This window comes from Planococcus dechangensis, assembly GCF_042654465.1.
GTDB classification, from domain to species: Bacteria; Bacillota; Bacilli; order Bacillales_A; family Planococcaceae; genus Planococcus; species Planococcus dechangensis.
Genome location: NZ_JBHSGL010000005.1, coordinates 115,343 through 172,298, shown reverse-complemented (window position 1 = coordinate 172,298; position 56,956 = coordinate 115,343). Strand labels below are relative to the sequence as shown.

Genomic DNA, 56,956 nt, shown 5'->3' with positions numbered 1-56,956 from the left:
AGAGTATGGCCACAACTAAAACACACGACGTCGAAGCGACCGTCGCTGAAATTCTCCGCCTCGAAGAAGCCGGATGCCAAGTGGTCCGCGTCGCTTGCCCTGATGAGCGCGCAGCTTATGCTATCGGAGATATTAAAAAGCGCATCAATATCCCGCTCGTCGTCGATATCCATTTCGATTACAAATTGGCGTTGATCGCCATTGAACAAGGCGCGGATAAAATCCGCATCAATCCGGGCAACATCGGGCGCCGCGAAAAAGTTGAAGCGGTCGTCAATGCTTGTAAAGCAAAAGGCATCCCAATCCGCATCGGTGTCAACGCCGGTTCACTGGAACGTAAAATTCTGGAGAAATACGGTTATCCGACTGCAGACGGGATGGTCGAGTCTGCGCTTCACCACATCAAGATCCTAGAAGACCTTGATTTCCATGACATTATCGTGTCTTTAAAGGCATCAGATGTCAGCCTGGCAGTCGAAGCCTACGAAAAAGCTTCAAAAGCATTCGATTATCCGCTCCATCTTGGCATTACAGAATCCGGCACATTGTTCTCGGGAACTGTCAAAAGTGCAGCCGGTCTTGGCGCATTGCTTGCAAAAGGCATCGGCAACACGTTGCGCGTCTCTTTGAGCGCGGACCCTGTAGAGGAAGTCAAAGTGGCACGCGAAATGCTGAAAGTGTTCGGCTTGTCCTCTAATGCTGCAACACTTATTTCTTGCCCAACTTGCGGGCGCATCGAAATCGATTTGATCACCATCGCGAATGAAGTGGAAGAATACATCTCCCACATTAAAGCACCGTTGAAAGTGGCAGTGTTAGGCTGTGCTGTAAACGGACCGGGTGAAGCACGCGAAGCCGATATCGGCATCGCCGGCGCACGCGGCGAAGGGCTGCTGTTCATGCACGGGAAAACCGTTCGCAAAGTGCCTGAAGAAACAATGGTCGATGAACTGAAAATGGAAATCGACAAATTGGCGGAAGAATATTTCGCCAAGCAAGCAGCAGAAAAAAAGCAACAAGAATTGGAACAACAACAAGTATAAGGTTGTGATTGCATGTATCGTTTTGGCATAGACATCGATGGCACCGTCACTTGCCCGACATCGCTCATCCCGCACATCAACGAAGCGTTCGGCAGTGAACTGACCATAGAAGATATCCGTGAATACGATTTGACGGCTGCTTTGCCGCAGCTCGATAAAAAAGAATTTTATTCCTGGTTCAAAAAGCACGAACCGAAAATTTACGCATCTTCCCCTATTTCGAAAGATGCCAAGCAAATCATCAATAACTGGAAAGACCGCTACGAATTATATTTCATCTCTGCACGCGGAGCTGACGTTCGAAACGTCACATTCGATTGGTTCGAACAACATGCGCTCGCCTATGACCACATCGATTTAATTGGCACACATAAAAAAATCAGCACCGCAAAACAGCATAATGTCGATTTGTTTTTTGAAGACAAACACGATAATGCCGTCGAGATTTCAGAAGAACTCGACATTCCGGTCATTTTGTTCGATACACCCTATAACCGCGAACCGGTTCCGAATAAAGTGGTCCGCGTCTACGATTGGCTAGAAGCCGAGCAATGGGTAAAAAAAGAATTCGGTGTTCAGCAGGAAATGCTGAAACGATAAAATGAGAGTGCAAGCCTAGCTTGCACTCTTTTTTTTTCCAAAAATAAATTTTACAAACAAAAGGAACCATCAGCAGATGCTGATGGTTCCTTCAGGCTGTCGAGAAACTTCGGCAGCTTTTTTGCGTTTCGCTCCAGCCGGTCGCTTTCCGCGGGCACGGCCTCAGCCGCTTCACTGGCATTTTTTTAACTACTCAATTCCAGTGAACCAGCGTATCTAACCGCTAACGCACAAAACATCAAGAAAATGGCCCTCTTGCTTAGTGAAATGGCCTATAAAACCAAGTAGTAATGGAAATATTTCCGATTCACTAATAGGCGTTCAAATATAAACTGACTTTATCAACAAGCTGATGGTTCCTTTTTTGTAGGTTATTATTTACATTCCGGACATTTGCCATAGATTTCGAACTTGTGGTTGTCGATCTCGTAAGCTGGCAAAGCAGCACCCAATAGGTCCATTGGGCATAACGGAATTTCTTTGATCTTTCCGCAGTCCATGCAGATAAAGTGATGGTGGTGATGGTCGCTCTCGCAATGCATGCGGAAATGTTTTTCGCCCGACAATTCCGTGGCCTCTAGTATGTCTAGAGAAACGAAGGTCGCGAGATTACGGTAAACAGTATCGTAGCTCATGCTCGGATAGTCTTTTTGCATAACGTCGAGTATATCCCGTGCAGTCAAATATCGTTCGTCCTTCGAAAAAATTTCCAAAATCTGATTGCGCTTTGTCGTTTCTTTAAAACCTTGTTGTTTCAGGATGCCCCATGCTTTATTCAAGTTCATGCGGTAGCCCCCCTTCTCTTGGATAACGAGATTTTCCGGTAAGCAAGAACGATCATTAAAATGCCGATGGATGTGACGACGATCGTGCCGCCCGGTGCCAAATCAAAGTAGAACGCGGTGACCAGTCCGGTGATGACTGATATTTGCCCGAACAGGATCGACAGCCAAATGGTCTGCTTGAAACTTTTAGCCAGCCTCATCGCCGTCGCAACCGGGATGGTCATCAGTGATGATACGAGCAAAATCCCGACGATGCGCATCGATCCGGCGATGACCAGCGCGGTGACAATCATAAACAGAAAATGAATCCATTTCGCAGGTAAGCCAGATGCCCGTGCGTATTCATCATCGAATGACAGAACGAATAATTCCTTGAAAAAGATGCGGATAAACGTCAGCACAATGACGGCAATGCCTGCGACAATATACAGGTCCTGACGGCTGACGGCGGAAACTGTACCGAACAGATAGCCAAATAAATCGCTCGAAAACCCTTCTGCCAGGGAAATAAAGATGGCCCCAAAGCCAATTCCCGCAGACAAAATGATGGGAATCGCCAATTCCTCGTAATGCTTATAGACACTGCGCAAGCGCTCGATGAGCATCGAACCCATGACAGAGGAAGCTATTCCGAGATAAAGCGGATTCAACAAGGCGAGCGCACCGACACTTTGGCTTAAGTACAGACTTCCGGCAATGCCGGCAAGTGTAACGTGGCTCAGTGCGTCAGCAATCAGCGACAAGCGCCTGACGACGATGAAGACGCCCAGCAGCGGCGCAATGACGCCAATGATCAAGCCGGATGCGAACGCATTTTGAAGGAATTCATACGTTAAAATCGCTTCAAGCATGGCTGTGGCTTCCTTTCGTGTGATGGATTTTCCGGACGGAATGCCCATACCACGCTTCACGCTTTTCGTCACTCATCGTATGCAATTGGTCTTTAAACCCATGGAAATGAATGGTCTGGTTCAAACACGCCACGTGCGTGATGCGGTCTGTCACCGTATCAACGTCATGTGTCACGAGCACGAGTGTGATCTTGCGCTCGCGGTTAAGAGCGGCGAGCATATCATAAAAGGATTGAACGTTTTGTACGTCGATGCCGACAGTCGGTTCATCCAGGATCAGTACTTTCGGTTTGGCCACGAGCGCCCGGGCGATAAAGACGCGTTGCTGCTGCCCGCCCGATAATTCACTAATGCTGCGTTTGATAAACGGTTTCATTCCGACCGCGTCCAGCGCTTCTTCGACTTGCTCGCGGTTGTTTTTAGGCAGTTTATGGAACAATCCCGTTTTTTTCGCTAAGCCACCAGCTACTACTTCGTAGACCGTCGCTGGAAAGGCGGAATTGAACGAATTCGATTTTTGAGAGACATAGCCGATCCACTCACGATGCTTGAATTGCTTCGAGTCGATGCCGAACAAGGACACGCTGCCTTCACTTGGTCGGATGAGGCCGAGCATGATTTTCAGCAAGGTCGATTTGCCAGAGCCGTTCGGGCCGAGTATCGCTAGAAAATCGCCTTCTTCAACTTTCATCGAAATGTGGTCGAGTGCTGTCGTTTGTTCATATTCATAGCTGACTTCTTTAATATCAATTAATGGCGCTGCCATAGAGACGCCCCTTTTCCAATAAGAATGATTACGATTTACTATAGAAAGTATAGAGCAGTTGCGTGCGTCTGTAAACCGTTTGAGCTTTACGGTGCAGCATCCATCACAAAAAAGAAACCAGCGCCCTGTAGGCACTGGTTTTATGCTGTTATGATTCGAGCGGCATTTTCATTTTCTCGATGTGTTCAGGTGCAAAGCTGCCCTGTTTGAACATCTCGATTTCATATGCATACGGCGCCTTTTTGTTTTTGGCATCGAGGCCGACGTATGGCGTTTCCAAAATTTTCGGTACGTGCATCAATTGTTTGTGATGAACGATTGAGTTGAGTGCATCAAAGCCGATTTCACCAAAGCCGATGTTTTCGTGACGGTCTTTTCCTGCACCGCGCACGTTTTTGCTGTCGTTGATGTGAAGCACTTGCAAGCGGTCGATTCCGATAATTCGGTCGAATTCCGCCAGCACTCCGTCAAAATCCTCTTTGATATCGTATCCGGCATCGTGGACGTGGCAAGTATCAAAGCACACCGACAGGCGCTCGTTGTGAGTGACGCCGTTGATGATCGCCGCCAGCTCCTCGAAGCTTCTGCCGATTTCTGTGCCCTTTCCAGCCATCGTCTCAAGGGCGATATTAACCGGAAAATCCTGAGACAGCACTTCATTCAAACCGTCGATGATCTTTTGTGTGCCGGCTTCGACGCCCGCTCCGACATGAGCGCCTGGATGCAGGACAATTTGTTCGGACCCGAGCGCCGCCGTGCGTTCAATTTCCTTTTGAAGGAATTCCACACCAAGCGCGAAAGTCTCAGGCTTGGTGGTGTTGGCAATATTGATGATATACGGCGCGTGGACGATGATATTCGACAGTCCGTGTTCCGCCATATGCGCACGTCCCGCTTCGATGTTCAGTTCCTCGATCGGTTTTCTGCGCGTATTTTGGGGGGCGCCGGTATACACCATAAATGTACTTGCGCCGTAGGAAGCAGCTTCCTCGCTAGCGCCGAGAAGCATTTTCTTGCCGCTCATCGAGACGTGAGACCCTAATAGCATGAGATTACCCCTTACTTTTTGCGGTTTTTGCGACGTTCCGCTTTTTTGATTTCGTCCATTTTCCACTTCATTTTCTTCTTGTACATCGGTTTGACGCTCTTCGGTTTATGGACCATAGATTTCGCTTTTACATCCGTTGCATCTTCAGCGCGCACACGCTTTTTACGGCTGTGGCGCTCTTTCATATCGACAAATTCGCCTTTGACGATGTCTTTTTGCTGGAATGGTATGCCCATTTTCTCGACGCGAACAATCGCATCATCATCTTCTGGGCTGAACAATGTAATCGCCACACCCTTGAGTCCTGCACGTGCCGTACGTCCTACGCGGTGAATGAAGAACTCAAGATCTTCCGGCAATTCATAGTTGATGACATGGCTGACCCCTTGGATATCGATGCCTCGAGCAGCAAGATCTGTTGCCACGATGTATTGATATTCCAAATCGCGCACTTGTTTCATCATCTTGACGCGCTCGCGTGGTGCGAGATCACCGTGGATTTTACCGACACGGTGGCCGCTTTTCGACAATTCTTCAGCGACGTAATCCGCATTGGTTCGCGTATTGACGAAAATGATCGCCAAATATGGGTTGATGATGTCCATGATTTCAGTCAAGCGCTCCACTTTTTTCTTGCTGCGCACCGGCACCAAGTAAAAGTCCAGACCGTCAGCAGTCGGGCGCTTGTCACCGATTTTGATGTGCGCCGGGGATGCCATGTACTTTTTCAAAAACGGTTTAAGTTTTTCTGGGATTGTTGCAGAAAAAACGTACATTTCCAAGTCATCGCGCATTTTGCCTGCGACTTGGTCGATTTCCTCGATAAAGCCCATGTCGAATGCCAAGTCCGCTTCATCTACTACGAGCACTTTCGCCGTATGGACGAGCAAGGCGTTTTCATTCACTAGATCTTTCAAACGGCCCGGTGTTCCAATGACGATATGCGGCTGTGTTTTCAATTTATTGATTGAACGCTGTTTGTCCGTTCCGCCGATAAATGATTTCACTTCAATGCCGGAGTCGCCGATCAGCTTCTGGATTTCGTTGAAGATTTGCGTTCCGAGTTCACGCGTCGGCGCAGCGATGACCGCTTGCACTTCTTGTTTTGTCACGTCGATACGCTCGATGATCGGGATGATAAAACTATGGGTCTTGCCTGTACCTGTATGGGACTGGCCAATGGCACTGTTTCCACTCATGATTTGTGGAATCATTTCCTTTTGGATTGCTGTCGGTTCTTTGAAACCGAGTTGTTCGATCGCCTCAAGCAAAAATGGCTTGAGATTGTATTCGTTGAATTTTGTCATGGGATATAGTTCCCTCCTTAAGCTCTAGCTATTATAGCATAAAATGGCTGTCTTACGCGATGCATCTTTTGTAAAGCGGCCAGGTCTCCGTTATAATGGAATCATGATGTTGAAAGGAGTGCGGATTGATAATGAAAGTAAAAAAGATCTCACCAAGAGGCTATTGTTACGGGGTAGTGGATGCTATGGTCATCGCGAAAAATGCGGCCATGGACGAAACTTTGCCACGCCCGATCTATATACTCGGCATGATTGTCCACAATAAACACGTAACCGATGCATTTGAACAAGATGGCATCATTACGCTCGACGGCAATAACCGCCTGGAGATTTTGGAGAAAGTCGAAACCGGAACGGTTATCTTCACCGCACACGGTGTTTCCCCGCAAGTACGGGAACTCGCACGCAGAAAAGGACTGGTCTCGATCGATGCGACTTGCCCTGACGTCACGGTCACGCATGATTTGATTCGCGAGAAGACCGCCGAAGACTTCCATATCATCTATATCGGCAAGAGCGGCCATCCGGAACCAGAAGGCGCAATCGGCGTCGCGCCGGACCTGGTCCATTTAGTCGAAACCATCGAAGATGTCAACGCGCTTGAGCTGAATGAAGAAAAAATCATCATTACCAACCAGACGACGATGAGCCAATGGGACGTGGTCCACTTGATGGAACGCCTGAAAGAACGTTTCCCGCACGCTGAAGTTCACAAGGAGATTTGCCTGGCGACTCAAGTGCGCCAAGAAGCCGTGGCGGAACAAGCCGTCGACGCTGACTTGTTGATCGTCATCGGCGACCCGATGAGCAACAACTCCAACCGCCTTGCCCAAGTTTCACAAGATATTGCCGGCACGCCAGCATACCGCATTTCCGATTTGTCGGAATTGAACTTGGAATGGCTGGAAGGCATTGAGACGGTCGCTTTAACGGCTGGTGCCTCAACACCGACACCGATCGTCAAAGAAGTCATGAAGTTCTTGGAACAATTCGATCCTGAAGATCCAGCGACACATAAACTGGATCGTTCGGTACCGCTCAACAAGATTTTGCCGAAGATCAAACATCCGCAACCTTCCAACCGCATTGAACCTTATCCGGTAAACGAATAGACGAAAAAAGAGGCCCCATGATTGGGCCTCTTTTTTTTGCCTATTCGCTTAGCCAGCTCATTCTTCGAGCAGATTATCACTAAAAAATTTGCCGGTTCAACAGATAAGCTATGAGATATGTTTTTTGTTAGCGAATGTGGAACGGTTCTGTATTTACTTCGGACGGCAGAAACTCGCACTGCCAGTTTTGACTATGCTGTGCCATATGATTGACGACGCCTTGGATCATCACCTTTTCGACATGATGCCCAGGATCGATGACCGATAAGCCGATCGCTTCGGCATCTTGTGCGACATGGAAATACAAATCCCCCGTTACATACACATCGGCTCCGGCGCGTTTCGCTTGCTGGATGTATTTATTGCCGTCTCCGCCGAGTACCGCCACTTTCTTAATAACGGCATCCTCTTTGCCGACAATGCGCACAAACGGCACATCCAAACGCTGTTTGACGTAATCAGCAAACTCTTGTAAATTCATTTCATGCTGCAGATATCCAATGCGGCCAAGCCCCATCGGCAACTCTTTGTTTTCCAACGTAAAGACGTCGAACGCCGGCTCTTCATAAGGATGCGCAGCGATCATCGCCCTGATAACGCGTTCTTTATAAGCTTTTCTAACAACGACTTCGATTTTTGATTCGTTTGTCGTCTCCAATTTTCCAGCTTGCCCGATAAATGGATCCGCCGAATCTGTTGGGCGGAAGCGCCCTGTTCCGGACAATGTATAACTGCAATGGTCATAGTCCCCAATTGCGCCTGCTCCCGCGTCCCCAAAAGCCTTTCTCACTTGTTCTTCATGGCTTTCCGGAACGAATACGGCGATTTTCACCAATTCTGCTTCGTAGGTCGTCACTAAAACATCCGTATCGTTCAATCCAAGTGCATCTGCCAGCAAATCATTGACACCCCCTTGGGCAACATCCAAATTGGTATGCGCTGCATATACTGCAATATCATTTTTGATTAATTTCTCCATTAATTTGCCTTGGGGAAAATCCGTCTGCAAAGTTTTCATTGGGCGAAAAATCGGCGGATGATGCGCAATGATCAATCCTGCTTTTTTTTCGATGGCTTCGTCGACGACTTCTTCATTGACGTCCAATGTTACAAGCACTCGCTCGACCTTTTTATTCAAGGTTCCGACGTGAAGGCCGATTGGGTCTCCTTCCATCGCCAAATATTTGGGCGACCACTTTTCGAATTGTTCGATGATTTGCTGTCCATTAGGAATTTTCATCTTTGAACACCTCTTCCATCAATGCGATTTTTTGGAGCAATTGCTCTTTTTTCGTTCGAATGTCAGGGGTTTCTTCAGCCTTGTCCATGCGCTCGGCAATCGCCTTCCACTGCGTCGACTCGCGCTGCCATTTTTCTTTGAAGGTTTCCCCTCTGCTCTTCAGCAAAAAGGGGCCGAATAATAATTGCTTGGCATCAAGTTCGACACGGTGCGGACTCGGCTCCAAGACAATTATTTCATAGATTTTGTCTTTTTCTTTCAAAATGTCTTCAGCGACAATGTGCCAATCGTTGTCCACTGCCCATTGCCGAATCGCTTGTGCATGGATATTCGGTTGCAAGATGAGCCGCTCTACTCCATCCAAGCGATGGTTGCCTTCCGCCAGGATGGAGGCTATGAGTGTGCCGCCCATACCGGCGATCGTCACGGCCGTAACGCCGTCTTCAGGTTCCACCGCTTCAAGTCCCGGTGCCAGACGGACGACGATTTTATCATTCAGCCCTTCTTCGTGCACTTGCTTTCTGGCGGATTCGTAAGGGCCTTTTACTATTTCTCCGGCAACTGCGCGGCTCGCAGTTCCTATATGTACGAGATGGCAAGGCAAATAGGCGTGATCGGAGCCAATGTCTGCGACAACTGCGCCTTGTTGGACATACTCTGCCACTTTCATTAATCGTTGTGATAATTGCTGTGCGTTCATAAATATCCTCCTAAGTGACAAAAAACCCTTAGCTCCGAAAGAACCAAGGGTTTTTGATGCTATTCGAGTGTCAATACCCACTCAGCCATTTCTGTTGCATTTTCTTCTGGAACAGTGCCTGCTGGCATTGTGCCTTTACCGTTAATTAGAATTTCTTCGATTTCTTCTTGTGAAAGTGCAGTGCCAACTAGTGATGGACCGACTCCGCCTTCATAGCTTGAACCGTGGCAAGATACACAGCTTGCTTGTGCGTGAGCTTCTGGATCGAAGTCACCGCTTGCTGCTTCTTCTCCGCCTTCGCCTTCAGCCGCTTCACCGTTTTCTTCTGCTGCTTGTTCTTCAGCGATTTCAGCTTCGTTGTTAACTCCTTCCAATGATAGGAAGAAAATTAGGCCAATCCCGAAAGCCATGATTAAGATATAAGGTACAATTGCATTCTTTTGCATCCGTTACCCCTCCTTCTACTGTGTTCTGCTTGATGATAGTATAAGTATCATTCATTATTGTACTGTATTATCCAGTAAACGAAAAGCCATAATGAATAATATTTGCCGGATTGTGACAAAATCGTTAATATCGATAGTTTCGGTTGACGGCTATCACCAAGCATGAAAAATGACACAGTGTCGTAAATTAAAACTTAAGAAAATTTATATTAGCAGCCGACTAAACGTGAAATAACCATGCGCTGCACTTCAGATGTCCCTTCACCGATCTCGAGAAGCTTCGCATCGCGCATATAGCGCTCGACTTCGTATTCTTTCATATAGCCGTAGCCGCCGTGAATCTGGATCGCCTCATCAGCCACTTCCATGGCCATTTCCGACGCATACAATTTCGCCATGGATGCTTCTTTCGTGAACGGGCGCCCTTGATCTTTCAGCCACGCAGCTTTGTAGACCATATTGCGTGCAAGTTCGATCTTCATCGCCATATCGGCGAGCTTGAACTGCGTCACTTGGAATTCCGACAAAGTCTTGCCGAATTGCTTGCGTTCTTTTGCGTAAGCGAGCGCTTTATTGAATGCGCCTTGCGCAATGCCGACAGCCATTGCGGCAATGCCGATGCGTCCGCCATCCAACGTCACGAGAAATTGCTTAAAGCCTTCTCCACGTTTGCCGAGCAGGTTTTCTTTCGGCACGCGTACGTTTTCAAGAACCAGTTCTGTCGTGTTTGAGGCGTTCAAGCCCATCTTCTCGTAATTGTCGATGATGGTGAAGCCTTCTGCATCCGTCGGGACAATAATTGCGCTGATTTCTTTTTTGCCGTCATTCATGCCGGTGATTGCCGTAATCGCCAAATGCTTTGCGTGGCTCGCGTTGGTAATATATACTTTCGATCCATTGATAACCCAGTCATCGCCGTCTTCTACTGCGCGAGTTTCTGTTCCCCCTGCATCCGATCCGGCGTTCGGTTCTGTCAGCCCGAATGCGCCGAACGATTCGCCTGAGCAGATCGGCGTCAAGTATTTCTGCTTCTGCTCTTCGGTCCCGAACAAGCTGAGTGGTGCTCCGCCTAATGAAATATGCGCGGAATACGTGATGCCTGTCGAAGCGCACACGCGGCTCAATTCTTCGGTGACAATTGCAAAGCTCGTTGTATCCGCTCCTGCGCCACCGTAAGCTTCATCAAACGGCAAGCCCATCATCCCCATGTCGGACAGCTGTTTAAATGCTTGTTTCGGAAATTCCTTCGTGCGGTCGCGATCGACTGCGCCAGGCGCCACCACTTTGTCGGCAAATTCCCGCATCGTTTTTTTGATCATCTGTTGTTCTTGTGTCAAATCGAAATTCATTTGTTACATCCCCTTTGCTATGAATACGCTTTCAATATTCATTATATAGCTAAAATTCCGACACAAGCAAGGCATAACAATAAGTTCTTAGGATATGCTGATTTCTCGCTGCAAAGTTTTCCTGCACAGTCACGTTTTTTGAGGCTAACTATAGCAGGTGGCTTGCACCGATGCTGTCGCTCATAGTCACTCACCACACATTTCTTCAGACAAGATTCACTTAATGCGATTTTTATTTATAATGGGCGGTGCGCGATATCTATTGTATTCGAACCGCTAATTTTATTGTTCTCCACAAAAAAACTCCTAGGCATTGGCCCAGGAGTTTGCATTTTCTTTATTCGAGGAAATCTTTCAAGCGTTTGCTGCGCGACGGATGGCGCAGTTTACGCAATGCTTTCGCTTCGATTTGACGGATGCGCTCGCGCGTCACGCCGAACACTTTGCCCACTTCTTCGAGTGTACGCGTACGGCCATCATCCAAGCCGAAACGTAAACGCAAGACATTTTCTTCGCGGTCGGTCAATGTATCGAGCACATCTTCCAATTGCTCTTTCAGCAATTCATAAGCAGCATGGTCAGATGGCGATTGTGCATCCGAGTCTTCGATAAAATCGCCCAAATGCGAGTCGTCCTCTTCACCGATCGGCGTTTCCAAGGAAACCGGTTCTTGAGCGATCTTAAGAATCTCGCGTACTTTTTCAGGCAGCAAGTCCATTTCTTCCCCAATTTCTTCAGGAGAAGGCTCACGGCCAAGGTCTTGGAGCAATTGACGCTGAACACGGATCAATTTATTGATCGTCTCCACCATATGGACCGGAATGCGGATGGTCCGCGCTTGGTCGGCAATGGCGCGTGTAATCGCCTGGCGGATCCACCAAGTGGCATAGGTGCTGAATTTAAAGCCCTTCGAGTAGTCGAACTTTTCGACTGCTTTGATAAGGCCCATATTGCCTTCCTGGATCAAATCCAAGAACAGCATACCACGGCCGACATAGCGTTTCGCGATTGAGACGACTAAGCGCAAGTTTGCTTCCGCAAGGCGTTTTTTCGCTTCATCATCGCCTTGTTCGATCAGTTTTGCAAGACGTACTTCTTCCTCAGCCTTCAAAAGATCGACGCGGCCGATTTCTTTCAAGTACATACGGACCGGATCGTTGATTTTCACGCCGGGTGGGACACTTAAGTCATTCAAATCAAATTTATCTTCGGTCGGCTTCATGAGGCGATCCAAATGTTCCTCATCATCACTTTTCCGCTCGAGTTCGATGCCATGCCCTTCGAGTTGATCAATGAATTCCTCTACTTGGTCAGACTCCATTTCAAAAATAGCCAATTTATCGGCAATCTGTTCGTAGTTCAATTCTCCGGTTTTTTTCCCCTGTTCGACCAATTGTTTTTTTGCATCTTCGACAGTTGCTTCCGGGCCTTCAGCAGGCAGCGGGGTGTTATTCGTTACGACTTCTGTTTGGCGTTCAGATTTCTCAGCCATACAATTTTCCTCCTTTAGAAAAAACCGGAATATTCTACAATGATTTCCGTAAAGCAATCACTTCTTGTGCAAGAAGCAAAGCGCGCTTCAAATCATGCTGTTTTTCCGCTTCTTTTGATTGCTGGATTTTCAAACTGATTTGTTGTTCGATTCGGTGCTTTTGCAAATGCTTCAGGCAATCTGCAATTTCTTCTTCCGGATGTTCCGGATCACGCTCGACCAAAGTCGTTTCCATTACAAGCTTCCGCAGTTCCGGGTCAGACAATGTTTCCAGGAATTTATGGAAGTCCGCTTTTTCCCATTCTTCGTAAAAACCGAGCAGCTGCACATAGAGTGCTTGAAATTCCTCGCTGACAAACGGAATCGCTTCCACTTCCCTAGCGATTTTTTCCATGACCGCCGGATCAGCAAGTGCATGGGCAAACAATAAACGCTCTGCCCGGTGAAGCGAGGTGATTTTCTTTTGCTCCCGCTTCGGGGCTTTTGGAATTGTTTCGGCGGCTTTCGGCCGGTTGCGTTCAATGCTGCGGCTTTCTAGGCGTCTATACTGCTGCAAAATCGCTTCTTCTGAAAGCTTCGTTTCGGCAGACAGCTGCTTAATATACAAATCCCGTTCAATCGGCGAGGATTTTCCTGCGAGTAGCTGCAGTACCTCTTGGATATATTGAAGGAGATCGTTTTCGTATTGGAAGTTTTTATGACGGCGTGCGTGCATCATGGCAAACGCGATGAACGTTTGCGGCTTGCCGATGACCTGGTCACGAAACGCATCAGCGCCGTTCTGGCGGACGAAATCATCCGGGTCCATGCCGTTCGGCAGCACTGCTATTCCGAGTTTGAACCCGGCATCTTCAAGCGGTGCTGCTGCTCGTTTAGCTGCTTCCCAGCCAGCGTCATCGCCATCGAAACAGACGATCACTTCTTGCGCAAAGCGCTTCATTTGGCGGATATGCTGTGCGGTAAGCGCCGTTCCCATCGTCGCCAAAGCGTTATCAATGCCTGCTTTGCCGGCTGCAATGACATCCATAAATCCTTCGAACAAAACAATCTTGCGGTTTTTCCGGATTGGCCCTCTTGCCAGATGAACATTGTAGAGTACTTGGCTTTTCTGAAAGATCGGGGACTCCGGACTGTTCAGATACTTAGCTTCTTGCTTTGTTTGTTCGAGCACTCTGCCAGAGAAGGCAATGGCCTTGCCGTTGTCATTCATGATCGGAAACATGATGCGCCCCCGGAAGCGGTCAAACCAACCATCGGATTTTTCACGCTTGATCGCCAGTCCACTCGCTTCTAATTGCTCATCGTCATAACCTTTTCGGCGCAAGGCAGTTTCCATGTAATTCCATTCTGGAAGAGCCCAGCCAATTCGGTATTTTTCGATGATCTCCTGGGTAAATCCGCGATTTTCCAAGTAATCAAGTGCGGCCTGGCCTTCTTCTGTATTCAGCAAAATATGATGGTACATATCTGCGGCGAATTCATGCATTAAAATGAGTGGATCGTCATTTTTAGCCTGTGCTGTCCCTTTGGCGTCGTGCGATGTGTGTACATCGACTTCAATGCCTGAACGCTCGCCTAGCTTTGACAGCGCTTCTTGAAAACTGATGTTTTCAATATCCATTAAAAACGTAATGGCGTTGCCCCCAGCCCCGCAGCCGAAGCAATGGAAAATCTGCTTATCGGCCGTTACAGAAAAGGATGGTGTGCTTTCACCGTGGAAAGGGCAAAGGCCGAACCAATTACGGCCTCTTTTCGTCAATTGGACGTATTCTCCAACGACATCCACGATATCCGCTTTAGAGCGGATTTCTTCGATCACTTCTTCTGGTATTCTATTGGACACTTTATCACCATCTTTATTTTGCTTACTTTACTTTATTCGTTATTACACAGCAAAATCCTTCAAATTTCGACAAAAAGATGGAGATTCACTTCCGCTTATTATTAAGGTTTAGCCACAATTCTTCATTATAAAACGTTTTTTCGCAAAAATCCATAGAAAGGATGAGAAAAAAGGTTTTAGCTGATCGAGCCATAAGAAAAACCGCCCAGCCAGGCGGAGTCCCTTATTGTTTCTGAAGTTTACCGAGAATCAGATTAGCTGTTTCTTCCACTGCCCGGTTAGTGACATCCAGCGTCTCACAGCCAATGCGGTCGACCACTTTGCGGAAATGGACGATTTCTTCGTGGATCCGGTCCAGCTTGGCATAATTGGCATCGTCATTCAGACCGAGTGCAATCAAACGTTCTTTGCGAATATTATTCAACTTTTCCGGCGAGATGACCAGGCCGAAGCATTTTTTCGGATCGACATCGAACAGCTCATCCGGCGGGTCGACTTCTGGTACTAGCGGGACATTGGCGACTTTGAGCCGCTTATGGGCCAAATACTGTGACAATGGCGTTTTAGATGTTCTCGAAACGCCGACTAGCACGATATCCGCCAACAAAATGCCGCGCGGGTCACGACCATCGTCGTATTTCACCGCAAATTCAATTGCCTCTACTTTTTTAAAATAGTCATCATCGAGCTTGCGGACGAGTCCGGCTTCCCCGATCGGCGCAGATTGCAATTCTTCTTCTAAAGCATCGAGCAAAGGACCCATAAGGTCGATCGCTTTAATGCCGCAGCGTGCGGTCTCGCGTTCCACGAAATGGCGAAGCTCTTTCGATACCAGCGTGTAGACGATAACTGCACGCTGCCCGTCCGCCAATTTGATGATTTCCTGCAGATGGGCGATGGAGTCGATATATGGGAACCGTTTGAGCACGGCATTTTGTTCTGTATTCAAGTATTGGCTGATAGCCGCTTTCGCGACCAGTTCGCCGGTTTCTCCTACTGAGTCGGAGACGATAAAAACCCGCAATAAACTCATATTGTGCACCTCACACTTCGTGATTTTCTGATAGTGATAAAAAGGCTCGTGTAATATTGGTCTTCGTCAACCGCCCGATGACCTTGAAACCTTCCGGATGTTCTTCAACGACCGGCAATGCGTCGATTTGCTGATTGATCAACCGGTTTGCAGCCTGTATAAGCGAATCATTGCGCACACAATATGTAATGTTCGGCATCCGCGTCATTATAATATGTACAGGAATTGCATTTAAATTTTGGCTGCCGAGACTTGTCCGCAGCAGGTCCTTGCGCGACAACACACCTGTCAGGCAAGAGTTTTTATCCACAACAAAAAGCGTCCCGACGTCATCCAAAAACATTTGGCTGATGGCATCGTATACGCTGACATCGTCCCGCACTACGACAGGGATCGACTGGAAATCCTTGACCTTCATATTATTCATCGTATCGCTAATATCCTGTCCAGGTTTCTTTCCGGAATAAAAATAGCCGACACGCGGCCGGGCATCCAAAAAGCCTGCCATCGTCAAAATCGCCAGATCCGGACGCAGCGTCGCGCGCGTCAAGTTCAAACGGTCGGCAATCTGTTCTCCTGTAATAGGCCCATTGCCTTTGACGATCTGTAAAATTTCTTCTTGTCGCTTATTGAGTTCGATTGGACTCACCGCCTCAAAGTTAAATATGTTATACTCAATATCAATTATTATATACTATTGCATGCGAGATTGCGAAGAAAAGATTGCCGTGATACAATAATTAGGAATCGAATAATGGCATTGATGGATCGATAAGTACCGCACATAAAGCGAGCAGGGATGGTGCAAGCCTGCAATGCGGGAAACGGCAATCCGGAGCTATAGGTAATGCGAGCGGGCTGAACTTTCAGCCAATCGAGGTGGAACCGCGGGTAACGTACTCGTCCTCGGACATTTGTCCGTGGCGTGTGCGATTTTTTTATTTTATGGAGGTTATGAAAGATGTCAATGGAAAAAGTAGTATCATTAGCCAAACACCGGGGATTCGTCTTCCCGGGCTCTGAAATTTACGGCGGACTCGCCAATACGTGGGATTATGGGCCACTCGGCGTGGAACTGAAGAACAATATCAAAAAAGCTTGGTGGAAAAAATTCGTTCAGGAATCTGTACATAATGTCGGATTGGATGCTGCCATTTTGATGAACCCGAAAACATGGGAAGCATCCGGCCACCTTGGCAACTTTAATGACCCGATGATCGACTGTAAATCGTGCAAATCCCGCCATCGCGCGGACAAACTCATTGAAAATGCACTTGATGAAAAAGGCATCGAGCTGATCGTCGACGGCTTGTCGTTCGAGCGTATGAAGGAATTGATCGATGAGCACGATATCACTTGCCCGACTTGTGGCAGAGCTGATTTCACCGAGATCCGCCAGTTCAACTTGATGTTCAAGACTTTCCAAGGAGTCACCGAATCGTCTACTAACGAAGTTTATTTGCGCCCGGAAACGGCTCAAGGGATTTTCGTCAACTACAAAAATGTCCAGCGCTCGATGCGCAAGAAAATGCCATTCGGCATCGCACAGATCGGCAAAAGTTTCCGCAACGAAATCACACCCGGCAACTTTACGTTCCGAACTCGTGAATTCGAGCAGATGGAACTTGAATTCTTCTGCAAGCCTGGCGAAGATTTGGAATGGTACGCTTACTGGCGCGACTTCTGCAAAAACTGGCTGCTCGAGCTGAACATGAGCGAAAGCAATATGCGCCTGCGCGAACATGATGCAGACGAATTGTCCCATTACTCGAACGCAACTGTCGATATCGAATACAAATTCCCATTCGGCTGGGGCGAACTATGGGGTATTGCGGACCGCACTGATTTCGACTTGAAGCGCCATATGGAATATTCCGGTGAAGATTTCAATTACATCGACCCGGCAACGAACGAACGCTACGTCCCGTATTGCATCGAACCATCGCTCGGTGCAGACCGCGTGACACTCGCCTTCTTGGTCGACGCGTTCCAAGAAGAAACGATGGATAACGATGAGACCCGTACCGTATTGAAGTTCCATCCTGCGCTTGCACCATATAAAGCGGCCATCTTGCCATTGTCCAAGAAACTGTCTGAAGGGGCAACAGAAGTATTTGCTGACCTCGCGAAGCATTTCATGGTCGACTATGATGAATCCCAATCAATCGGTAAACGCTATCGCCGCCAAGATGAAATCGGTACGCCGTTTTGCATCACTTACGATTTCGATTCGGTCGAAGACGGAGAAGTTACCGTTCGCCACCGCGACTCGATGGAGCAAGTCCGCATGCCGATCAGCGACGTCCGTGCGTATATCGAACAACATATCCAATTCTAAAAAAAAAGACATCCCGAGGCTCAATCGCCTTCTGGGATGTCTTTTTTCGGTTCCGGGAAAAACTCCGGCGTCCGCTCGAGCTGCTCGAGAAACGAACGTGACTTCAAACGGATGCCAGCTTGTTCCTCGTAAATGGTCCGGACAATCTGCTTGAGCAAAGTTTTCGACTCTTTCTTCAAGGTCAGTGCCCCGACGCGTTCAATTGGTACAAAATAAAACGTGCGGATTAATTTCACCAGCGCCGGGCTCAAGCGGATGATATAGCGATCGAGGTGAAAGCAGCGGTGGCATAAAAAGCCCAGTTCCTGAAACGAGAAAGCGAATTCCCCTTCCGTCGCACCGCAGTTTGCACATTCATGCAAAGTCGGGGTCAGCCCCGCCACACGCAGCATTTTCCATTCGACAAACAAGGTAATCGCTTCCGGATCGTAGCCGTCCGCGATCGCATGAAGCGCCTGATACAGCATATCGTAAATGGCCGGCTGCGGTTCGTCTTGTTCGGTCAGCCGGTCGATCAATTCGGTTACATAGCTTGCGTGTGCGGTCGCCATGATGTCCTCTCGGATATAGCGCAGCGATTCCAATTGGTCTCCGGCCTGCAATGTGCCCATGCCCCGTCCTTTGTAAATGGAAAATACACCATGCGTAAACGGCTGTGTGATAGCGGCTAAACGGCTCGCGGGCTTTTTCGCACCACGTGCCATACAAGTGATCTTGCCCGCTTCTTTCGTGAACAAAGTGACGATTTTATTCGTCTCGCCATAGGGACGCGCACGAATGACAATGCCTTCGAGTTGGTTTTGCATAAGAAGGACTCCTTAGTATTCGTCGTCTCTGAAGCCGAAATCACGAAGATGCATTGCTTTATTGCGCCAATCTTTTTGGACTTTGACCCATAGATCCAAATACACTTTGTTGCCAAGCAGGTTTTCGATATCTTTGCGGGCGCGGGTGCCGATTTCTTTTAACAATGCACCTTTTTTTCCGATGACGATTCCTTTTTGGGAATCACGTTCAACCATGATGGTCGCCTGCACACGGATCATATCTTCGTTTTCCTCATCTTTGGCAATCTTGTCAATCACGACCGCGATCGAATGAGGGATTTCCTCGCGAGTTAGATGCAAGGCTTTTTCACGGATCAATTCGGAAATGATGAAACGTTCAGGATGGTCCGTCACTTGGTCCGCCGGGTAATACTGCGGCCCTTCCGGCAAGCGCTCTTCGATTTTCGCCAGCAAGTTTTCGACATTATTGCCTTGCAAGGCGGAAATTGGCACCGCTTCTGCAAAATCAAATTCGCTGCGGTACGATTCGACGATCTTCGGTAAATTATCGGGATGAACTTGGTCGATTTTATTGAGCACTAAAAAGACCGGTACATCAAGACCTTTCAGCATGTCCAATACATAGCGGTCCTGTTTGCCGATGCGGTCGGCAGCGCTGACGACAAACAACAGCACGTCCACTTCGCGGAATGTATTTTTGGCGACTTTCATCATGAAGTCGCCCAGTTTATGCTTCGGCTCGTTAATGCCAGGTGTGTCGATAAAGACCATTTGGCTATTATTGTTCGTCACAACACCTTGTACTTTATTGCGCGTCGTCTGCGGCTTGTCGCTCATGATGGCGATTTTCTGCCCGACGACACGGTTCAAGAATGTCGATTTGCCGACATTCGGCCGTCCGATGATGGAGATGAACCCTGATTTGTAACCTTTATTTTCTTGCTGCATAATCTAAATCCTCCGTTGAGAAGGCGCCCGGAAGCAATTCTGCGATCGTCGTTTCCGATACCGCTCCTTCTAAATTAGTTAAATAAACCGGCATATCCGGCGCACAAAATTCCGCAAGCACTTGGCGGCACGCTCCGCACGGAGACACAGGGCCTTTCGTATCGGCTGCTACAGCAAGCGCGGCGAATTCCTTGATTCCCTCAGAAACCGCTTTGAACACTGCGGTCCGCTCCGCGCAGTTGGTCATTGAATAGCCCGCGTTTTCAATATTGCACCCTGTATAAACCGTTCCGTCTTTAGACAATAAAGCTGCCCCGACTGGAAATTTCGAATAAGGCACGTACGCATTGCCTCGCGCCGATACCGCTTGTTCCATCAATTGTTGCTTGTCCATTTTCATCACTCACTTTTTTATGATCACGGGAGTGTTATCCTCACCGCCTAATTTCTAAATCCATTTGGGCAAAAAGATCAGCAAACCGATTATAGCACTTGTCACAGCAAATACCAAAACGGCTCCTGCCGCCATGTCTTTTGCTTGTTTCGCCAGCGGATGCAGCTCGGACGTGACCAAGTCGATGGTCCTCTCTAATGCGGAGTTGACCAATTCGAGCGCGATCATCCCGCCGATCAATACCACAATGATCAGCCATTCCGTGTGTTCGAGTCCTGTCAACAAACCGGCACTGACGACCAGGACAGCAGCCAGTGTGTGTACACGCATGTTTTGTTCGGCCTTCAGCGCAGTGGCGACTCCTTGCGCAGCAAAACCGAATGAGCGGACAAATTTACTCAGCTTCATAAGCATCACGCGTGACACCTAATGATGCGAGTATCTCTTCCTGCTTGGCAAACATGGCTTTTTCATCCTGCTCGTTCATATGGTCATAGCCGAGCAGGTGTAAAAATCCATGAACAGCCAAAAATCCAAGTTCCCGTTCGAAACTATGTCCGTATTCCTCCGCCTGGCTTTTTGTACGCTCGACAGAAATGATGATATCCCCTAGCAGACGGGGGCCGGTTGCACCGACAATTGCTATTTCCTCTTCCCCCTCTTCTTCCATAGAAAAGGAAATGACATCTGTCGGCTGGTCTTTGCCGCGATAATCCCGGTTGATTACGCGGATCGATTCATTATCGGTAAATGTCACCGACACCTCCGCTTGTCCCGTATTTTCATGCCGGGAAGCATGTTCCAATACTTTCGAAACAAATGCCAGCGCATGTTCATCCAGTTGTTCAGTTTCGTCCAAAAAATCAATCGTCAGCATTGGGTTTCCTCCCTCCGTTATTTTTTTCTTCCGGATATGCGATACGGGAATGGAAAATGCCATTCAATGTCTCACACATGACGGCTTTCGCTTTCCGTAGTTCTTTTAACGTTATATCACAATCATCAAACTGTCCATCTTTCAACTTGTCTTCAGTGATTGAGTCGACCATTTCACGGATTTTCTCCGGACTTGGCGATTTCATTGATCGGACAGCCGCTTCTAAGCTATCTGCAATCATGATGATGGCATTTTCACGCGTTTGCGGTTTTGGGCCATCATAGCGGTATTGTTTTTCGCTTAGTTTTTCATTTTGTTCTTTCGCTTTATAGAAGAAAAACTTCAGCAATGTAGTGCCATGATGCTGCTCTGCGATATCGATCAATTCTTTTGGCATTTTATGTTTTCGCAAAATGGCTGCACCATCTTTTGCATGGGCTAAAATTAGGTCGCGGCTTTTCTCGGGCGGCAATTGGTCGTGCAAATTGCCATGCGATTGGTTTTCGATAAAATACTGCGGATTGACCGTCTTGCCGATATCGTGATAATAGCAGCCGACACGTGCCAGCAGCCCATCAGCGCCGATCGCCTCGCACGCTGCATCTGACAGATTCGCTACCATGACACTATGGTGATAGGTACCCGGCGTCTCGGTCAAAATCTTTTTCAACAGTGGATGGTTTGGATTCGACAGTTCAATTAACTTCATAGTCGATAATATGCCGAACGCCGCCTCAAACAACGGCAATAGCCCTGTAGCCAGTGTTCCGGACAACAGCCCTGCAGCGATGGCTGCAGCAGCATAGAATGCAACTTCACTAGACGTATACTGGCTTTGGTTCATCAATAAATAAAATGCCACATAAAGCAAGTGAACGCCGCCGACCGCCAAGCTAATCGGCAAGATGTGGATATTGCGTGATCCGCTGCGTATTAAATATATTCCCGCCAAACCGCCGAACAACACATATAATGCGGCATCCATTTGAAAAACCCCGGAATAGCCGCTTTGGAGCATCATTCCAGCACATGCACTCAAAAGCACCGTGACATATACAGCAGTCCGTTCATCGATCAGCAGGCGCACCAGGATTCCAGCCAATGCCGTCGGATAAATAAAGTCGATGACGACATCAAAATTGCCGCTGATCAATTCGAGCAGTTTCATGATCGACAATGACATCAAAATGACCCCAAAAACGATGGTCAGCCGAATCGCTTTTTTGATGCCATCGACTTTTGAACTTTGCACTACGAGCAGCAGCAGCCCTGTCGTGATCAATACGAACAAACTAAGTGCTGCCCCCGGACGGTAGTTCGAGCGCTGTTCTGTCATTCCAGCCAGTTCAAGTTGACGGTAAACTTCCCTGTCGATCAATTGCCCTTCTTGAATGAGCACTTGCCCTTGAAGAATTCGTGTAGGTTCTACGCTTGCCCTAGCTTGTTCAATCTGGTCTTCCGTCAATTCTTCATTTATCACTTCATTGGCGATAATATTCGCTCTGGCGATTGCAACGGCTGCCGCTATCGCAGAGGCTGGTATTTGATCATTTTGACGAATGCTTTGTTCAACGTCATTGCGTGCTTGCAATACGCCCGATTCCCGCAACGGCTCCTGCATGACCGAAAGCACTTCGTTGCGCAATTGCCGCTGGGTCCTGAGCAAGACCTCTTCATCAAGGACGAGCAGCGACAGCAGCATGTCATCCGTCAACTGCAATCCGTTTTCATTTTGCTCCAGCAAACGGATCGATTCCCGAAGTTCCGTCAACGCCGAATCATAATTGGCCGGTTCCGGTTCTTCTTGCTCTTCATCTGCCGTGACGGCTTGTTTCGCTTCGTATACATAACGGAACAGCGATTCGACGACAGTCGCCTGATTACTTGAGATTTCCTCTACAAAACGATAGCTCGGCTGCACTTCCTGCGCTGCACGCTCGCGCTCCCTTTCTGTACGGACCGGATCTTCCACAGTCTTTGCTGCCCGTATGGTTTCATGTGACAATTGGAATAATTCCACATCATATGTATCGGTCGCAATCGTATCATATAGAAATCCGAACATCATGATAGTTGTAACGAAACTGATGCCGATCAATACTGCAGGAGCCCCGAACCGCTTACATATGCGCCTGATCCACCCTGTCATTTGACCACCTCACTATTCTCTCTCAATCATACCAATACGTACGGCTTATTTCACCGTTCCTTGCAAATTAATAGCAGTTTTCTGGACCGCTATGCGGTTGTTTTCTATTGCCAAGTGCCATGACACTTGACGGGCGAGTTCAGCCGCTTACCGTTGGATCAATCAACTCTAGAGTGGCTGGAAAATAAAAAAACCAACCTCAAGTAGGCTGGTTCTCGTAAGCTTCAATGATTTTTGATACAAGCGGGTGACGGACCACATCGCCTTTTTCTAAATACTGAAAATTGATTCCTTTGACGCCATGCAAATTTTTCTCCGCCGCGATCAAACCGGATTCGGCTCCACGTGGCAAATCAATCTGGGTTTTATCACCTGTAATGATCATTTTCGAATTAAAGCCAAGACGCGTTAAAAACATTTTCATTTGCGCCTTTGTCGTGTTTTGGGCTTCATCGAGGATGATGAACGCATCTTCTAGCGTCCGTCCGCGCATATAAGCAAGCGGGGCTATTTCAATGGTGCCGCGCTCTATCAGGCGGTTCGTCTGCTCTTGCCCCATGACGTCATGCAAGGCATCGTATAAAGGACGCAAGTAAGGATCGACTTTTTCTTTCAAGTCACCCGGCAAAAAGCCGAGGCTTTCCCCTGCCTCAACGGCCGGACGCGTCAAGACGATCTTTTTGACGTGTCCGTTCTTCAAAGCCTGCACCGCCAAAACGACCGCTAGATAGGTTTTTCCGGTTCCGGCAGGACCGACTCCGAATACCATATCGCTTTGCCGCACAGCGTGGATATAATGGCGTTGGCCGATTGTTTTGGCGCGGATGGAACGCCCTGTCGCATTGCGTGCCACTTCTTCATCATAAAGTTCAGCAAAATATTCTATCGTCCCGCTCTTTGCCATTTCGATCGCTGAAACGATGTCGCGCTGGTCAATGTTGATGTTTTTGCGGATCACTTTCAATAATTGTTCCAATAATTGCTTCCCCGTGATCTTGCCTTCTTCGGAGCCAGCCAAACGGATGACTTCCCCACGGGTAATGATTTGGATATCAAAACTTTCTTCGATCAGCGACAAATGGCTGTCGGAGGTCCCAAGAAGCTGGACTGCTTCATTCGGGTCTTTCACATGAAGTTCGAGCAAGCTGTTTTCTGTCATTTAGACGCTCCTTGAATCGTGTTTTTTCTTCTCTTCAACTCTATCATTACCACCATGGAATTGTAAATCAATTGAATATATTTAAGTTTACATAATATTATTATTTAATTAAAATAGCTATAAAAAAAGACCGGTGCATGTTCCACCGGCCTTTTTGTCAACGCTTAGCTTTAGGCGGCAATAAAATCTCCGCCATAATGATGCCTTTAAGTACATCCTCATCTTTCAGTGGAAGAAGTTCATCTTTCACTGTTTGATGTATTGCGGGCTGCAAAGTTTCCTCTTTGTAGACGCTCAATCTGCCTGAGCGCGGCGTTGATTGCTTAGCCTGCCGCCCAGTGGAAGCGGGTTTGGTTCTTTTATCCACTTCCGCAATTGCACGAGATTTGACTTGCTCCGCTTGTTCCTTCACTTTACGGGCTTGTTCCGCCCGTTTCGGATCATCTTCCATTTGAGCCTGCATCTCGCCGTAAATCTCTTTGGCATAGTCTTCAATCCGCTTGAACGTCCGCTGTCCGCCTTGAGGCGCTTGCGGTGTTTGGGAGGCTTGAGGCCTGCCTGGGACTTGCTGGCGCTTTGCCGGTTGGTTGCCATCAGGCTTTTTGTTCTTGCTGAACAAGGCACTGATGGCCATGATAATCACCATTATGATGAGGGGTTCCATTCCAAAACCTCCCTTGAGTTATCCGCTAGCTTATTAGTTCTCTTCCTGCTGCTTTTCCGTTCCGGTTTTCGAAATGGACTCGCGCATGCTCGTATCCGCTTGCACGTTCTTGTAGTTGACGTAATCCATTACGCCGATATTTCCTGAGCGTAATGCTTCTGACATCGCCATCGGTACTTCTGCTTCTGCTTCGACAACTTTCGCGCGCATCTGAACAACTTTCGCCTTCATTTCCTGCTCGCTTGCCACAGCCATTGCACGGCGCTCTTCAGCTTTTGCCTGTGCAATTTTCTTATCAGCTTCCGCTTGTTCAGTTTGAAGTTCCGCACCGATGTTCTTGCCGATATCAACGTCGGCGATATCGATCGATAGGATTTCAAATGCAGTACCGGAATCCAAGCCTTTGCCTAGAACCGTTTGGGAAATAAGATCCGGGTTTTCCAGAACTTTTTTATGGTTTGTGCTCGAACCGAGTGTCGAGACAATCCCTTCGCCGACACGGGCTACAATCGTTTCTTCACCAGCACCACCGACTAGGCGGTCGATATTGGCGCGAACGGTAATACGTGCTTTTGCTTTTACTTCAATCCCGTCCATTGCCACACCAGCGATAAATGGTGTTTCAATAACTTTCGGGTTAACGGACATTTGAACCGCTTCTAATACGTCACGTCCAGCAAGGTCGATTGCCGCTGCGCGTTCAAACGGAAGATCGATGTTTGCACGGTGTGCTGCGATCAATGCGTTGACAACACGGTCAACGTTACCACCTGCCAAGTAATGGCTTTCCAATTGGTTAATGGTAACCGTCAAACCTGCTTTTGAAGCTTTGATCAACGGATTGACGATGCGCGACGGGATAACGCGGCGCAATCTCATCCCGATCAATGTGAAGATGCTGATGCGAACTCCAGCCGCCATGGCGGAGATCCACAATGTGACTGGTACAAATGTGAAAAAGATAGCAAGCACGACGATAATACCAATTATCGCGGCGCCAAGGCCGATTGTTTCAAGTCCCATTTATTCTTCCTCCTCTTGTTTTTCGAGTTCACGCACAACTATGCGCGACCCTTCTACCTTAATTATCTTAACATCTTTGTTGCTGTCGATAAACCGTCCTTCTGATACCGCATCGATGTATTCATCACCGAGACGGATCGTACCGGATGGCCTGAGGGCAGTTGTAGAATGTGCAGTCTGGCCGATTAGCTCGGGACGGTTGACGCTTGAAACATAGCCGTGCTCCGTATCCGTTGCATCCGTTAAAATGATTCGTTTAAACATGCTAAGTTTCTTCCCAAAAAATTTCACTAATATCACCATCCCTGCCGAAGCTACAAGTAGCGCAATCAAAATTGCGATTGCTGTCGTTTGGACATCTTCACCCGCCAACAAAATACTGCCGAGTATTGCCAATACACCGAACAAGCCGATGATGCCTCCCGGAATAAAAAACTCGAGGAGAATCAAACCGAGCCCGAGGATCAGCAGTATAATCGACTCATATCCAGCGAGCCCAGCCACCAAATGGCCGTAAAAGAACAATAGCAGTGAAAACAAGCCGAAAAATCCTGGAATGCCGACACCTGGCGTGAACAACTCAAGCAATAGCCCAAGACCTGCAATGGACAGCAAAATCGGAACGATCAGCGGGCTTGTCAAAAAGCGGGCAATCGTTTCAGACCAGTTTTCTTCTACTTGAATCACTTCAGCTCCCGATAGCCCCTTGAGTTCCAATAATTCGTCGAGCGATGAAACTGTGCCTTCCGAATAGCCGACTTCAATCGCTTCGCTTGCCCCGAGCGTCAACAACTGTCCTTGACCTGCCCGGTATTCCGAGAGATCTATTTCAGCGTCCGCCATTGCTAACGCAAACTGAGGATCGCGGCCGGATGATTCTGCAGCACTTCTCATAGAAGACAGCCATGCGGAGTTTGCTTTATCCGCTGCTGCATTGCCTGACTGGTCGATGACTTGCGCAGCACCCATGCGGCCGTTTGGATGCATGTAAATCTCATCGTTATACAATGCCAAAAACGCACCGGCCGAAAGGGCATCTTGATTGATGAAAGCAAGCGTCTCGATATCCGTGTTATTCAGCAAGCGGGCAATGCCGTCTGCTGCATTGACAAAACCGCCCGGCGTATCGATTTCAAAGACAATCGCATCAGCTTCGGCATCTTCAGCTTCCTCGATGCCGCGCTCTAAGAATGATTGGAGCCCTCTTTCCACTTCCGCTTCAATCGGTATGACGTAAATTTTTTCTGTATTTGCAGAAATGGTGGGAATCGCCAAAGCAAGTGCAAGAAGCAGGAGCATCAAACCAATCCAGGCTTTTCTTCTACGCACGGTGTTTCCTCCTTTCCACCTATGAAACCATTGGATAGTTATGTATACGGATGAGATGCCCTACGGTTTCAATAGCACGCCTTCTTTTTTCATTATAAAGCAATTTTCCCCAAGTTACGATGGAATGCGCTTACATTCTTCTAAATGGTGAACGTTTTAAGTCGAAAAAAACCGGAAGCACATTTGTGCTTCCGGTCTTAGCTGTTCGTTGCTATTTTTAAAAGTCATTTAAGATCAAAGTCAATTAAAATTTACGTTTACGCGCAGCTTCTGATTTCAATTTACGTTTTACGCTCGGCTTATCATAATACTCGCGCTTTCTTACCTCTTGCATTGTTCCGGACTTCGAAACAGTGCGTTTGAAGCGGCGAAGAGCATCTTCAATTGATTCGTTTTTACGAACTGTAGTTTTTGACATCTCTTTTTCCCTCCCTCCGAACACACGTTGAAGCAAATAACAACTAGTGTTATATACTAGAAAATTATAACGCAACAAAACATCTTCGTCAATACTTAATAATCAGTATCAGAAGTCAAGCCTTGCATAATTTGAACGCCTGAACTGGCGCCGATACGTGTCGCGCCGGCTTCGACCATCTGCTCGACGTCTTCTAGGCTGCGAACCCCGCCTGAAGCCTTTACACCGAGCTCAGGACCGACAGTTTCGCGCATCAAACGGACTGCTTCAACAGTCGCTCCGCCTGTAGAGAAACCGGTTGATGTTTTGACGAAATCAGCTCCCGCTTCTTTGGACAGTCGGCTCGCCAATATGATTTCGTCGTCGGTCAATAAGCAGACTTCCAAGATGACCTTGACGATCGCTTTTCCTTTTGCCGCCGCTACTACAGCTTCGACATCGGACTTCACGACTTTTTCGAGTCCGCTTTTCAATGCACCGATATTCAAAACCATATCGATTTCGCCAGCACCTTTTTCGATCGCATCCGAAGTTTCGAATGCCTTAGTCTCTGAAGTTGCAGCACCTAATGGGAAGCCGATGACTGTGCATACTTTCACTTCGCTGTTTTCAAGTTCTTTAGCAGCAAGCGATACCCAAGCTGGGTTGACGCAAACGGATGCGAAATTGTATTCGGCTGCTTCTTTGCAAAGCTGTTCGATCTGCGGTGCTGTAGCTTCCGCTTTTAACAAAGTATGGTCGATTAAAGATGCAATGTTGGTCATGAATTATTTCTCCATTCTGTTAGTTGATTTCATTAGACAGGCATGCCATCCATCACACGGACAAATTGCCCTTCGTTCAGTGGATAGCCTGCCTTGTTAATTTTCACTTTAACGATTTTGCCGATCAAGGAATCGTCTCCCCATATCGCGACTTTCAGGTAATTATCTGTATAGCCGACGAGCATGCCCGCTTGCTCTTTCGATTCTTCTTCCGGAATGATCTCCAAAAGGCTGCCTTCAAAACGGCTGGCGTACTGCTTCGCCAACTGGTCGTTCAGTTCGATCAAGCGGTGGACGCGGTCATTTTTAACCGATTCGTCAATCTGTCCATCCATACGCGCTGCCGGCGTGCCGGTCCGCATCGAGTAAGGAAAAACATGAAGCTCGGAAAACTGCTGATCGCGGATAAAATTGTATGTGTCCATAAACTCTTCTTCTGTCTCGCCGGGGAATCCGACGATGACATCCGATGTGATCGCAAGTTCAGGCAATGCATCGCGCAGACGGTCGAGACGGTTTGCAAAAAACGCCATCGTGTATTTCCTACGCATCCGTTTTAAAACGCTATCGGAACCAGATTGGATCGGAATATGAAGATGGCGCACAACAATTTGGGACTGTTTTAATACAGCAATCACTTCGTCGGTCAATTGGCTCGCTTCAATGGAAGAAATCCGTAAGCGCTTCAATCCTGTAACGTTCGCTTCGAGGTCGCGCAATAGCTGCGCCAAATTATAATCCTTCAAATCCTCACCGTAGCCACCGGTATGGATACCGGTCAACACGATTTCCTGATAACCGGCATCGACCAGTTGCTGAGCTTGCCGAACAACTTCCTGAGGGTCGCGCGAACGCATTAAACCACGTGCCCAAGGAATGATGCAGAAGGTGCAGAAATTATTGCAGCCTTCCTGGATTTTCAGTGACGCACGAGTGCGGTCAGTAAATGCCGGTACATCCAGTTCTTCATAAACGCGGTTTTTCATAATATTGCCCACCGCATTGATCGGCTTGCGCTCGGCTCGGTATTGGTCGATAAACCCGAGCAATTTTGTCCGGTCCTGTGTGCCGACCACAATGTCGACTCCTGGGACGGCCATGACTTCTGCCGGTGAGGTTTGGGCGTAGCACCCCGTTACGCAGATAACGCCGTCTGGATTCGAACGCACCGCACGGCGTATGACTTGTCGGCTTTTTTTATCCCCTGTATTGGTGACGGTGCAAGTATTGATGACGTAAACATCGGCATGGCGTTCGAAATCCGTTCGCTCATAGCCTTGTTCTTTGAACAATTGCCAAATTGCTTCAGTCTCATAATGGTTCACTTTGCAGCCTAAGGTATGGAACGCAACAGTTGACATCTGTAGCCACCTCTTTCATTCAAATTCGTAGGACATTGCCGACAAGGCATAAAGCGGGGCGGTCTCTGTCCGGAGAATGCGCGGCCCAAGCGCAGCAAAATGCGCGCCTTCATCAGCGAGGGCATCCGCCTCTGCTTGTGAAATGCCGCCTTCCGGCCCGAAAATAAGCAAGATAGAGTCTTTATCATACAATGATTTGAGAATATCGGCAAACCGCTTCCCGCCTTGTTGCTTTGCTTCTTCTTCGTAAGCGACTATGACGGCATCAAAGCCTTTTGCTGCATCCAGCAACTCCTGGAAACTGTGCACCATATGTACCGTAGGGATGCGGCTGCGATGGGATTGCTCAGCCGCTTCCTTCGCGATTTTTTTCAAACGATCGATCTTTTTGGCGCTTTTGGCCTTGTCCCATTTAACGATTGAGCGTTCTGCAACATAGGGCAACAGTGCACTCATCCCCAGCTCTGTCGATTTTTGGGTGATGAGTTCAAGCTTGTCGCCTTTAGGCAAACCGCAAGCGATTGTCACGTGCTTCGGCAATTCGCTGCGGTCCGGCAATTGTTCCAGCAATTCAATCTGGACATCTTTTGCATCATCTGTAATTTGTGCTAAATACACCTTGCCCGAAACGACCGCAATGAGCTGGTCTCCGATCGATTGGCGCATTACTTTTGTAATATGCTTGGCGTCATCGCCTGTTATATGCAAATGGCCCTCGTCCACATGTCCCTCATCCAAAAAATATCGTTGCATGGTCACACCCCGTTATAGCGGTTTTTTGGAAATAATCGTCACCCAGTCTTCCATCATCATGACATCTTCAATGATGAACCCTGAAGCTTCGAGCGCTTCTTTCACATCGTTCTTTTTCTGTGCAATGATGCCTGAAGTGATGTAGATCCCGCCTGGCTTCACTGCTTGAAACGCATCATCCGTAAATGACATGATGATTTCCGCCAAAATATTGGCGACAACGACATCTGCCGGTTCATCAATGGCGTCGAGCAGATTGCCGTGGAACACTTCTACACGGCTTTGCACTTTGTTCAGCGCGACATTCTGGCTTGCCGCTGTGACAGCCACTTCATCCAAATCGAGCGCGCGGACTGTTTCCGCCTCCAACAGTGCTGCACCGATGGCCAGAACGCCTGAGCCGGTACCGACATCTATGACAGTTATTCCCGGTTGCACATGTTTTTCCAGTGCCTGCAGGCTCATGACCGTAGTCGGGTGCGTGCCGGTACCGAATGCCATCCCCGGGTCCAATTCGATAATCAGTTCATCACTGGACACCGGATGGTAATTTTCCCAGGTCGGCACAATGGTGAAACGCTTGGAAATCTTAACGGGGTGGTAGTATTTCTTCCATGAAGTTGCCCAATCTTCTTCATCCACCTCGCTGATCGTGACGACATTACGCCCGACATTAATGTCGAAATCGATGAGGCTATTAATCGCGAGTTTGATGCCCTTCACCGTTTCCCCAAGAAAGCTATTGACCGGCAAATAGGCTTTTACGATAACGCCTTCTGACGGAAAATCATCCGGATCCAAAGAATAGATTTCACCAAATACATCTTCGCGGTCTTTCGTCAAATCTTCGGAATCTTCGATGACGACCCCGCTTGCTCCTGCTTCATGCAATATGTTCGAAATCGATTCAATCGCTTCGTTTGTTGTATGAACCGCTAGCTCAGACCATTTCACTTACGATCAGCTCCTTTATGTAACAGACAGAAAACCCCCAAGTGCGTGGGAGTTTTCCGAGTGCTTATGATTTGCCTTAATCGCCTTTAATTGTTCTTTTGATTTTATCGAACAAAGAGCTGCCTTGCTCTTCCGGAATGTCCCCGGAAATCTCAGCAAACTCACGCAGCAATTGCTTTTGCTTTTCGCTCAATTTGGTCGGCACTTTCACTTTTACCGTAATATGCTGATCGCCCACTCCGTAGCCATGGACATTTTGAACGCCTTTGCCCCGCAGGCGGAAACGCGCCCCATTTTGTGTACCGGCTGGGATTTTCAGTTTGACCTTGCCGGAAATGGTCGGCACTTCAATTTCATCGCCGAGCGCTGCTTGCGGATAAGTGATCGGCAATTCCAAGTGGATATCGTCGCCATCGCGGATGAATTGTTTATGCGGCTTGACGCGGAAAAGAACATACAAATCTCCAGCCGGCCCTCCGTTGATTCCAGGCCCACCTTGTCCTGATACGCGCAATTGCTGTCCGTCGTCGACCCCTGCAGGAACAGTGACTTTGATTTTCTTGATTTTCCTTACTTTACCAGCGCCGCGGCATGTTGTGCATTTTTCTTCAATGATTTCGCCGGTGCCTTCGCAATGGTGGCAAGCCCGACGGTTGACCATGCGGCCGAATGGTGTGTCTTGTGCCACATTCAACTGGCCGCTGCCTTCACAATGAGGGCAGGTTTTTTTGCGCGTTCCTGGTTTTGCTCCGGAACCGTCGCACGTGTCACATGTTTCATCTTTTGGAATTTCGATTTCTGTTTCCTGTCCAAACACAGCATCCAGAAAATCGATGGTCATGGAATACTGTAGATCATCGCCTTTTCTTGGCGCATTTGGATCACGTCTACGTGTACCTCCACCGAAAAACGTACTGAAGATATCATCAAAACCGAAGCCTTCAGTACCGCTAAAGCCGCCTCCGAAGCCTTGGTTCGGGTCTTGATGTCCGAACTGGTCGTATTGGGCACGTTTTTGATCATCGCTCAATACTTCATAGGCTTCTTTTACTTCCTGGAACTTCTCGGAAGCATTTGCCTCTTTATTGATGTCTGGATGGAATTTCTTGGAAAGCTTACGGTACGCTTTCTTGATTTCTTCTTTTGAAGCATCCTTCGAGATGCCGAGCACTTCATAATAGTCTCGCTTGTTCATAGGTCACTCTCCCTCTTGCAGTCAACTGTTATTGTACACGGTTTAATTTGTGCATGCAAAGACCCGCAAAAAAGCGTAAGCACACTCGAGAATTAAAGGTTTTACAAAAGCAAAGTGGCTTGAAAGCGTCCTGATACCAAGTTGCGATCCTAGAATCCTTGCGCTGAAACTGAACTCCCATACGCTTTAGGGAAACCTGGCATGCAAAATTAAAGTGCTTTTAATCGTGAAAAAGCCAAAGCAGTTGCTTTGCTTTGACTTTTTCGGCCTTGCTTATCTTACTTGTCTTTATTGTCGTCGTTTACTTCTTCGAATTCTGCATCCATGACGTCGTCATCCTGTCCTGGTTGCTCTGCTCCTTCAGCTGCTTGCTGGTTAGCTGCAGCTTGCTCGTAAGCTTTCATTGCAAAGCCTTGGAGAATTTCTTGGAGCTTGTCTTTTTTCACGCGGATGTCTTCGATGTCCTCGCCTTCAAGGGCCGTTTTCAATTCATCGCGCGCTTCTTCGGCTTGTTTCTTTTCTTCTTCAGAAACAGCTTCGCCGAGGTCTGTGATGGTCTTATCGGTTGTGAAAACAGCTTGGTCAGCTTCATTGCGCAATTCCACTTCTTCTTTGCGTTTTGCATCCGCTTCAGCGTTTTCTTCCGCTTCTTTCACCATGCGCTCGATCTCGTCATCCGACAGAGTCGTGCTGGATTGGATTGTGATCGTCTGCTCTTTTTGCGTACCAAGATCTTTCGCCTTAACGCTGACAATACCGTTTTTGTCGATATCAAAGCTTACTTCGATTTGCGGTACGCCGCGCGGTGCAGGCGGGATATCGGCCAATTGGAAACGTCCGAGTGTTTTGTTGTTTGCAGCCATCGGGCGCTCGCCTTGCATAACATGAATGTCGACTGCGGGCTGGTTATCCGCTGCAGTAGAGAATGTTTGTGATTTCGATGTCGGGATTGTCGTGTTGCGATCGATCAATTTCGTGAACACGCCGCCCATCGTTTCGATGCCAAGTGACAGTGGCGTCACGTCAAGCAATACTACGTCTTGTACGTCGCCAGTCAAGACGCCGCCTTGGACTGCTGCGCCCATCGCAACGACTTCATCCGGGTTAACGCCTTTATGCGGCTCTTTGCCCGTTTCTTTCTTGACTGCTTCCTGGACTGCAGGGATGCGTGTAGATCCACCGACCAAAATGACGCGGTCAAGTTCTGACGCGGAAATGCCTGCATCTTTCAATGCTTGGCGAGTCGGCCCCATTGTGCGTTCTACAAGTGATGAAGTCAACTCATCGAATTTCGCGCGGGATAGGCTCATTTCCATGTGGAGCGGCCCTGCTTCGCCTGCAGTGATAAACGGCAATGAAATTTGTGTTGACGTTACGCCGGACAAATCTTTTTTCGCTTTTTCAGCTGCATCTTTCAAGCGTTGTGTAGCCATTTTATCTTTCGACAAGTCAATGCCGTTTTCTTTTTTGAATTCCTGCACCAAATAATCGATGATCAGTTTATCGAAATCATCGCCGCCCAGACGGTTGTCGCCGGCAGTTGATTTTACTTCGAAAACGCCGTCGCCCAGTTCCAGGATCGAAACGTCGAACGTACCGCCGCCAAGGTCATAAACAAGGATCGTTTCATCTTTATCCATTTTATCAAGACCGTAGGCAAGTGCAGCAGCAGTCGGCTCGTTGATGATGCGTTCCACTTCAAGACCTGCGATGCGCCCAGCGTCTTTAGTCGCTTGGCGTTCTGCATCGTTGAAATATGCAGGTACAGTGATGACCGCTTTGGTTACTTTTTCGCCAAGATAGTCTTCTGCATACCCTTTGATGTATTGAAGGATCATCGCTGAAACTTCCTGTGGCGTGTATTCTTTGTCTTCAGCCGTCACTTTTTCCTGTGTACCCATCAAGCGTTTGACGGATTGGATAGTGTTCGGGTTAGTGATGGATTGGCGTTTTGCCACTTCACCGACTTGGCGTTCGCCGTTTTTGAACGATACGACAGACGGCGTCGTGCGGTTGCCTTCTGGATTTGGGATAATTTTTGGTTCGCCGCCTTCTAAAACTGCGACTGCTGAGTTTGTTGTACCTAAGTCGATTCCGATAATTTTGCTCATTGAAATTCCTCCATTAGCGTTAGATTGTATAATTGAAATTATTCGTTCACTTTTACCATAGCCGGACGCAACACTCTGCCATTCAGGGTATACCCTTTTTGCAATTCTTGTAACACAATACCCGGCTCTGCTTCAGGATCGCTTTCCTGGATGACTGCTTGATGGAAATGAGGATCAAACGGCTCGCCGGTTGACTTGATTTCCTCCAGCCCTTCGGCTTTGACAGCTTCTAGCAAGGATTTCTGCACCATTGAGACACCTTTAAGGATAGTTGCCGATTCGTCGCTCTTTGTTTCCGTTGCGAGCGCTCGTTCAAAATTATCCAGCACCGGCAGCAAATCAGTCAACAGCGATTGAGAGCGGAACTTCTTCGCGATTTCCTGGTCCAGTTTTGCGCGGCGTTTGAAATTATCAAAATCCGCAAGAAGCCGCAAATACTTGTTTTGTTCTGCTTCGACCTGCGCTTGCAGTTGGGCTAGTTCGTCAACCGTTTCCTCGCTGTCGTTTGATGCATCGTCCACACTTTCAGCGGCCGCTGTTTCTGTCTCTTCCGGCGCCTGTTGCTCATCGGCCTCATTGATGTCCTGTTCTAGGTCCTGTTGCTTGATCTGTTCTTTTTCATTCGACAAAATATATGCCTCCTTAAGTTCACTTTCCTTGGAACAGCCGAGTCAGTTCTTTCGATAAATCGCCGCTCACATAATCCAAAAGCGAGACGATCCGGCGATAATCCATTCTCTTCGGCCCGACGATTGCGATTGTGCCCATTTGCTCATCACCGATATCATAAGACACCGTAATGACCGAGCAATCTTCCATCGCCGCCAAGGCGTTTTCGGATCCGATGCGGATCTGCAGCCCTTGAGTGCCGACCGGAAGAATTTCGGGAATGTGTTTTGCTTCTTCCATGACGTTCATCAGCTCTCGAATTTTTTGGATATCATGGAAATCCGGCTGCTTTAAAATATTCAGCTTGCCTCCATAATAGACATTTTCTGCATGCGGAAGCAGCATCGCCTGCTGGAACGTCCGGTACAATTCGCCGTAGCGCTCGATATGCTGGCGCAACAAGACATGTGTTTCCTGCTCAAGCCGCTTATGCAAATTATGCAGCGCAACGCCGATTAGGCGCTCGTTCAAAATATTGACCATCTTTTCGATATCGGATGCATTCAAGTCCGGCGGAATGGAAAATATGCGATTTTCCACATGACCGGAATCGGTAACGATGATCGCTACAGCCATACCCGGCGACAAAGGCACAATCGACAATTTTCTGACGATGTGTTTGCGGATATCCGGCCCGAGCAGAATCGACGTATAATTTGTCAACTCCGACAAAATGCCTGCCGACCGTTTAATGATCTCTTCGGTTTCATTGACTTTTTCTTCGAAAACCGAACGCAATTGAACGAGGTCGTTTTCTGGAATCGGATTCGGCGTCAGCAAATGGTCAACATAATAGCGATAACCTTTTTGCGACGGAATCCGCCCTGAAGAAGTATGAGTCTTTTCGAGGTAGCCTTGCCCTTCAAGCTCCGCCAACTCATTGCGGATAGTTGCCGGGCTGAAGGACATGCCCGGCTTTTTAGCTAGTTGGTTCGATCCTACCGGCTGCGCTGATTGGATATAATCATCTACTGTCACTTTTAAAATGAGCAGTTGCCGTTCTGTTAACATGATCATCACCTCTGTTAGCACTCTATGAGTTCGAGTGCTAAGACTACACTAAAATTACCAAATCTTTTTTAGCTTGTCAACGGATGCGCTTTTACGAAAGCAAAAATTGTTCGAATACTTCATTGCCGACAAAACGGCCTTTATGGGTCAGCTTTAAAAAGCCGTCTTCGATGGCCAAATTGCCTTTGGCCTGCTCTTTTTGCACAATGTCTCCGTAAACCTCCACGAGCGGCGTGTTGAACTTTTCTTCAAAATGCGCCAGCGCTACGCCTTGCGTTTTGCGCAAGCCGAGGAACATTTCTTCTTCCATCTGTGCTTTAACGGTCACTTCCGTCGTATCGAGTACAGGGCGGATGCCTTGTTCAAGCGGTTCCATGTATTTTTTCAATGGGCCGTGATTGGAATAACGGACTCCATTGATATAGCCGTGCGAACCGGCGCCGACGCCGATGTATTCTTCGTTGTTCCAATACAATAAATTATGGCGGGATTCATGGCCCGGTTTGGCAAAATTGGAGATTTCGTATTGCTGCAGGCCGTGCTTTTCCATTTCTTCAATAAGCCGCTCATACATATCGCCTTCCAAATCTTCCGTAACGGTGTTGAGCTTGCCTTTGACCATTAAATTGTAAAATACCGTCTTCGGTTCGATGATCAATGAATACGCCGAGAAATGCGGCATATCGAATGCAAACGCCTGCTCGAGCGTTTCATCCCACTGCGCCATGGTCTGACCCGGAAGCCCGTACATCAAATCAAAGCTGATGTTGGTGAAGCCGACTTCACGCGCCGTTTCAACTGCACGCAGCACATCTTCGTTGGCATGGGTCCTGCCGAGGCGTTTCAACAAGTCCTGATCGAAGGTCTGGACACCCATGCTCAGGCGGTTGACGCCGCCCTTATAGAGCACTTCCATTTTTTCGCGCGTCAATTCATCCGGATTGGCTTCCGAGCTCCATTCGACATCTGCTGCCATCGGCACGTACTGATGCACCAATTCCAGCAAACGCTCTAATTGTGCAGGTGTCAGCGCCGTCGGTGTGCCGCCGCCGAGAAATACCGTCTCGAGCGGGTGGTCGAGTGCGCCTTGTTGTTTCCACAGCGCCAGTTCTTTGCCGACCGATTCGATATAGGCATCCACCGGCTGGTCTTTAAAAAACACTTTATTGAAATCGCAGTAAAAACAAATCTGATGGCAGAATGGGATATGGATGTACATGCCTTTTACCATTGAAAATCCTTCTTTCTAATAAGAAAAGGAGGCAGAAAAGCCGCCTCCTTTTTTTCGTTTTATTTGGATTGGTCGTCCATTTTCAGGACAGCCATAAATGCTTCTTGGGGAACTTCTACGGAGCCGACTTGCTTCATCCGCTTTTTCCCTTCTTTCTGCTTATCAAGAAGTTTGCGCTTACGGGAAATATCGCCGCCGTAGCATTTCGCGAGGACGTTTTTCCGGATGGCGCTGATCGTTTGGCGGGCAACGATTTTCTGGCCGATCGCTGCCTGGATCGGCACTTCGAATTGCTGGCGCGGAATCAAAGTCTTCAATTTGTCGACTATGACCTTTCCACGTTCGTAAGCAAATTCACTATGGACGATAAAGCTCAACGCATCCACTTTTTCAGCATTCAGCAATATGTCCATCTTGACGAGCTTGGATTCTTTATAGCCGATTAGTTCGTAATCAAATGATGCGTAGCCTTTTGTGCCGGATTTCAATTGGTCAAAGAAATCATAGACGATCTCCGCAAGCGGCAATTCGTAAATGATGCTGACACGGGAATTATCGACATAGTCCATCGTCATGAAATTGCCGCGTTTTTTCTGGCAGATTTCCATCACCGCACCGACATAATCGTTCGGCACCATGACCGTTGCTTTGACGTAAGGTTCTTCAACGACAGAGATTTTCTGTGGATCTGGCATCATCGCCGGGTTGTCAATATTAAGCACTGTGCCATCGGTCATATGGACGTGGTAAATTACACTTGGCGCTGTTGTAATCAAATCGATATTGAACTCGCGTTCGATGCGCTCCTGGATAATCTCCATATGCAGCAAGCCAAGGAAGCCACAGCGATAGCCGAAGCCAAGCGCCTGTGAGGATTCCGGCTCGAACTGCAATGCGGCATCGTTCAATTCGAGTTTTTCTAGTGCGTCGCGCAGATCGTTGTATTTGGATGTATCGATTGGGTAAAGACCGCAATAAACCATCGGGTTCAACCGGCGATAGCCCGGCAACGCTTCTTCAGCAGGATTGTTCGCTAAAGTGATGGTGTCACCGACGCGGGAATCGGCGACGTTTTTGATGGCCGCTGTCAAAAAGCCGACATCCCCTACCGTCAATTCATCGCGCAAGGTGACTTTCGGCGTAAATACGCCAGCTTCAACGACTTCGAATTCGTTGCCACTAGCCATCATTTTAATTTTGTCTCCAGGCTTTACCGTACCGTCGATGATTCGGATATACGCTACCACTCCGCGATACGGGTCGTAAAGCGAATCAAAAATCAAAGCTTTCAAGGGAGCTGAAGGGTCGCCTGTCGGCGGCGGAACTTTTTCGACGATCTGTTCCAGGATTTCTTCGATGCCGATTCCCGCTTTCGCTGAAGCGAGCACCGCTTCTGAAGCATCCAGCCCGATGACATCTTCGACTTCTTGGCGAACACGCTCCGGGTCTGCTGCCGGCAAATCGATCTTGTTGATGACCGGCAAAATTTCAAGATCGTTATCAAGCGCTAAATAAACGTTAGCCAATGTCTGAGCTTCGATTCCTTGCGCCGCATCCACAACAAGGACTGCACCTTCGCACGCGGCGAGGCTGCGGGATACTTCATAGGTGAAATCGACGTGTCCCGGTGTATCGATCAAATGCATAATATACGTTTCTCCGTCTTTTGCTGTATAGTTCAGCTGAACGGCATTCAATTTGATAGTAATTCCTCTTTCCCGTTCCAAATCCATGGAGTCGAGCAATTGGGATTTCATTTCACGCGCTGTCAGTGCATTGGTTTTTTCCAATATGCGGTCTGCCAGCGTCGATTTTCCATGATCGATGTGGGCGATAATGGAAAAGTTGCGGATTTTCTGCTGTCTCGCGATTCTCTGTTCTAGATTCATTTTCTTCACTCCCATATAAACTACTTTGAATTATAGCAGTCCGGCAGGCTTAGAGCAATGTATGACCGCACTGTATTCGCTGTCAAGGGAAACTTCTTTGCACGTAACTATTGCATTTGCCATCCCGATTTGATAAAATAACTTTTGTTGTATAGAGACACTGAAGAGTGAAGGCGACCCCGCCTAAACTTAAATTGTCTAGGAGGTGAAAGATATGCCAAACATTAAATCTGCAATCAAACGTGTTCGCACGAACGATACGAAAAATGCTCAGAACTCATCTGTTAAATCATCAATGCGTTCTTCTGTGAAAAAGGCCGAGCAAGCTGTAGCCAACAATGAAGAAAGCAAAGGTGCTTCTATCAAAGCAGCGATCAAACAAGTTGAGAAAGCGGCTTCTAAAGGTTTGCTACACAAAAACACTGCAGCCCGCAAAAAAGCTAGCCTCATGAAAAAAGCGTAAAACGCATCAAAAAACCGATCCTCTTGGGTCGGTTTTTTTCTTTGCGCAAAAAGGCTGCCCCTCGCATTGGGCAGCCTTTTTGTGTTGCATGAAACCTATTTCGCCATCTGCTGGTTATGCCCCGCCCGTTTCATCAAGAAGAATTCCAACACGCGCTCCCGGTTGCCGGAAGTGGTCTTCAACTGCAGGTCGATATCCGCCAGGTCCCCGAGCACTTGCAGCAAGCGCTGTTCGGAAATTTGACGGCGCTTTTCCACGAGCAGCTTGACACGGTACGGATGGGCTTTCAGCTGTTTGGAAATCTGCTGTGCGTGATAGCCTTTTTTCTGCAAATAATAGACGTGGACCATGAAGCGGATCTGCGACGCGAGCAATGCCGCAAGTGCCACCGGCTCTTCTTTTTGGCGCAGCAGATCGTAATAGACGCTGAGCGCCGTTTTGATGTCGCCGTCCAAATAAGCTTGCAGCATCTTGAAAGCATCCTGTTCCAATGTTCGCGACGTCATCTCCTGGATGAGCTGATCGGTGATCTCCTCTTGTCCAGATCCAAGATAAAGCGCCATTTTCTCCAGCTCGGAAGCGAGCAGTGTCAAATCGGTTCCTGCGAGTTCAATCAATCTTTGGGCCGCTTGACGCTGGAGGGTTTTGCCGTGCGTTTTCGCTTCATGCGCCATCCAGCTCTCGAGCTCATGCGGCTGCAATGACTTTGCCTCAATCAGCACAACATGCTTTTTCATCAGCTTGACGATTTTTTTCCGTTCATCCAATTTTTCATATGGCGCAACAAATACCGTGACGCTTGTGGCCGGTGGATGTTCGAGCCAAGCTTCCAGTGCTTTTAAATCATGGTTGATTTTTTCTTTGCCCCGCTCCGCCGCTTTTAAAAATGAAGCATTTCGTGCGATGACTAACTTGCGGTCGCTGAAAAATGGAATCGTGTCCGCTTCCTCGAGCACATGCCCCACTGGAACTTCTTCCAGGTCATAGCTTGCGGCACCGAGCTCTGACGCCGACGCCATTTGTGTTTTCAATAAATCGAGTGTTTTCGTGATGAAATAGCTCTCGCTCCCGACGATCAAATAAACCGGGTCGATTTTATCGGCGCGAATTGATTTCCATATGGATGTAATCATCTGGTCCACTCCCTCTTCCCTCTACTATAACGGATTTTTCGATTCAGGTCTGCACAGCGAAGTGCCTCCGGTTTTGACAGTTGTGTGTCAGACGCTGAAATCAGTGGACAATGTTTAGTTCAATATGGATTTTTCGGTTTTCTTCGCTTATAATAAAATCAACTAGGAGGGATTTTCATGAATGAATTTGAACAAAACGTCCAGTCCAAACGCAACGATGCCATCGATGCAGGGATGGGCTTCGTCGTTTCCTTTGGTTTCTTCGCTCTTATTTTTATCATTGCTGGCTTAGTGCAATTCGCAGCCCGCTGAACACGAAGAGCCCCGGCTTATGCCGGGGCTTTTTTATTTGCCGCTCATGTCGACAACCACTTTCCCGTTTTTCACCGTCACACGAATGGTGCCGCTTTCTGCAGTGGTTAACAACAGCAGATCCAGCGACTCGAAACGTTCAGTCACTTCGGGGCTCGGGTGCCCATAGCGGTTGTCCTTGCCGGCAGAGGCAATGGAAATTTGCGGTTTCAGTGCCTCCAAAAAAATTTGCGAACTCGATGTTTTGCTTCCGTGATGCCCCACTTTCAATACGGATAACCCGGAAAGTTCATCCCCATAGTTCTCCACTATTTTCCGCTCCCCATTTTCTTCCAAATCACCAGTGAACAAAAAGCGCTGACCTTGATGCTCCATCAGGAGAACGAGCGAATCATCGTTGCCTTCATATTCGCCATCATCTGGAGACAGATATATAAAACGGGTGGCTCCGATATTCCAAGACGCTCCCTTTTTCGGGGAGTCTACCGCGGCTTCTTTTGAGAACGGCGCCAAATCGGCCATTAATGCAGTCGTCTCGGATCCTGGCGTAATGTGCATTCGTTTCACGCGAAGTTCTTCAAAAAGTTCATCTGCGCCTTCTGCATGATCGGCATCAGGATGGCTAATGACAAATAAGTCAAGCTCGGATATGCCCCGCCCTTTTAAATAGGGAACCACCGTTCCTCGCCCCACTTCAAAGGGACGCGAACGCCGCTGATAGCCCTCTTCCCCGAAACGCAGCACGCCGCCCGAATCGATCAAGTACACACCTCTTCGATACGGCAATTCAATCAAGATGCTATCTCCTTGGCCGACATCGAGAAAGCTGACATGCAGCGCCGGGTCTAAAAAAGGTTTAGCGGTCATTAACAGTGCCGGAGCGATGAGTACAAGCACATATCGCAGGCTACGGCGCTTTTCGATTTTCACAAAAAACGCGATGGCGCACGCGAACATCACCACCACTAGCGCTAAGGCGGGTTTGCCGGGCGTCCACAGCTGATGTGGCATAGCCGCCAGGTGATTTGTCAGTTGGGCGATCCACAGCCTTACAGGCTCGTACAGAGCGAAAAACGGCTGTGCTGCTTTGCCCGGAAAAAACGACACTGCCAATAGCAAAAAATTTGCGGGTAAAATAAAGAGTGTAAATAACGGAACATATAAGGCGTTCACCAAAAACGAAGATAAAGAAATTTCATAGAAATGAAATAACAACAGCGGATACAAACTTAGCTGCGACACCGCTGTCACAATCAAACCGGCTTTGAAATATGGAACGCCTTCCAATAATTTCAAGGAGGCGATAATGCCAAAACTCGCGCCATAGGACAATTGAAAACCGATTGAAAAAAGCAGCGACGGTTCGATCAACAGAAAAACGATCCAGCTGGCACTTAAAGCTTGAATCGCCGAAACGCGGAGGCCGAACAAACGGGCAAACAACACCAAAACCGCCATCGTGCATGCACGCATGACAGACGGCGCAGCCCCAGCCAAAACAGCATAAAGCGGCAACGCGAGAATGAGCAGGACGGTCGCTGTTTCTTTGCGGACACGCATGCGCAATAAGGTAAAATAAACCATCCCGGCCACGATTCCCACGTGAAGTCCTGAAATCGCAAACAAATGGGTGATGCCAAGAGTACGCTGCACACGCGCCTCGTCCGCATCGAGCCCACCGCGTTCCCCGAGCAAAAGCGCATGGGCTTCCGATACGAGCGCCTCCGGAAAACGCTGCTCGATATGACGCAGCAGTTTGTGGCGTTGCTGTGCCAAATTCCCGGCAATTCCGCCTTTTGGCGATGCTGCAGCAATCGAGTCGATCGTAAGTATGCCGCGAGCATTATTGGTCTTCAAATAATGTTCCATATTGAAAGCAAATTCATGTGGAGCAGCTTTCGGTTCACTGAAACTTCCCCTTACATGCACCAACACGGCGGGCCCCAAATCTTCCAAACTTTGTTTTTCCTCAGCTGAACCGATCTGGTAGCTGGCATAAACCTGTTGGCCGGAATCGATCGATGCAAATCCATTCATACGGGCACCATCGATCGAAAGCTCATGGAATTCCGCGAGTCCTTCGTAATCACCAGACAATAAAGGCCCATCATCATGGCGGGATTGCGCTAAAAAAAAGGCCGCAAGCGTGAAAACAGCAATTACGGCCATCCATGAAAACGGCTCTTTCTTATAAGCCATCCAAAAAAAGAGCAGCACCATGAGCAATAGCAGTTTTGCTGAGTCATGTGCTGCGTAAGTGGCGATTGCAAGCGCAATCGCCGAATAAAGAAATAACGGTTCCGTTAAACGAGAAGTTCTCCGAATAGTTCCTTCACCCGTTCTTTATAATAGGACAATTCTTCTTCACTCGCCCCTTTGGCGCCAAGCTTTTCAATCAACTCCATGTAGAGCGCTGTTTTTTCCACGCTTAGAAAGTCAATCATGCGTTCATCGAACACGACTTGGATAACTTCGACATTCGCTTGTTCAAGCAGCTCGATCGCATATTCATGATTTTTGTAATCGGCTGCATAATAAAGGCGTGAAATGCCGGCTTGAATAATTGATTTCGTACATTGGAGGCACGGGAAATGGCTGACATACATATCCGCGCCACTGACGCTGACGCCGTATTTGGCGCATTGGAGCAGCGCATTCATTTCTGCATGGATAGTCCGCACGCAATGATTGTCGACCACATAACAGCCTTTATCTATGCAATGGTCGCCTCCCGAAATCGAGCCGTTATAGCCGCCCGCCATGATGCGCCGGTCGCGCACGATGGTTGCGCCGACCGCCAATCGTGTACATGTGCTGCGCAGCGCCAAGAGATGGCTTTGAGCCATAAAAAATTGATCCCACGTTATTCGCTTCATCTGATTGCCTCCTGCTGTTTGATTAAATCAAGTTTAGCAGAGGCAGTGGTCACGTCAAGTAGCAGCGGACAGCTTACCGGACACGGACCAGGTCTTTTAATTGCTCAAAACTTTTGTCACCGATGCCCGTGACGTCCGTTAATTGCTCGATGCTTTGAAACGGCCCGTTGTCGTTTCGGTGGGCGACAATCGCCGCCGCTTTCGCTGGCCCGATTCCTGGCAGTTCCGTCAATTCCGCCTCTGTCGCACTGTTCAAGTTGATTTGAGATGGCGCGCTGCTGCCGGCTGTCATTTGAGCCAATGCAGGGGCGGTTTCTTCTCCAGTTTTCGGCACATAGACCGATGATTCATCGAGCACAACAACCGCTAGATTGATCGAACGGCTATCGGCGTCCGGCAAAAATCCGCCAGCCGCTTCAATGGCATCCGCCATGCGGGCGCCGATAGGCAATTCGTACAAGCCGGTGTTTTTGACGGCTCCTTTAATATCGATCATGACGGTCGTGGCAAGTGGTGTTTGCTCTATTGGGGGTGACGCTGTCTGCTCTTCGAATTGCTGCAAGGACGCCAAGTCTTCAAGGCGGGTCGTTTGCGGGGGGTCACGCAGAAGAAAAAAATACAGGAGAGCCAAAACAACGGCGGCCGGTACAGCAAACCGTACGTATTTGGCGACTTGCGGAGAAAGATTCAGTGGGCATCCCTCGTTTCCGCAGGAGACAATCTTTTGAAGCTATCTGAATTATATATTAACTCTGGGAGCGATGTCCATCGTTCAAATAGAAAAAACCGCCAGCATGCGCCAGCGGTTTTCGTATTATTTTACTGCATGGAAAAAAATCCGTTCGCTTTCATCGTTCGGGGCGTCATCGGTGAAATCTGCTGTCACCGATGTGACTTTGAATCCGGCTTGTTTTAGCCACTTTCGGTACGAGTCAATCGGAAATGTCCGCTGCTCGTGAGTTTCTTCAAAGCGCTCGAACATCCAACCTTCCCGCACGAAAAACGTCAAATCATGGATTACGCTATGCGGCGCTGATCCACGTTCCGTGTGCCAAATATACGCCATGTCCTCGCCATCATAGACAAACGGGCTTTGCATGAAGATTTCGTCGACCTTGAAAACCGAATGGACATCGAAAAACAGGTGGCCTCCCGGTTTCAAAGCAGCGTAAACTTGCTCGAACGTCTTCACCACTTGCTCTTCCTGAGCCAAATAGTTCAGTGAATCGATCGCGATTGTCACCGCATCAAAATCCTCAAGCCCTTCCAAATTGTCCATCGACAATTGCAGTACCGGGATATTGTGGCCCGTTTCCTTGAAACGACGCTGTGCGACCGTCAGCATATCCGCGGACAAATCGCTCGCAGTAACGGAATATCCGAGTTCTGCCATCAATTCCGACAGCACGCCGGTGCCGCAAGCAAGATCGAGGACACTGCCAGAGCGCATCGATTGAGCGATCCATTCCACATACTGCTCATACGGGATATCTTCCATCAAGTCGTCGTATACAGCTGCGAATCTTCCGTAGTTCATGCTTCCAGTTCAGGTGCGTCGCGCCAGAGCCGCTCAAGGTTGTAATATGAACGTTCATCGCGGTGGAATACATGTGCGACCACATCGCCCAGGTCGACCAAGATCCAGCGCGCTGCATCAAAGCCTTCCGCACTTTTCACTTGATAGCCGGCTTCTCCAGCTTTATCCATCAATTCGCGGGCAATCGCCTGCACTTGGCGGTCTGAGTTTGCGCTGCAGATGAGGAAGTAATCCGCCAACATCGAGATTCCCTCCATGTTCAATACGACGATATCCTCTGCTTTTTTATCTTCTGCGGCTTTTTGAGCCAATTGTAATAACGTATCTTTAGCCATTATTTCACGTTCCCTCTCTGTTGCTCAAAATGCTCAAGGCATTTCAAGGAGTCCGGATATACCGGTTGATTTTTGGATTCTAAAAATTCGATCGATTGCCGGACTGCAGCTTCCATCAGTGGGTCAAGGCCTTGCGTCTGTTGCGCACGCAGCTCCTCGACTCCCGGGAATTTGCGGTTCGGTTCAATCATATCTGCGATGTAGATGATTTTTTCCAGGGCGCTCATGTCAGCCCTCCCTGTCGTATGGTAACGGATGGCGTTGAGAACATCCTCATCATCGATCCCGAATTCATAAGATGCGACGTATGCACCAACTGGGGCGTGCCACAGCTCGTGATGGTAGTCGAGCAATTGAGGATCCATTCCTTTGGTTTCGATGATTTGGCGCATCCATTCGCGGTCTGCATATTTCGCCACGTCGTGAAGGATCGCCGCGATGCGTGCTTTGTGTTCCGGAACGCCGTAATGGCGCGCCAATGAAACAGCCGTTCCCATTACACCTAATACATGGATATAGCGTTTTTCAGGCATGCGATCTTTAACTTTTTGGAGCATCAGACTCGGGTCCATACAATCGCTCCTTTCGGATAAAAGCTTCCACTTGCTGCGGCACGAAAAAAGTCAATGGACGGCCAGCAGCTACACGGTTGCGCAGCATTGTCGAAGACAAATGCATCTCCGGCGAATCGACCATCTTGACAGGATAACGGGTATCCGCCTGATAGCCAGGTCGCCCGATGCCGACGAATTGCACGAGTTTCACAAGTTCGTCGATGCGGTGCCATGTATGGAGGCTTTCGATCATGTCGCCCCCGATAATGAAGTAAAATTCACAATCGGGTTCACGCTCTGTCAATTCAGCCATCGTATCGTAAGTATAAGACACGCCGCCGTTGGAGATTTCGAAATCTTCCAGTTGAAACTGGCGATGGCCATCTATCGCCAAACGGGTCATCGTCAACCGCTTTTCCGTGTCGACGCCACTCGCCTCTTTATGAGGGGCGATGGCGTTCGGCATGAACCGCACTTGCTCTAAACCGAGCGTGTGATAAGCTTCGTTCGCCATAATCAAATGGCCAAAATGCGGCGGATTGAATGTTCCACCAAGAATTCCGATTTTCCTTTTGTTCACGGAAGCTCAATCCGTTTATTGTTGACGGATGTCTTATAGAGAACGACTGTATGCCCGATCAATTGAACGAGTTCCGCCTTCGTGCCTTTTGCCAAATTTTCGGCAACGTCATGTTTGCCGTCTTCATTGTTCTGCAGAATGCTGATTTTTACTAGTTCGCGTTTTTCAAGCGCTTCTCCGATCTGTACGAGCATCGCATCGCTGACACCGCCTTTTCCGACTTGAAAGATCGGTGCTAAATGATGGGCTTCGCTTTTTAAAAAACGTTTTTGTTTATTTGTTAACATGATTGCCTCCTAGTTTTTCTGTTATCAGTTTAATCATTTCTTCGGTATCCGGCCGGATGCCAGTCCATTTCTCGAACGCGATGGCGCCTTGATTGACGAACATGCCGACGCCGTTGAGCACGAGACAGCCTTTTGCTTCAGCTTGTTTCAAAAAAGGCGTTTCCAGTGGATTGTAAATAATATCCGCAACGACTGAGCCGCTGCCAAGATGCGTCAAGGAAATCGGCAGCGCTTCTTCCGTCAGTCCGACGGAAGTGGTTTGGATGACGGTGCCGAAATCACTCAGCTGCGCTTCGGCGTCCGCCATGACCAATGCTTTGCTGCCGGTTTCTAGTGCCAGCTCTTGTGCTCTGCGGAATGTCCGGTTGGTGATGGAAATATCAGTGAAACCTGCCCGTTCCAGCGCAAAAGCGATACCGCGTGCGGCACCGCCTGCCCCGACGATCAACAAGGCTTTTTCTTTATCGACAGGGTAGCTCAAAAGAGACCGGACGAATCCATCACCGTCCGTATTGAATCCTTTAAAGCTACGATCTTTTACAGACACCGTGTTCACCGCATTCATATGCTGGGCCGTTTCATCCAGCTGGTCCAGCAATGGGATCACCGCCTGTTTATGGGGCAAGGTGATGTTAAAGCCGCTGATGCCCAGCAGTTTCATCGATTCGATAGCATGCTGCAAGTCAGCCGGTTCGACATGAAGCGGAATATAGGATGCATCTATGCCGTGCTGCTGAAACCAATAGTCATGCATAAAAGGTGATAGTGAATGGGAAATCGGATCTCCGATGACCGCATACCATTTCTTCATTGGAAAACCTCCTAAATGAGCGATGGCCGGACGATAACTTCTACTCCTTTTGGTGCGTGGGCAGCGATGGTGACATTATCATGCTGCACTGTAATCCAGCCGAGACCAGAGAACACCACATCCGTCTTGCCTTCTTTGATGCGGAATTCATGGCGCACGAGTCCTGGGAAATCTTCTTTGTAATCAGCTGATGGCGGTGCAAGCATGCCACCTAAATGTTGGGCATACAGTTCATCCGCGTTGTCCAATTTGGTGCGATGGATATTCAATGAATTCGCAGCATGAACTGTAAATGATGAACGGCTGCCGCTGATGAAATCAAAACGCGCCAGGCCGCCGATAAATAAAGTTTGTTCGGCATTCAACTGGAATACGCGCGGCTTGATTTCATTTTTTGGCATAATGGCTTTCAGATCCTCCGTATGCAAATGATGCGCCAATTGATGATGGTTGATGATGCCCGGCGTATCATATAAAGAACGTTCATCATCGAGCGGAATGCCGATCATATCGAGTGTCGTCCCAGGGAAATGGGAAGTTGTGATGACATCGCCTTCGCCTGTTGCCTGCTTGATGACACGGTTGATGAATGTTGACTTGCCGACATTCGTACACCCGACCACGTAGACATCGCCGCCTTCGCGATATTGCTCGATGGCATCCATCGCTTCTGCAACACCTGTTCCTTTATGTGCGGATACTGTCAAAATATCGACCGGGTTCAAGCCCAATTTGCGAGACTCTTGCTTCATCCAATTGATGAGCTTTTTTTCTTTGACGGATTTCGGCAGCAGATCCGCTTTGTTAGCGATGAGCAAAATCGGGTTATTTCCGACAAAACGGTGCAAGCCCGGGAGCCAGCTGCCGTTGAAGTCGAAGATATCGACGATTTTGACGATTAGGCCTTTGCGTTCGCCGAGCCCGTTCAAAATGCGCAGGAAATCATCATCCGTCAAGGAAACGGGCTGCAATTCATTATAGTTTTTCAATCGGAAACAGCGCTGGCAAATTACTTCTTCTTTATCGAGTGAAGACGGCGGCGCATAGCCGATATCGTCTTTTCGCTCTGTTTGTATCTGTACACCGCAGCCGATGCAATATGGCATTTCTGTCAATTTTCTTCCTCCCACATCAATTGTCCTTTTTCTTTGAGCTTTTTCATGATCCGCCGCTCCACTAATCGGTTAAAGCGGGTAAAGAATCCATCCGACTGGGCAACAGGCAATACGAGGATCGTATGCAGTTTATTGCGGTTGCCCCCAAAAATGTCCGTCAGCATCTGATCACCAATGACGACGACTTGCTCACGCTGAACGCTCATGATTTTCAATGCTTTCCTGAATGCCTTGCCCATCGGTTTCCTAGCCTGATGGATAAACGGAATTCCAAGCGGATCAGAAAAAGACTTGACCCGCATTTGGTTATTATTCGAGACAATGACGACTTGAATGCCGGCATCTTTCATGGATTTCAGCCAATCGATCAGGCGCGGCGTTGCGTCCGGACGGTCCCACTCGACCAAAGTATTGTCTAAATCAGTAATGATGCCCAGAATCCCTTTTTCTTTCAATGATTCCGGCGTAATATCAAAAACTTCTTTCACGTACTGCCTTGGGATAAAATATCGATACACTGTGAACAACTCCTGTTTTACGGACTTAAGTCCATTGATTATACCATATATGCAAGCGGTTCTCCCACCTTGATGCGGCTGCCGTCTGCGATTTCAGAGGCAAATTCGACATTGCCTCGCTCAAAAAACAACGCGACGGTAGAACCGAAGCTGAAATAACCGACTTCTGCGCCTTTTTCCCAATCAGTTCCAAGCTCTGTCAGTTCGATCGAATTCACATACATGGCCCCGACTTTCACGACCACCACCCTGCCCGCAGCCGTCTCGAGTTCTGTAATGAGGCGCCGATTGCCGCTGATCGGGGATTTGCCATATGTCAAACCGAGCTTATTGACCGGATACGATTTATCTCCGAGCATATATTGACGCAGCACCTTGCCATCTGCAGGGCTGTGGATACGGTGATAGTCTGCCGGAGATAAATACAAGATGGCGTACTGGCCGCCGCTATAGGAAGCTGCTGATGGTTCAGAGCCGAGCAGTTCGGCTAGCGAATAGCTGATGCCTTTCACGATAAAACGGCTGTCTTTTCCGATCGATCCGGCAATTTCAATACGGCCATCTACTGGAGAAACGATTTCTGCATCTGCAATCGGGCGTGCCTGTTGTGCCAATTTCCGGGTGAAGAAATCGTGCAAGCTTGGATAGCTTTCCAGCGGCTTCACTATATCCTGTAATTCTATTTGATAGGTTTTAGCGTAATTTGTGACGAAATGGCGACTAACAGAAGATCTGGCAAAACGTTTAAGCAGTGCGGAGCTAGCCTTGCCATTGGTTAATTCTATCATCGATCGGTATAAATGCTTTTTCATAAATGTACCTCCATCGGTAAAATATCCTACCATTTTTTGACGATTCACAGTATAATTGGCGAAAGCACATCGAAAAAAGGAGCGCTTCTATTGTTATTGACCGAAAAAATGGATCACACGATCAAAAGGCTGAAAAGCCAAGCTGCAAATACATTGACGATTGGCAATATGGTTCTTGGTGGCGCCTCATTGATGGCGACTTTGTCCGGGAACTATAGTTATAGCGTACTGTTCATTTTTATTGCCGCTTTTTTGGATCGCTTTGATGGCATGGTCGCAAGGAAATACAATCAAGAGTCTGAATTGGGAAAACAACTCGATTCGATGGCGGACATCATTTCATTCGGCGTGGCCCCGGCATTGCTCATACATCAACTGGCATTGCAAGACTTCGGAGTAGCCGGCATGATCTTCACAGTCATCTACATTTCCTGCGGGGCATTCCGTTTGGCGCGCTTCAATATTTCCGAGTCCACTGGATATTTCACAGGGCTTCCGATTACAGCAGCCGGTACCGTACTGACATTGTCTTATTTCGGCTTTAGTTACTGGTCACCTGCGGTCTATATGTTCATCCTGCTCATTTCAGCCTTGCTGATGATCAGTACATTCACATTGAGAAAAGTATAAAAGCTGAGGGCTTCGTGCCCTCAGCTTTTTTATTGCGCTTTAACGATCCACTCGACTCCATCACCCAATGGATTAAAACTTCCAGTTGACTATTGTTTCTCCTTAGACGCGCTGCAGCATTTTTTCGATGACGCGCAAGACGATTTCTGTCGAATGCTTTGCCGCGACGGGCAAGAATTCATCAAACGATACGGAAGATTCTTTTCCGGCGATATCCGATAAAGCACGGATGACAACAAATGCTGTGTCGTATTGGAAACATACTTGCGCAACCGCAGCTGCCTCCATCTCAGCTGCTTTCATGTCGGGAAATAAACGCTTCACATGAGCTACACGCTGTGGATCGCTCATGAACGAGTCACCTGTCGCAATCAAGCCGACTGCGTGCTGATGCTCACCGATTTCATCGACGGCCTGCACAGCCAGTTCAATCAATTCCTTATTGGCCTTGTACGCGGCAGGCATTTGCGGCACCTGCCCGATTTCGTAACCAAAGACCGTTGCGTCCACATCGTGGTGGCGTACTTCATCGGAAATGACGACAGCGCCAACTTCCAAGTCCGGGTCAAACCCGCCTGCTGACCCGATGTTCAAAACGATGTCAGGCTTGAACTCCTGCAATAGGATAGTCGTTGACATCGCTGCATTAACTTTCCCGATTCCGCTTTTCAACAAAATAAGTTGCTGCCCTTTATATGTACCTGTTGTGAATTCGCTATTGGCTATATCTGTAACAGAAGGATTCGCCAATTGTTTGCGCAGCAATTCCACTTCTTCTTCCATTGCACCAATTACACCGATTCTCATTACATCCGCTCCTTGCATCCATGATTACGCCTGAAAAACGGCGCCCTTTTAGTAGGCGCCGTCCAGCGTTTTAAGTACATCCATTTTCTCTGGTTTCCAACCTTCACCGTCGACCCACGTCAAGAACACGCGGTATTTTTCGGATTGGTCTTTAGACTGGACTGTTGCAATCGATTTTTGAGGGCCTCCGCCGTTTTGGACCATCATGACATACATCTCATTTTCGGACAATCCGGTAGCGTAGGTAACCGCTTCGATTTTTTCATTCCAATCCACTGAGTTCTTCTGGTAGGAAGAAACATGATCTCCGCTCTGGCTAGTGCCGATTGGCTCCCAGCTTGTGTTGACGATCGTTTCGCTGACGATAGGGTCGTTGGAGTCTTCGCGCGTAATCGTACCGCCTTTCGTCTCCTCCTCTTCCTCGTCTTTAGCTTCTTCTTCCTCTTCTTCTTTCGCTGCCTCTTCTTCTGCTTGCTCTTCTTCAAGATCATTTTCTTCGGCAGTTACTGCATCTTCTTCACTCGTTTGGTTTTCAGTTTCCGGTGCCACTTCTACCGACTCCGGTTCTGCTGAATCATCGCGGCCTCCGAATATGAGAGTCGCTCCTATGATAATCACCAAAGTAAATACTAGGGCGATCATTATATTCAGAATCGAATTTGAACGATTGTTATTGTTCTTCTTCTTATTCAAACGAGAGGGATAAGATTGTTCTTTGTTGGCCATGCTATGCCCCCCTTTCACAATAGTTTATCATAATTTGCCCATGACAAATTTGACGTTTCAACTAAAGTTTTGTTTCAATCACGAAAAAACAGCCACTCCTCGGAATGGCTGGGTGCATCAGTTGATCGATACAATCTTGACTTCCATTTCCCCGCCAGGCGTCAATACTTTCACGCGATCCCCAACCGTATGGCCAAGCATGCTCTTGGCAATAGGAGAGTCATTCGAAATACGGCCTTCCAACGGATCTGCTTCTGCGGATCCAACGATTGTGTATGCTTCTTCATCGCCGCCTGGAACTTCCACAAACGTGACGGTTTTCCCTAATCGGACGATATCGTTGCTTGCTTCGGTTTCATTTATAATCACCGCATTGCGGATCATTGATTCTAGTGTAGAAATGCGTCCTTCCACAAATGCTTGGTCTTCTTTAGCGGAATCATATTCAGAGTTCTCGGACAAGTCCCCAAAACTGCGTGCCACTTTGATGCGTTCCACCACTTCTTTGCGTTTAACCGTTTTCAAATAATCCAGTTCGTCTTCCAACTTCTGCTTTCCGGCAGCTGTCATCGGAAATTGTTTATCGTTAGCCATACTCTTCCCACTCCTTCAACTGCTGACTAGGAATGCGTAGCACCCGTCAGTCTCGTATCATTCTATTATAAATTTCCAATCTATTCAAGAATTGTTTTAATTTTTGTAACCATTAGATCAATTGCGACTTCATTTTGACCGCCTTCTGGAATGATGACGTCCGCATAACGCTTGGTCGGCTCGATAAATTGATTGTGCATCGGGCGTACGACCGTCAAATATTGGTCGATAACCGAATCGATCGTCCGCCCACGCTCATTGATGTCGCGCATTAAGCGGCGGATGATCCGAAGGTCGCCATCGGTATCGACGAACAATTTAATATCCATCAAATCGCGCAAGCGTTCGTCTTCAAGCACGAGAATGCCTTCTAGGATGATGACATCTTTCGGTTCGATCAAGATGCTTTCTTCTGAACGCGTATGCAATGCATAATTATAGACCGGTTTTTCAATCGGCCGTCGCTCAAGCAATTCATTCACGTGATTGATCAGCAACTCGGTATCAAAAGCCAACGGATGGTCATAATTCGTCTCCAGCCGCTCATCGAATTCTAGGTGGCTTTGATCCTTATAATAATAATCCTGTTCGATGACGACGACAGAATGTTCTTTGAATACTTCATAGATGGAATTTGTTACGCTCGTTTTACCTGAACCTGATCCACCAGCTATTCCAATGACGACCGGCCTGTTTTTGGACATATCAATTAACTCCTTGGATTTCGATTTTCATTTTTTGGTGCAGACGAGAAGGCCATCCCCTACCGCTAGCAACTCGCACTGGAACCTTGGGTGTTCAGCCATTTTCTCGCGGAACGACCGGATGTTGCGGATCATTGTGCGCTTGCGTCTCGGCACATCTTGGATCGGCACTTCCGTCATGCCATGCATCGACATATTATCGCAATAAATCATGCCCTTGTCACCCAACAACGGTTCATATTTTTCAAAAAACCGATCGTACTGCCCCTTTGCTGCATCGATAAAGATTGCGTCATAAGGTCCATCCAATTCAGCAGGATCCACTTCCAGTGCGTCTGCACAAATTGCGCGGACCCGGCTTTTCATCGGGGAGCTGTCGATATACTCCATCGCTTTTTCGTAACGGTCGACATCTCGCTCGATCGTGTCGATATGCGCGGCGGGCAACGCTTCGGCGATGCGCAAAGCCGAATAGCCGATCGCCGTGCCAAGCTCAAGCAGCTTTTGTGGCTGCTGTTGTTTCAGCAAATCGACCAATTCGCCTATGCCCTGCTCTTCCATAATCGGCACATGATGTTGCGCAGCGTACGAACGCATCTCGGTGAATAATGCACCCGCTGATTGGTCAGCCATGATTCCGCCTCTTTTCTTTTGGTATTCTCCCTTTATGAACATAAAAGAAGAAGGGAAATGGATTCCCTTCCTTTTTCATCAATTTCCGATATGTTCATCCCGGTATTTAAGATGCTGTTCATAAGTTGTTGAAAAATAATTATTGCCTTCTGAATCCGCTAAGAAGAATAGGTATTCAGTTTGGTTCGGGTTAAGTACCGCTTCAATCGAGGAAGCGCCGGACGCCGCTATCGGCCCAGGGGGCAATCCTTGATTTGTATAGGTGCTGTAAGGATCTTCATATTCATAGTCAGAGTTGAATAAACGGTCTTTGTGCTCGCCCATTGCATAGATGACTGTCGGGTCCGTTTGCAACGGCATATCCACATCCAAGCGGTTGTAGAATACGCTTGCAATGGTCTGGCGGTCTGACATCGATGTAGCTTCCTCTTCCAATAATGAAGCGAAGGTCAAAAGCCAATGAGGAGTTAGTTCTTGTTCCTGCAAGACAGCATGGTATGGCTCGATGTTCGCTTTCGTTGCATCCAGCATTTGTTCAATGAGCAGCGTCAAGGAAGGATCTTCCTCATAAATCGAGTAAGTTGCAGGGAATAAATAACCTTCCAATGCGAATTTAACGTCTTCTCCCTTGATTTCTTCTGTCAACAAATCCGGGTATTTGACCATCAATTCGTCGATATATGCTTCATCCTGCACCTGGGCCATGAACTCTTCTGCCGTATAATCGGTATTCGGCTCGATGACACGCTCGCCAATTTCCACCAATGTCAGCCCTTCCGGAACGTTAATCGTAAACAACGGCTCGTGGTAGACTTTCCCGGTTTTCAGGCTTTCCGTGATTTCATCCAAAGTCATGGATTGCGTCAGCCCATAGCTGCCTGCCTGAAATGAAGATTCGTTTTGAAACTTGACGTAATACTTGTAGATTCGTGCATCTTTAATCAGCTCGTTATCTTCAAGCAATGCGGCAATGCTGTCCAAATTGGAACCGATCGGCACGTCAATGTTGATGACTTCTTCAGAATCCGGATCTACAGGCGACAGTGCTTCTGAAACATAGCTATAAGCCTGCCATCCAGCAACTGCAACGATCAATAACAGCACAAGCGCGACGATCAAGACAATCCGCCGGACAACTCGGACTTCTTTTTTCTTTTCCTTCATCCTGTCGAACATGATATCTTTTTTCGACTGCTTTTCCACGGGTGTTCCCCCTCAGCTATTCATCTTTCCTAAAAGGCGGTTCAATCGAAAGGGACGGAATCTAGGTTCAATTCCGTCCCCTTTATGATTATTGCTCTTCGTCTTCTTCTTCTTGCTCAAGGAAAGTGTTCAGCATTTCTTCGATCATGTCCCATTCTTCTTCTGTTTCTACCGGGCGAAGTTCGCCGCCGGAAACCGTTTCTTCAGAAGCTGGGTTTTCAGTGAATGAAGATGCGTGGATTTCGATCTCGCCTTCTTCGTCTTCATCTGCTCCAACCGGGAAATACAAAACATAGGATTTTCCGAAATCTTCGGACTCGAATGTGAACAGCACCTCGAATAATTGCTCATTGCCGTGCTCGTCCACTACTGTAATATGCTCTTGACCATGTTCCATTCGTGTCACCTCATCATTTTTTTGAATCAAGATAGCCTTGCAAAATCATCATTGCCGCCATCTTGTCGATCACTTTTTTGCGGTTTTTCCGGCTGACATCGGCCGAGATCAGCATTTTCTCTGCTGCCATCGTCGTCAGCCTTTCATCCCAAAGCACTACCGGTATATCATATCCTTCTTTTAGCAATGCTGCAAACTTTTCGGAAGCCTCGGCACGCGGCCCGATAGAGTTGTTCATGTTCTTCGGGTACCCCACGACCACTTCCGTCACTTTGTATTCCTTGATCAA

The 56,956-nt window shown here is 48.1% G+C and carries 62 protein-coding genes (2 of these 62 cut by a window edge); 7 read left to right on the top strand and 55 right to left on the bottom strand.

What is annotated here, in order from left to right:
- Both ispG and ACFO5U_RS03870 read left to right on the top strand, forming a co-directional pair.
- Positions 1–1,043, top strand: partial view of a flavodoxin-dependent (E)-4-hydroxy-3-methylbut-2-enyl-diphosphate synthase gene (gene ispG / locus ACFO5U_RS03875; protein WP_377276872.1) — the 3' portion only. It extends 85 nt beyond the left edge of the window; 1,043 of the gene's 1,128 nt are visible here — the last part of the coding sequence; the start codon falls outside the window, past its left edge; its stop codon occupies positions 1,041–1,043.
- A 12-nt stretch (positions 1,044–1,055) separates the two neighbouring features.
- Positions 1,056–1,643: a hypothetical protein gene (locus tag ACFO5U_RS03870; RefSeq protein ID WP_377276870.1), complete on the top strand. Its 588-nt coding sequence runs from the start codon at positions 1,056–1,058 to the stop codon at positions 1,641–1,643.
- 374 nt (positions 1,644–2,017) lie between these two features.
- Here ACFO5U_RS03870 and ACFO5U_RS03865 read toward each other — a convergent pair whose 3' ends face one another.
- The 5 genes from ACFO5U_RS03865 to ACFO5U_RS03845 form a co-directional block, all read right to left on the bottom strand.
- On the bottom strand, positions 2,018–2,428 hold the full coding sequence (locus tag ACFO5U_RS03865; protein ID WP_377276868.1) for a Fur family transcriptional regulator: 411 nt from the start codon (positions 2,426–2,428) through the stop codon (positions 2,018–2,020).
- The gene (locus ACFO5U_RS03860) at positions 2,425–3,279 is read right to left on the bottom strand and encodes a metal ABC transporter permease (RefSeq protein ID WP_377279447.1); all 855 of its coding nucleotides are present in this window, start codon (positions 3,277–3,279) and stop codon (positions 2,425–2,427) included. The genes ACFO5U_RS03865 and ACFO5U_RS03860 overlap by 4 nt, the downstream gene beginning before the upstream one ends.
- On the bottom strand, positions 3,272–4,045 hold the full coding sequence (locus tag ACFO5U_RS03855) for a metal ABC transporter ATP-binding protein (RefSeq protein ID WP_377276866.1): 774 nt from the start codon (positions 4,043–4,045) through the stop codon (positions 3,272–3,274). The genes ACFO5U_RS03860 and ACFO5U_RS03855 overlap by 8 nt, the downstream gene beginning before the upstream one ends.
- A gap of 148 nt (positions 4,046–4,193) precedes the next feature.
- Complete coding sequence (locus ACFO5U_RS03850; protein ID WP_377276864.1) at positions 4,194–5,093, bottom strand: deoxyribonuclease IV; 900 nt, start codon at positions 5,091–5,093, stop codon at positions 4,194–4,196.
- Positions 5,094–5,104: 11 nt separating this feature from the next.
- Complete coding sequence (locus ACFO5U_RS03845) at positions 5,105–6,400, bottom strand: DEAD/DEAH box helicase (RefSeq protein ID WP_377276862.1); 1,296 nt, start codon at positions 6,398–6,400, stop codon at positions 5,105–5,107.
- A 131-nt stretch (positions 6,401–6,531) separates the two neighbouring features.
- On the opposite strand from ACFO5U_RS03845, the gene ACFO5U_RS03840 reads away from it, so the two are divergent.
- Complete coding sequence (locus ACFO5U_RS03840) at positions 6,532–7,512, top strand: 4-hydroxy-3-methylbut-2-enyl diphosphate reductase (RefSeq protein ID WP_377276861.1); 981 nt, start codon at positions 6,532–6,534, stop codon at positions 7,510–7,512.
- Between the two features lie 127 nt (positions 7,513–7,639).
- Here the strand turns inward: ACFO5U_RS03840 and ACFO5U_RS03835 are convergent, their stop codons facing one another.
- From ACFO5U_RS03835 to ACFO5U_RS03800, 8 genes are all read right to left on the bottom strand, one after another.
- Positions 7,640–8,752, bottom strand: a complete 1,113-nt coding sequence (locus ACFO5U_RS03835) for a Nif3-like dinuclear metal center hexameric protein (protein WP_377276859.1) — start codon at positions 8,750–8,752, stop codon at positions 7,640–7,642.
- Entirely contained in the window at positions 8,739–9,452 is a 714-nt protein-coding gene (locus ACFO5U_RS03830; protein WP_377276858.1) for a tRNA (adenine(22)-N(1))-methyltransferase, read from the bottom strand. Before ACFO5U_RS03830 ends, ACFO5U_RS03835 begins: the two co-directional genes overlap by 14 nt.
- A 59-nt stretch (positions 9,453–9,511) precedes the next feature.
- On the bottom strand, positions 9,512–9,898 hold the full coding sequence (gene cccA, locus ACFO5U_RS03825; protein ID WP_377276856.1) for a cytochrome c550: 387 nt from the start codon (positions 9,896–9,898) through the stop codon (positions 9,512–9,514).
- Positions 9,899–10,107: 209 nt separating this feature from the next.
- Positions 10,108–11,247 (bottom strand): acyl-CoA dehydrogenase, encoded by a 1,140-nt coding sequence (locus ACFO5U_RS03820; protein WP_377276854.1) that lies wholly within the window; start codon positions 11,245–11,247, stop codon positions 10,108–10,110.
- Between the two features lie 337 nt (positions 11,248–11,584).
- Positions 11,585–12,739: an RNA polymerase sigma factor RpoD gene (gene rpoD / locus ACFO5U_RS03815; RefSeq protein WP_377276852.1), complete on the bottom strand. Its 1,155-nt coding sequence runs from the start codon at positions 12,737–12,739 to the stop codon at positions 11,585–11,587.
- A gap of 34 nt (positions 12,740–12,773) precedes the next feature.
- Positions 12,774–14,582: a DNA primase gene (dnaG, locus tag ACFO5U_RS03810; protein ID WP_377276850.1), complete on the bottom strand. Its 1,809-nt coding sequence runs from the start codon at positions 14,580–14,582 to the stop codon at positions 12,774–12,776.
- 223 nt (positions 14,583–14,805) lie between these two features.
- The gene (locus tag ACFO5U_RS03805; RefSeq protein ID WP_377276849.1) at positions 14,806–15,615 is read right to left on the bottom strand and encodes a pyruvate, water dikinase regulatory protein; all 810 of its coding nucleotides are present in this window, start codon (positions 15,613–15,615) and stop codon (positions 14,806–14,808) included.
- A 10-nt stretch (positions 15,616–15,625) separates the two neighbouring features.
- Positions 15,626–16,264, bottom strand: a complete 639-nt coding sequence (locus tag ACFO5U_RS03800; protein WP_377276847.1) for a helix-turn-helix transcriptional regulator — start codon at positions 16,262–16,264, stop codon at positions 15,626–15,628.
- A 312-nt stretch (positions 16,265–16,576) separates the two neighbouring features.
- Here ACFO5U_RS03800 and ACFO5U_RS03795 point away from each other — a divergent pair, with 312 nt between their 5' ends.
- Positions 16,577–17,953, top strand: coding sequence for a glycine--tRNA ligase (locus ACFO5U_RS03795; protein WP_377276845.1), 1,377 nt, complete (start codon positions 16,577–16,579; stop codon positions 17,951–17,953).
- 20 nt (positions 17,954–17,973) lie between these two features.
- Here ACFO5U_RS03795 and recO read toward each other — a convergent pair whose 3' ends face one another.
- The 21 genes from recO to lepA form a co-directional block, all read right to left on the bottom strand.
- On the bottom strand, positions 17,974–18,759 hold the full coding sequence (recO, locus tag ACFO5U_RS03790) for a DNA repair protein RecO (protein ID WP_377276843.1): 786 nt from the start codon (positions 18,757–18,759) through the stop codon (positions 17,974–17,976).
- A gap of 12 nt (positions 18,760–18,771) precedes the next feature.
- Positions 18,772–19,689 (bottom strand): GTPase Era, encoded by a 918-nt coding sequence (era, locus tag ACFO5U_RS03785; RefSeq protein ID WP_377276842.1) that lies wholly within the window; start codon positions 19,687–19,689, stop codon positions 18,772–18,774.
- Positions 19,673–20,083 carry a cytidine deaminase gene (locus tag ACFO5U_RS03780; RefSeq protein WP_377276840.1) on the bottom strand — a complete coding sequence of 137 codons (411 nt, stop codon included), beginning with the start codon at positions 20,081–20,083 and terminating at the stop codon, positions 19,673–19,675. The genes era and ACFO5U_RS03780 overlap by 17 nt, the downstream gene beginning before the upstream one ends.
- Positions 20,084–20,137: 54 nt before the next feature.
- Positions 20,138–20,491 (bottom strand): diacylglycerol kinase family protein, encoded by a 354-nt coding sequence (locus tag ACFO5U_RS03775; RefSeq protein WP_377279446.1) that lies wholly within the window; start codon positions 20,489–20,491, stop codon positions 20,138–20,140.
- Positions 20,478–20,960: an rRNA maturation RNase YbeY gene (ybeY, locus tag ACFO5U_RS03770; RefSeq protein WP_377276838.1), complete on the bottom strand. Its 483-nt coding sequence runs from the start codon at positions 20,958–20,960 to the stop codon at positions 20,478–20,480. The genes ACFO5U_RS03775 and ybeY overlap by 14 nt, the downstream gene beginning before the upstream one ends.
- Positions 20,947–23,109, bottom strand: coding sequence for an HD family phosphohydrolase (locus tag ACFO5U_RS03765; protein ID WP_377276836.1), 2,163 nt, complete (start codon positions 23,107–23,109; stop codon positions 20,947–20,949). Before ACFO5U_RS03765 ends, ybeY begins: the two co-directional genes overlap by 14 nt.
- 199 nt (positions 23,110–23,308) lie before the next feature.
- Complete coding sequence (locus ACFO5U_RS03760) at positions 23,309–24,268, bottom strand: PhoH family protein (RefSeq protein ID WP_377276835.1); 960 nt, start codon at positions 24,266–24,268, stop codon at positions 23,309–23,311.
- A 157-nt stretch (positions 24,269–24,425) separates the two neighbouring features.
- Positions 24,426–24,932, bottom strand: coding sequence for a hypothetical protein (locus tag ACFO5U_RS03755; protein ID WP_377276833.1), 507 nt, complete (start codon positions 24,930–24,932; stop codon positions 24,426–24,428).
- A gap of 33 nt (positions 24,933–24,965) precedes the next feature.
- The gene (gene floA, locus ACFO5U_RS03750) at positions 24,966–25,955 is read right to left on the bottom strand and encodes a flotillin-like protein FloA (RefSeq protein ID WP_377276831.1); all 990 of its coding nucleotides are present in this window, start codon (positions 25,953–25,955) and stop codon (positions 24,966–24,968) included.
- A complete protein-coding gene (locus ACFO5U_RS03745) occupies positions 25,956–27,284 on the bottom strand; it encodes an NfeD family protein (protein ID WP_377276829.1) in 1,329 nt (442 codons plus the stop codon).
- Between the two features lie 244 nt (positions 27,285–27,528).
- Positions 27,529–27,702, bottom strand: coding sequence for a 30S ribosomal protein S21 (gene rpsU / locus ACFO5U_RS03740; RefSeq protein ID WP_006828698.1), 174 nt, complete (start codon positions 27,700–27,702; stop codon positions 27,529–27,531).
- A gap of 95 nt (positions 27,703–27,797) precedes the next feature.
- Complete coding sequence (deoC, locus tag ACFO5U_RS03735; protein WP_377276826.1) at positions 27,798–28,466, bottom strand: deoxyribose-phosphate aldolase; 669 nt, start codon at positions 28,464–28,466, stop codon at positions 27,798–27,800.
- A gap of 32 nt (positions 28,467–28,498) precedes the next feature.
- Positions 28,499–29,827: a tRNA (N(6)-L-threonylcarbamoyladenosine(37)-C(2))-methylthiotransferase MtaB gene (gene mtaB / locus ACFO5U_RS03730; protein WP_377276824.1), complete on the bottom strand. Its 1,329-nt coding sequence runs from the start codon at positions 29,825–29,827 to the stop codon at positions 28,499–28,501.
- 15 nt (positions 29,828–29,842) lie between these two features.
- A complete protein-coding gene (locus ACFO5U_RS03725) occupies positions 29,843–30,580 on the bottom strand; it encodes a 16S rRNA (uracil(1498)-N(3))-methyltransferase (RefSeq protein WP_377276822.1) in 738 nt (245 codons plus the stop codon).
- A gap of 12 nt (positions 30,581–30,592) precedes the next feature.
- Positions 30,593–31,534 carry a 50S ribosomal protein L11 methyltransferase gene (gene prmA / locus ACFO5U_RS03720; protein ID WP_377276821.1) on the bottom strand — a complete coding sequence of 314 codons (942 nt, stop codon included), beginning with the start codon at positions 31,532–31,534 and terminating at the stop codon, positions 30,593–30,595.
- Positions 31,535–31,610: 76 nt separating this feature from the next.
- Positions 31,611–32,729: a molecular chaperone DnaJ gene (gene dnaJ / locus ACFO5U_RS03715; protein WP_377276819.1), complete on the bottom strand. Its 1,119-nt coding sequence runs from the start codon at positions 32,727–32,729 to the stop codon at positions 31,611–31,613.
- Positions 32,730–33,007: 278 nt separating this feature from the next.
- The gene (gene dnaK, locus ACFO5U_RS03710; RefSeq protein WP_377276817.1) at positions 33,008–34,840 is read right to left on the bottom strand and encodes a molecular chaperone DnaK; all 1,833 of its coding nucleotides are present in this window, start codon (positions 34,838–34,840) and stop codon (positions 33,008–33,010) included.
- Between the two features lie 38 nt (positions 34,841–34,878).
- Positions 34,879–35,469, bottom strand: coding sequence for a nucleotide exchange factor GrpE (gene grpE, locus ACFO5U_RS03705; protein ID WP_377276815.1), 591 nt, complete (start codon positions 35,467–35,469; stop codon positions 34,879–34,881).
- 19 nt (positions 35,470–35,488) lie between these two features.
- On the bottom strand, positions 35,489–36,520 hold the full coding sequence (gene hrcA, locus ACFO5U_RS03700) for a heat-inducible transcriptional repressor HrcA (RefSeq protein WP_377276814.1): 1,032 nt from the start codon (positions 36,518–36,520) through the stop codon (positions 35,489–35,491).
- 91 nt (positions 36,521–36,611) lie between these two features.
- On the bottom strand, positions 36,612–37,751 hold the full coding sequence (gene hemW, locus ACFO5U_RS03695; protein ID WP_377276812.1) for a radical SAM family heme chaperone HemW: 1,140 nt from the start codon (positions 37,749–37,751) through the stop codon (positions 36,612–36,614).
- Positions 37,752–37,810: 59 nt separating this feature from the next.
- Complete coding sequence (gene lepA, locus ACFO5U_RS03690) at positions 37,811–39,640, bottom strand: translation elongation factor 4 (RefSeq protein WP_377276811.1); 1,830 nt, start codon at positions 39,638–39,640, stop codon at positions 37,811–37,813.
- A gap of 214 nt (positions 39,641–39,854) precedes the next feature.
- Here lepA and rpsT point away from each other — a divergent pair, with 214 nt between their 5' ends.
- Complete coding sequence (gene rpsT, locus ACFO5U_RS03685; protein WP_377276809.1) at positions 39,855–40,103, top strand: 30S ribosomal protein S20; 249 nt, start codon at positions 39,855–39,857, stop codon at positions 40,101–40,103.
- 95 nt (positions 40,104–40,198) lie between these two features.
- Here the strand turns inward: rpsT and holA are convergent, their stop codons facing one another.
- On the bottom strand, positions 40,199–41,236 hold the full coding sequence (gene holA / locus ACFO5U_RS03680; RefSeq protein WP_377276808.1) for a DNA polymerase III subunit delta: 1,038 nt from the start codon (positions 41,234–41,236) through the stop codon (positions 40,199–40,201).
- A 177-nt stretch (positions 41,237–41,413) separates the two neighbouring features.
- Between holA and ACFO5U_RS03675 the strand changes: the two genes are divergently transcribed.
- A complete protein-coding gene (locus ACFO5U_RS03675) occupies positions 41,414–41,548 on the top strand; it encodes a YqzM family protein (RefSeq protein ID WP_008431587.1) in 135 nt (44 codons plus the stop codon).
- A gap of 33 nt (positions 41,549–41,581) precedes the next feature.
- On the opposite strand, the gene ACFO5U_RS03670 is transcribed toward ACFO5U_RS03675, so the two are convergent.
- The 12 genes from ACFO5U_RS03670 to ACFO5U_RS03615 all read right to left on the bottom strand — a co-directional run bounded on the left by ACFO5U_RS03670 (position 41,582) and on the right by ACFO5U_RS03615 (position 50,973).
- Positions 41,582–43,747 (bottom strand): DNA internalization-related competence protein ComEC/Rec2, encoded by a 2,166-nt coding sequence (locus ACFO5U_RS03670; RefSeq protein ID WP_377276807.1) that lies wholly within the window; start codon positions 43,745–43,747, stop codon positions 41,582–41,584.
- Positions 43,748–43,851: 104 nt separating this feature from the next.
- Positions 43,852–44,424, bottom strand: a complete 573-nt coding sequence (locus ACFO5U_RS03665; RefSeq protein WP_377276805.1) for a ComE operon protein 2 — start codon at positions 44,422–44,424, stop codon at positions 43,852–43,854.
- Between the two features lie 73 nt (positions 44,425–44,497).
- Positions 44,498–44,986, bottom strand: coding sequence for a helix-hairpin-helix domain-containing protein (locus ACFO5U_RS03660; protein ID WP_377276803.1), 489 nt, complete (start codon positions 44,984–44,986; stop codon positions 44,498–44,500).
- A gap of 252 nt (positions 44,987–45,238) precedes the next feature.
- A complete protein-coding gene (locus ACFO5U_RS03655; protein ID WP_377276802.1) occupies positions 45,239–45,961 on the bottom strand; it encodes a class I SAM-dependent DNA methyltransferase in 723 nt (240 codons plus the stop codon).
- Positions 45,958–46,296, bottom strand: a complete 339-nt coding sequence (gene rsfS / locus ACFO5U_RS03650) for a ribosome silencing factor (protein WP_377276800.1) — start codon at positions 46,294–46,296, stop codon at positions 45,958–45,960. Before rsfS ends, ACFO5U_RS03655 begins: the two co-directional genes overlap by 4 nt.
- Positions 46,296–46,868: a bis(5'-nucleosyl)-tetraphosphatase (symmetrical) YqeK gene (gene yqeK / locus ACFO5U_RS03645; protein ID WP_377276798.1), complete on the bottom strand. Its 573-nt coding sequence runs from the start codon at positions 46,866–46,868 to the stop codon at positions 46,296–46,298. The genes rsfS and yqeK overlap by 1 nt, the downstream gene beginning before the upstream one ends.
- On the bottom strand, positions 46,837–47,430 hold the full coding sequence (locus tag ACFO5U_RS03640) for a nicotinate-nucleotide adenylyltransferase (RefSeq protein ID WP_377276797.1): 594 nt from the start codon (positions 47,428–47,430) through the stop codon (positions 46,837–46,839). The genes yqeK and ACFO5U_RS03640 overlap by 32 nt, the downstream gene beginning before the upstream one ends.
- The gene (yhbY, locus tag ACFO5U_RS03635; protein WP_377276795.1) at positions 47,427–47,717 is read right to left on the bottom strand and encodes a ribosome assembly RNA-binding protein YhbY; all 291 of its coding nucleotides are present in this window, start codon (positions 47,715–47,717) and stop codon (positions 47,427–47,429) included. The genes ACFO5U_RS03640 and yhbY overlap by 4 nt, the downstream gene beginning before the upstream one ends.
- Positions 47,704–48,528, bottom strand: coding sequence for a shikimate dehydrogenase (aroE, locus tag ACFO5U_RS03630; RefSeq protein WP_377276793.1), 825 nt, complete (start codon positions 48,526–48,528; stop codon positions 47,704–47,706). The genes yhbY and aroE overlap by 14 nt, the downstream gene beginning before the upstream one ends.
- 11 nt (positions 48,529–48,539) lie before the next feature.
- Positions 48,540–49,643, bottom strand: a complete 1,104-nt coding sequence (gene yqeH, locus ACFO5U_RS03625) for a ribosome biogenesis GTPase YqeH (RefSeq protein ID WP_377276791.1) — start codon at positions 49,641–49,643, stop codon at positions 48,540–48,542.
- Positions 49,640–50,170 carry a YqeG family HAD IIIA-type phosphatase gene (locus tag ACFO5U_RS03620; protein WP_377276789.1) on the bottom strand — a complete coding sequence of 177 codons (531 nt, stop codon included), beginning with the start codon at positions 50,168–50,170 and terminating at the stop codon, positions 49,640–49,642. The genes yqeH and ACFO5U_RS03620 overlap by 4 nt, the downstream gene beginning before the upstream one ends.
- Positions 50,171–50,199: 29 nt before the next feature.
- Positions 50,200–50,973, bottom strand: coding sequence for a phosphatidylserine decarboxylase (locus tag ACFO5U_RS03615; protein ID WP_377276788.1), 774 nt, complete (start codon positions 50,971–50,973; stop codon positions 50,200–50,202).
- Positions 50,974–51,063: 90 nt separating this feature from the next.
- Here ACFO5U_RS03615 and pssA point away from each other — a divergent pair, with 90 nt between their 5' ends.
- The gene (gene pssA, locus ACFO5U_RS03610; protein WP_377276786.1) at positions 51,064–51,603 is read left to right on the top strand and encodes a CDP-diacylglycerol--serine O-phosphatidyltransferase; all 540 of its coding nucleotides are present in this window, start codon (positions 51,064–51,066) and stop codon (positions 51,601–51,603) included.
- Positions 51,604–51,705: 102 nt separating this feature from the next.
- Here pssA and mtnN read toward each other — a convergent pair whose 3' ends face one another.
- The 8 genes from mtnN to ruvX all read right to left on the bottom strand — a co-directional run.
- On the bottom strand, positions 51,706–52,410 hold the full coding sequence (gene mtnN / locus ACFO5U_RS03605; protein ID WP_377276784.1) for a 5'-methylthioadenosine/S-adenosylhomocysteine nucleosidase: 705 nt from the start codon (positions 52,408–52,410) through the stop codon (positions 51,706–51,708).
- A 48-nt stretch (positions 52,411–52,458) separates the two neighbouring features.
- On the bottom strand, positions 52,459–53,136 hold the full coding sequence (locus tag ACFO5U_RS03600) for a YrrS family protein (protein WP_377276782.1): 678 nt from the start codon (positions 53,134–53,136) through the stop codon (positions 52,459–52,461).
- Positions 53,137–53,253: 117 nt separating this feature from the next.
- Positions 53,254–53,730 carry a transcription elongation factor GreA gene (greA, locus tag ACFO5U_RS03595; protein WP_377276781.1) on the bottom strand — a complete coding sequence of 159 codons (477 nt, stop codon included), beginning with the start codon at positions 53,728–53,730 and terminating at the stop codon, positions 53,254–53,256.
- Between the two features lie 80 nt (positions 53,731–53,810).
- On the bottom strand, positions 53,811–54,434 hold the full coding sequence (udk, locus tag ACFO5U_RS03590) for a uridine kinase (RefSeq protein WP_377276779.1): 624 nt from the start codon (positions 54,432–54,434) through the stop codon (positions 53,811–53,813).
- 27 nt (positions 54,435–54,461) lie between these two features.
- Positions 54,462–55,067 carry an O-methyltransferase gene (locus ACFO5U_RS03585; protein ID WP_377276778.1) on the bottom strand — a complete coding sequence of 202 codons (606 nt, stop codon included), beginning with the start codon at positions 55,065–55,067 and terminating at the stop codon, positions 54,462–54,464.
- 78 nt (positions 55,068–55,145) lie between these two features.
- Complete coding sequence (gene mltG, locus ACFO5U_RS03580; RefSeq protein WP_377276773.1) at positions 55,146–56,270, bottom strand: endolytic transglycosylase MltG; 1,125 nt, start codon at positions 56,268–56,270, stop codon at positions 55,146–55,148.
- An 88-nt stretch (positions 56,271–56,358) separates the two neighbouring features.
- On the bottom strand, positions 56,359–56,667 hold the full coding sequence (locus ACFO5U_RS03575; protein ID WP_377276770.1) for a DUF1292 domain-containing protein: 309 nt from the start codon (positions 56,665–56,667) through the stop codon (positions 56,359–56,361).
- A gap of 13 nt (positions 56,668–56,680) precedes the next feature.
- Positions 56,681–56,956, bottom strand: partial view of a Holliday junction resolvase RuvX gene (ruvX, locus tag ACFO5U_RS03570; RefSeq protein ID WP_377276768.1) — the 3' portion only. Its footprint extends 141 nt past the window's final position; only the last 276 of its 417 coding nucleotides appear in the window; the start codon falls outside the window, past its right edge — the gene reads right to left on this strand; it ends in the stop codon at positions 56,681–56,683.

Excerpts from the sequence above, each read along its gene's own strand:
- floA (WP_377276831.1), bottom strand. The coding sequence starts at position 25,955 with ATGGGACTTGAAACAATCGGCCTTGGCGCCGCGATAATTGGTATTATC.
- ACFO5U_RS03840 (WP_377276861.1), top strand. The coding sequence starts at position 6,532 with ATGAAAGTAAAAAAGATCTCACCAAGAGGCTATTGTTACGGGGTAGTG.
- ACFO5U_RS03765 (WP_377276836.1), bottom strand. The coding sequence starts at position 23,109 with ATGACAGGGTGGATCAGGCGCATATGTAAGCGGTTCGGGGCTCCTGCA.
- mtnN (WP_377276784.1), bottom strand. The coding sequence starts at position 52,410 with ATGAGAATCGGTGTAATTGGTGCAATGGAAGAAGAAGTGGAATTGCTG.
- ACFO5U_RS03795 (WP_377276845.1), top strand. The coding sequence starts at position 16,577 with ATGTCAATGGAAAAAGTAGTATCATTAGCCAAACACCGGGGATTCGTC.
- ACFO5U_RS03835 (WP_377276859.1), bottom strand. The coding sequence starts at position 8,752 with ATGAAAATTCCTAATGGACAGCAAATCATCGAACAATTCGAAAAGTGG.
- ACFO5U_RS03860 (WP_377279447.1), bottom strand. The coding sequence starts at position 3,279 with ATGCTTGAAGCGATTTTAACGTATGAATTCCTTCAAAATGCGTTCGCA.
- ACFO5U_RS03865 (WP_377276868.1), bottom strand. The coding sequence starts at position 2,428 with ATGAACTTGAATAAAGCATGGGGCATCCTGAAACAACAAGGTTTTAAA.
- ACFO5U_RS03600 (WP_377276782.1), bottom strand. The coding sequence starts at position 53,136 with ATGGCCAACAAAGAACAATCTTATCCCTCTCGTTTGAATAAGAAGAAG.
- ACFO5U_RS03755 (WP_377276833.1), bottom strand. The coding sequence starts at position 24,932 with ATGGAACCCCTCATCATAATGGTGATTATCATGGCCATCAGTGCCTTG.
- yqeK (WP_377276798.1), bottom strand. The coding sequence starts at position 46,868 with ATGGACCCGAGTCTGATGCTCCAAAAAGTTAAAGATCGCATGCCTGAA.
- ybeY (WP_377276838.1), bottom strand. The coding sequence starts at position 20,960 with ATGCTGACGATTGATTTTTTGGACGAAACTGAACAACTGGATGAACAT.
- cccA (WP_377276856.1), bottom strand. The coding sequence starts at position 9,898 with ATGCAAAAGAATGCAATTGTACCTTATATCTTAATCATGGCTTTCGGG.
- rpsT (WP_377276809.1), top strand. The coding sequence starts at position 39,855 with ATGCCAAACATTAAATCTGCAATCAAACGTGTTCGCACGAACGATACG.
- ACFO5U_RS03805 (WP_377276849.1), bottom strand. The coding sequence starts at position 15,615 with ATGAGTTTATTGCGGGTTTTTATCGTCTCCGACTCAGTAGGAGAAACC.
- ACFO5U_RS03820 (WP_377276854.1), bottom strand. The coding sequence starts at position 11,247 with ATGAATTTCGATTTGACACAAGAACAACAGATGATCAAAAAAACGATG.
- ACFO5U_RS03585 (WP_377276778.1), bottom strand. The coding sequence starts at position 55,067 with ATGGCTGACCAATCAGCGGGTGCATTATTCACCGAGATGCGTTCGTAC.
- ACFO5U_RS03870 (WP_377276870.1), top strand. The coding sequence starts at position 1,056 with ATGTATCGTTTTGGCATAGACATCGATGGCACCGTCACTTGCCCGACA.
- ACFO5U_RS03760 (WP_377276835.1), bottom strand. The coding sequence starts at position 24,268 with ATGACAGAAAACAGCTTGCTCGAACTTCATGTGAAAGACCCGAATGAA.
- ACFO5U_RS03855 (WP_377276866.1), bottom strand. The coding sequence starts at position 4,045 with ATGGCAGCGCCATTAATTGATATTAAAGAAGTCAGCTATGAATATGAA.
- ACFO5U_RS03675 (WP_008431587.1), top strand. The coding sequence starts at position 41,414 with ATGAATGAATTTGAACAAAACGTCCAGTCCAAACGCAACGATGCCATC.
- holA (WP_377276808.1), bottom strand. The coding sequence starts at position 41,236 with ATGATTACATCCATATGGAAATCAATTCGCGCCGATAAAATCGACCCG.
- rsfS (WP_377276800.1), bottom strand. The coding sequence starts at position 46,296 with ATGGCTAAAGATACGTTATTACAATTGGCTCAAAAAGCCGCAGAAGAT.
- mtaB (WP_377276824.1), bottom strand. The coding sequence starts at position 29,827 with ATGTCAACTGTTGCGTTCCATACCTTAGGCTGCAAAGTGAACCATTAT.
- hrcA (WP_377276814.1), bottom strand. The coding sequence starts at position 36,520 with ATGTTAACAGAACGGCAACTGCTCATTTTAAAAGTGACAGTAGATGAT.
- ACFO5U_RS03830 (WP_377276858.1), bottom strand. The coding sequence starts at position 9,452 with ATGAACGCACAGCAATTATCACAACGATTAATGAAAGTGGCAGAGTAT.
- hemW (WP_377276812.1), bottom strand. The coding sequence starts at position 37,751 with ATGGTAAAAGGCATGTACATCCATATCCCATTCTGCCATCAGATTTGT.
- aroE (WP_377276793.1), bottom strand. The coding sequence starts at position 48,528 with ATGAAGAAATGGTATGCGGTCATCGGAGATCCGATTTCCCATTCACTA.
- lepA (WP_377276811.1), bottom strand. The coding sequence starts at position 39,640 with ATGAATCTAGAACAGAGAATCGCGAGACAGCAGAAAATCCGCAACTTT.
- era (WP_377276842.1), bottom strand. The coding sequence starts at position 19,689 with ATGCAGCAAGAAAATAAAGGTTACAAATCAGGGTTCATCTCCATCATC.
- ACFO5U_RS03775 (WP_377279446.1), bottom strand. The coding sequence starts at position 20,491 with ATGAAGCTGAGTAAATTTGTCCGCTCATTCGGTTTTGCTGCGCAAGGA.
- ACFO5U_RS03665 (WP_377276805.1), bottom strand. The coding sequence starts at position 44,424 with ATGAAGCGAATAACGTGGGATCAATTTTTTATGGCTCAAAGCCATCTC.
- recO (WP_377276843.1), bottom strand. The coding sequence starts at position 18,759 with ATGCAAAACCAACTCGAAGGCATTGTCATTCGTGCGCGTCCCTATGGC.
- dnaK (WP_377276817.1), bottom strand. The coding sequence starts at position 34,840 with ATGAGCAAAATTATCGGAATCGACTTAGGTACAACAAACTCAGCAGTC.
- ACFO5U_RS03780 (WP_377276840.1), bottom strand. The coding sequence starts at position 20,083 with ATGGACAAGCAACAATTGATGGAACAAGCGGTATCGGCGCGAGGCAAT.
- dnaJ (WP_377276819.1), bottom strand. The coding sequence starts at position 32,729 with ATGAACAAGCGAGACTATTATGAAGTGCTCGGCATCTCGAAGGATGCT.
- ACFO5U_RS03725 (WP_377276822.1), bottom strand. The coding sequence starts at position 30,580 with ATGCAACGATATTTTTTGGATGAGGGACATGTGGACGAGGGCCATTTG.
- ACFO5U_RS03575 (WP_377276770.1), bottom strand. The coding sequence starts at position 56,667 with ATGGAACATGGTCAAGAGCATATTACAGTAGTGGACGAGCACGGCAAT.
- ACFO5U_RS03845 (WP_377276862.1), bottom strand. The coding sequence starts at position 6,400 with ATGACAAAATTCAACGAATACAATCTCAAGCCATTTTTGCTTGAGGCG.
- greA (WP_377276781.1), bottom strand. The coding sequence starts at position 53,730 with ATGGCTAACGATAAACAATTTCCGATGACAGCTGCCGGAAAGCAGAAG.
- ACFO5U_RS03670 (WP_377276807.1), bottom strand. The coding sequence starts at position 43,747 with ATGGCTTATAAGAAAGAGCCGTTTTCATGGATGGCCGTAATTGCTGTT.
- ACFO5U_RS03615 (WP_377276788.1), bottom strand. The coding sequence starts at position 50,973 with ATGAAAAAGCATTTATACCGATCGATGATAGAATTAACCAATGGCAAG.
- yhbY (WP_377276795.1), bottom strand. The coding sequence starts at position 47,717 with ATGTTAACAAATAAACAAAAACGTTTTTTAAAAAGCGAAGCCCATCAT.
- rpsU (WP_006828698.1), bottom strand. The coding sequence starts at position 27,702 with ATGTCAAAAACTACAGTTCGTAAAAACGAATCAATTGAAGATGCTCTT.
- deoC (WP_377276826.1), bottom strand. The coding sequence starts at position 28,466 with ATGACCAACATTGCATCTTTAATCGACCATACTTTGTTAAAAGCGGAA.
- ACFO5U_RS03850 (WP_377276864.1), bottom strand. The coding sequence starts at position 5,093 with ATGCTATTAGGGTCTCACGTCTCGATGAGCGGCAAGAAAATGCTTCTC.
- rpoD (WP_377276852.1), bottom strand. The coding sequence starts at position 12,739 with ATGGCTGAGAAATCTGAACGCCAAACAGAAGTCGTAACGAATAACACC.
- ACFO5U_RS03655 (WP_377276802.1), bottom strand. The coding sequence starts at position 45,961 with ATGAACTACGGAAGATTCGCAGCTGTATACGACGACTTGATGGAAGAT.
- udk (WP_377276779.1), bottom strand. The coding sequence starts at position 54,434 with ATGTCCAAAAACAGGCCGGTCGTCATTGGAATAGCTGGTGGATCAGGT.